The following is a 56,281-nucleotide window of genomic DNA, read 5'->3' as shown; positions in this document are numbered from 1 at the left end:
GAACCCGGCCTCGCGCCGGGTTTTTTGTTTGGGCTTCATGCATGTCTCCGGAAAGTGGGCCCGGTTTCGGGACAAAGACATGCTTAAAATCAAAACTTAAAGCAGGTCGCGTGAATCCGTTTTCACGCGACCTGGCTTTAATGCATGTCGCGCAAAAGTGTGCCAGCGGTTTTGCGATAACGACATGCATGAAAACAAAGCCTTGAAGAAGCGGCAGCCCCGCTCGTTACCCGGACCTTCGATCCGCCCCCAACAAAGGGCGTGATGCTCAGCCGCCAGGCTCCTTCTGCGCTTCTTCCTGCCGCAGCGAGGCGATGAAGCGCTTGGTCCGCTCGCGCTCCGGATTGTCGAACACGACCGAGGCCGGGCCTTTCTCGACGATCGAGCCGGCATCGAGAAAGACGACCTCCTGCGCGATCTTGGAGGCGAGCCTCAGATCGTGCGTCGCCATCACCATGGTCGTGCCTTCGCGGGCAAGCTGCCCAAGCACGTCGACCACTTCCTGCGCCAGTTCCGGATCGAGCGCCGAGGTCGGCTCGTCGCAAAGCAGCACCCGCGGCGACGGCGCCAGCGCCCGGGCGATCGCCACGCGCTGCTGCTGGCCGCCCGACAGCGTCGCCGGCCAGGCATCGGCCTTGTGCGCCATGCCGACCTTTTCGAGCAGGGCCATGGCCCGCTCGCGCGCCCTTGGCTCCGGCCATTTCAGCACCGTCACCAGCCCTTCCATGACATTCTCGATTGCGGTGCGATGCGGGAAGAGCTGGAAATTCTGGAACACCATGCCGGTCTGCAGGCGAATGCGCTGGATGTCCTTGGCCGGCACCTTGATGCCCGGACGGAATTCCAGCCTCTCCTCGCCGATGCGCAAAGCGCCGGACGTCGGGATCTCCAACAGGTTGATGCAGCGTAAGAGCGTGCTTTTGCCGCCGCCCGAAGGGCCTACCAGCGCCGTCACGCTGCCCTCGTCCAGGCTGACGGTGACGCCTTTCAGCACCAGATTGTCGCCGAAGCGCTTTTCGATGTTGGTGAGGCCGATCATGCGTTGGCCTCCAGGAACCCGCCATAGCGGTTGAGCCGCACCTCCAGCCGCGCCTGCAGCGCCGACAGCACCGAGCTCAATGCGAGATAGAGCGCCGCCGCCTCGACATAGAGGATCAGCGGCTCGTAGGTGGTGGCGACGATTCGCTGCGCCGCCTGGAACATCTCGGGCACCGTGATCGCCGCCGCCAGCGAGGTATCCTTGACCAGCGAGATGAAGGTGTTGGAAAGCGGCGGCACCGCGACGCGGCCGGCCTGCGGCAGGATGGTGCGCCGCATCGCCTGGCTCCAGGTCATGCCGATCGAGTAGGATGCCTCCCATTGGCCTTTCGGCACCGAGCCGATGACGGCGCGGATGATCTCCGACGTATAGGCGCCGATGTTCAGCGTGAAGCCGATAAGCGCGGCGGGAAAGGCATCGAGCAGGATGCCGACCGACGGCAGGCCGTAGAAGATCAGGAACAACTGAACGAGCAGCGGCGTGCCACGAAAGATCCAGACATAGAAGCGAACCAGCACAACCAGCGGCTTTGGACCGAACAGCCGGATCAGCGCGGTCGCCAGTCCGGCGATGAGCCCGAGCGCGAAGGACAGGAGCGTCAGCGGCACGGTGAAGATCAGCGCCGCCCACAACAGCGTCGGCAACGATTCCAGCATCAATTGCAGCCAGTGCGGCACGGAGCGCTTCTCCCTTCCAGATACGGCGGCGCGTTCCCCCGTATGGACTGACTATCATGCAAAAACCGGCGGGCCGTCAAAGACGGCGGCGCATGAATATCGTGCAAAAAATAACGGGCCGTCTTTGACGGCCCGCCGGTTTCCGAACAAGAGGACGATTGCCTTACTTCGAAACGTCCTGGCCGAAATATTTGTCGGCGATCTTCTGGTAGGTGCCGTCGGCCTTGATGTCGGCCAGCGCCTTGTTGATGGCCGCGACCAGCTCCGGATCGCCCTTGCGCACGATGACGCCGGAATAGTCGGCATTCTCTTCCTGCGCGGCGATCTTCACATTCGCGTCCGGCTTGTGCTTCTTGAAATCGAGGAAGGACAGGCTGTCGTTGATGGTGGCGTCGGCGCGGCCGGTGAGCAGAAGCTGGATCGACTGGTCGAAGCCGTCGGTGCCGACGAGCTCGGCGCCGTTGGACTCGGCGAGCTTGCCGAAGTTGGAGGTCAGCGACTGCGCCGACTTCTTGCCCTTGAGGTCGGCGAAGGTCTTGATGTCGGTGTTGTCGCCGCGCACGATCAGCACCGCCTTCGAGGCGATGTAGGGATCGGAGAAGTCGTACTTGGCCTTGCGCGCATCGGTGATGCCGACCTCGTTGATGACGGCGTCGTAGCGGTTGGCGTCGAGGCCGGCGATCAGCCCGTCCCACTTGCCTTCGAGGAACTCGACCTTGACGCCGAGCTTGTCGGCGATGGCCCTGGCGATCTCGACATCGAAGCCGACCAAGGCGTTGGATTCGTCATGATAGGTGAAGGGCGCGTAGGTGCCTTCGGTGCCGACCTTGATGACGCCCGCCTGCTTGATCTGGTCGAGATTGGCGCCGGCATGCCCGGCCGTGACCGCCAGAACCTGCAACGTTCCGGCGACAAGGAGCGATTTGAGCCATTTCATTTTTCTGTGATCCCGTTTTGACCGGTGTCCCGGCGCGATTGTGAGAGCCGGAAACTGACAGATAGAAGGCTGGGAAATAAGGAACCAGATTTCAAAAATCAGCTCTGCCAGAAATCTGATTCTCAAAATTGCCTGACAACCCGCCAAGCGACTCTTTCGGGCCGATGACAAAATGTTCCCGCTGGCAATATTTGCCCGCTCGGACGGCGGAACCATCGATGCGCCTGATACGTTGCATCGCTGTTGTAGGGCGCGGCGGCGTCTTTTCAACCGCTGTAAGCTCACTCACCGCCAAAAGGAGCCGGCATGATCGAGGACACAGCAGGACGGACGCTGGTCCGGGCGGCAATGAAGGCTCCTTATCTCGAGCGCGACGAGGAGCATGTTCTCGCCTTGCGCTGGAAGGAAGAGAACGACCAGCACGCGTTGCACAGGATCACCGTCGCCCACATGCGCCTGGTCATCTCGATGGCCTCGAAGTTCCGCCACTACGGCCTGCCGCTCGGCGACCTTATCCAGGAGGGCCATGTCGGCCTGCTCGAGGCTGCCGCCCGTTTCGAGCCCGCGCGCGAAGTGCGCTTCTCGACCTATGCCACCTGGTGGATTCGCGCCTCCATGCAGGATTACATCCTGCGCAATTGGTCGATCGTGCGCGGCGGCACCAGTTCGGCGCAGAAGGCGCTGTTCTTCAACCTGCGGCGTCTGCGCGCCCGCCTCGCCAACGGCGCCGAGCCGCTCTCCAATGCCTCGCTCTACCGCGAGGTTTCGGCCGCGCTTGGCGTTCCGGAAGCCGACGTGGCGATGATGGATTCACGCCTGTCCTCGCCCGACAGCTCGCTCAATGCGCCTCTGGCCGACGAGAACGGCGCCGCCGAGCGGATGGATTTCCTGGTCTCCGAAGACCCGCTCCCCGACGAGATCGTCGGCGACCGGATCGATGTCCAGCGCCGGGCTGTCTGGCTGAAGAGCGCACTTGGCGCGCTCAACGCCCGCGAGCTTCGCATCATCGAGGAGCGCAGGCTGAGCGACGACGGCGCCACGCTGGAAGCGCTCGGCGAACAGCTGGGCATCTCCAAGGAGCGCGTCCGCCAGATCGAGGCCCGCGCCATGGAGAAGCTGAAGCTGGCCCTTGTGAAGCAGAATCCGGAATTTTTGGCGGAAGCCGCCTGAAGCTAATGTAATCGAAAATCAAAGATAGGAAATTTATTAAATAAGAATACATCGTCGTCGAGGCAATTTTTCCTCGATGATGCATATTGATTGTGAACTCTTTAACAGACTGTAGCGCCGCAATCGGGCTTTTTGACGCCTCCAGACCATGACATATGGGGGATCTGCCATGCTGCGATGCTGCGTGCACCTTGCAATCCTGTTCCTTATTGGCCTCACGACATTCGAAGCGCACGCCGATCGAAGGGTTGCCCTCGTCATTGGCAATTCCGAATATCGCGAGATCCCGGCGCTCAAGAATCCCGACAAGGACGCGGACGACGTGTCGGACACGTTCCGGCTGGCCGGCTTCGAGGTGTTCGCCGCCAAGGATCTGACCAGGCTTCAGTTCGAAGAGCGGTTCCGCCACTATCTGGCGGCGGCCGACGGCGCCGATCTCGCGGTCGTCTACTATTCGGGACACGGCTTTCAGATCGGCGGGGAGAATTTCCTAATTCCGGTGGATGCGTCGCTGAAAGATGCGGCCGACATGGAGGTCCAGGCCATCAAGGTCGACGACATATTGCGGCAACTGCGCTCGAGATCGAAGATCCAGATGATCATCCTCGACGCCTGTCGCAACAATCCCTTCCCGCGCAAGGACTATTGGCTGCGCGACCAGTTGATCGTCGCCGGCGGCAGCGGACTTGCGCAGGTAACAGGTTCGCAGAATACGCTGATTGCCTTTGCCACCGAGCCGGGGGCGGTCGCCTATGACGGGTCCGGCGATCTCAGCCCGTTCTCGTCGTCCTTCTCCCGCCGCGCGCTGGCGCCGGACCAGGAGATACGCTCGGTCATGGCGGCCGTGCGCCGCGACGTGGTCAAGGCCACCAACGGCAAGCAGGTTCCGTGGGAGAACTCCTCGCTGCTCGACGATGTCGTGCTGATGCGCGGGGCGGAGCAACCAGCGCCGCCGCCTCTCGACGCGCAGCAGAACGAGCAGGTGGCGGAGCGCGGAATCCAGGTCGCCGATGCCGCCGAGGCGATTGGAAGTCGCGATATCCGCGTCCCGGTCGGCGTCGGCCCGGTTCCGCTGAAACTGGATCTTCCGGCCAAGGATGCCTCGATCAGCCTCAAGCTTGCGAGCTACCCGGCGACCGGAACGCTGTCGTTGCCCGATCGCGTCCTGTCGCCGCAATCGAGCCTGATGGCCGCCGAGGTCGACAATCTGCGCTACGAGCCGCAGATCGGCTCGGCCGCTCCCGTCGAAGTCGGCTTCGAGATCCGCCTGGGCAACGCCGCGAAGCGGGCGACGATAAAACTGTCGCCGGGCGTCGACCCTTGCGACCAGGCCGCTGGCGAGCCGCTCGACCTGCAGGGCATTGTCCCGGGACGGTTGCCGAATGAGATCGGCGGCGGGGCTCTCGAGACCTGCGAGGCGGCGGTGAAGTCCTACCCCGACATTGCGCGCTTCCGTTACGAACTGGGGCGAGCGCTGCTGGCGGCGGGCAGGATCGACGAGGCCAGGCAAGCGATCCAGGAAGCCGCGGACAAGGGACATATCCGCGCCCTATTCGCGCTCGGCACCATCGCCTCATCCGGAACAGGGACGGCTGTCGATACATCGAAGGCGAACGACCTCTATTCGAAGGCGTCGGACAAGGGAGACCCCTACGCCTTGGCCGCCTGGGGACGCGCTTTGTTCAATGGCCTCGGCGTTGAGCGCGACACCGGCAAAGGCCTCGACCTGCTGCTCCAGGCAGCGGCGATGGGGCATGTCGACGCCATGAAGGAGCTCGCCGTGATCTTCGAGGAAGGCCGCAACGGCCTGCCCGCCGACCCGGCCCGCGCCTTGGCTTTCCTCCAAGCCGGCATGGAGCGGCAAGACGTCTATTCGATGGGCATTCTCGGTCTTTCCGCGCACCCCGCGCGCACCACCCCCGTGGTCATGGCGTGCAAGGCCCCGAAGGTTATCACGAAGATAAAAGTGGTCCGCGTGCCCGTGTCAAAACCGAAGACCGTCACACCGCCAAAGGTCAAGCCGACCCCAACGGAAACCGGGAGGACATTCTGGACTGGTGGCAGTAGCCACGCTGCCCCCACCGGCGGTGGCAATACCGGCGACGGCGAAGGTGACGGCGGCAACACCGGTAGTGACGGCTTGTGAAGGACAACATCTCCCAGCCCGGGCGATTGTAAAAATAGCCGGGCGGCGCCTGGTTGGTCCGAATCCGCGAGTCCCTCTACCTGTCGGTGACGATCTTGACCTTGTCGCCCGACGACACTGTCGCGCCCGGCGACATGGCGTTGAGCACGCGGAACAGGTCGAGCTTGCGGTCGACGCCGACCATCTGCGCGGCGAGCGAGCCCATGGTCTGGCCGGCCTGGACGGTGACGACCCTGATATGCAGCGGCTTAAGCGCCGCCTTCTCGGCAGGGCTCAGCACGCGGAAGGACCCGCTGACCGAGCGCGCCACCGGGTCCAGCGCGGCGCTGGCCGAGGGCGCGGCCGTCAGCAGCCTGTAGACTTGGCCGCCGGCGCGGATCACCGCGATGTCGAACTGCCAGCCTTGCGCGCTGGCATGCGCCGTCGCCGCATCGTTGCCGTTGATCGTCTCCTGGCGCACGCTGGCGTCTTCCAGCCCCGCCACCCAGCCGCTGCGGATGTAATCGGGGAGCGATACCGACTTGTCGATCGCCACGCCGTCGAAACGGATGGCGATGTCGCCCGGCCCGGTCGCGGTGACGGCGGCCGCCGAATTGTCGATGACGAAACCGTCCGGCACGGTGAAGGACACCCCGAGTTTGGGATGCATGAAGGTCAGGCCGCGCACATAGCCTTCTTCCGGCGTGTCGCCGTAAAGCAGGCCGTCGATGCCGGCCAGAAATGCGTCGCGGTCGCGCGTGCCGACGCCGGGCGGGCCGAAATTGCGCGCAAGGCGCTGCGCCAGCTCGATGCGCTGCGGCGTGTTGGGGTGCGTCGCCAGGAAGTCGAGGCTGGCGTCGGTGGCGCCGCTGACCGAGCGGAAATCCGTATAGGCCGACATCGACTGGAGGAAGCGACCCGCCGCATAGGGATCGTAGCCCGCCTCGCCGATCGACTTGATGCCGATGGCGTCGGCCTGCAGTTCCTGGTTGCGCGAGAATTGCGCAAGCCTGAGCTTGCCGCGGATGAGCGCCGCCTTGGCCGTCGGGCTGTCGCCGAGCACATCGGAGACCACCTTGGTCGCCAAGCCTTCCTCGGCTTCGAGCTGCTGCCTCTGCAGGCCGTGATTCGCGGTGACGTGGCCCATCTCATGCGCGATGACGGCGGCAAGCTCGGACGAATCGTTGGCCAGCGCCAGCAAGCCGCGCGTCACATAGAGATAGCCGCCCGGCAGCGCGAAGGCGTTGACGTTGGGCGAGTTGAGGATGGTGATGCGATAGGTCTGGGTAGGGTTCGCCGACACCACCGTCAGATTGCCGACGACCTTGGCCACCATGCGTTCGAGCCTGGGGTCGGAATATTCACCGCCATAGGTGGCGAGAATCCGCGGATGCTGCGCCTTCGCCATTTCGGCGAGCTTGGCATTGGCGACCACGTTGTCGACGGTGATCGGCTTGTCGGAAGGCTGGAAGCCGCTTTCCTGCACGTCCGGCGGCGTGAACATCTGGCAGCTGGCCAGCACGGCAACGCTCGCCAGCGCAAGAAATCGTGCCAGCGGCCTCATCCAAACCTTCTCAGCGCCGGTCGACAGATCGGCTTCCTTTCGAACTCTTTCGGCAAATCGCGGCCCAGCCGGACCAGCATGGCCGGACCTAGCCACACTCCCCCGGACAAGGCAAGCAAACGCCGGATCGCCCATTGCCGGTTTGGCCATAAATTATGTCCGCTTCCGGGCAATATGTTGTGATCCGGCAACGGTGCCGCCTCGATCGCCGATATAGCGCCGGAAGGCGTCCGGTCCAGACCGATCGAAGAAATCATCCGCCGGCCCGGTCGCCGCGATCGTACCTTCATCGAGAAAAGCCACGTCCTGGCCGATGCGGCGCGCATCTTCCGGCTGATGTGTGACGAACAGCACCGTCATTTCGCGCTCGGCATGGATGCCGGCCATAAGGTCGAGCATGTCGTCGCGCAGCGCCGGGCCGAGCGACGCGAAAGGTTCGTCGAGCAGCAAGACGGGCCGATCGCGCAGCAGCACCCGCGCCAGCGCCACGCGTTGCCGCTCGCCGCCGGAAAGCTCGCGCGGCAGCCGTCTTTCCTTGCCCGCAAGACCGACCCGCGCCAGCGCCTCGGCGACGTCGGCGCGATCGGCATCGTCGAGTTTGAGCGACGGCGAGCGGCCAAGCCCGACATTGGCTTCGACCGAAAGATGCGCGAACAAATTGTTTTCCTGGAACACCATCGACACCGGCCGCGCCGAAGGCGGCGTGTTGCCGAGATCGGCGCCGCCGATCAGCACCTTGCCCGCATCGGGCGTTTCGAAGCCGGCTATCAGATTGAGCAGCGTCGACTTGCCGGAGCCGCTCGGCCCCATGATGGCGGTGATCCTGCCGGCCGCGAATTCGGCGTCGAAACTGAAGGAGGATGCGCCATAGCTGAACGAAAGGCCATCCAGCGCGACGGTGAGGCCCTTTTGCACGGCGGCGCCGTCGATTGTCGTCGTCATGACTTTCCTTCCCGCCCCAGCCAGTCGGCGGCGACCACCAGCATCAGGCAGACGAGGCCGAGCAGCAAGGCAAGTCCCGCTGCGTCGGCTGTCCGGTAGCTGCCCATGCGCGCCAAAAGCAGATAGGGCAAGGTCTGCACGGAATCGCTGCCGAACAGCGCGATCACGCCGAGATCGCCGAGCGACAGCGCCATGGCGAAGGCGAAGCCGGTGGCCAGGGGCCGCCTGAGCGACGGCCAGTCGATCAGGCTGAGGCGGGCCCAGCCGGATATGCCGAGCGCCAGGCAAAGCCGCTCGTGGCGCTCGCTCGCCGCGTCATAGGCCGGGCGAATGGCGCGAATGGCGAAGGGCATCGCCATCACCGCGTTGACGGCGACGACCATGGCCGGCGCGACGGCGAAGACATCGGTGACGTGGCGCAGCGCCAGGAACCAGCCGGCGCCAAGCACGATCGGCGGCACGACCAGCACGAAGCCGGCTCCGGTATCGGCGGCATGTTCGAGCAGGCCCATGGCGCCGCCTGCCCGGCGCCGCAGGGCCAGCGCGCGCCGAGCCCCGATCAGCGCCAGCGACAACGTCACGCTGAGCAGCGCCGCAAGCAGGGCGAGGCCCGCGCTGGTGAGCGTCGCGCGGCGCACCGCCTCCTCGCCCGCCAACCGGCCGAGATCGGCCTGAAGGCCTGAAAGCACGGTCGCCAGCATCGGCCCGGCGACGAACAGCAGGGCAAGCGCGATGAGGCCGGCGTTCAGCACGCTTTCGGTCCGTCCCGCCGAAAGGTAGCGGCGTGGCGCCACCGGCAGATTGGCATCGCCGACCGTGTTGGCGCCGAGCCGCGTGAGCGCGACGACCACGACGAAGGTGAGCGCGATCTGCAGCAGCGTCAGCACCACGGCGCGCGCGGGATCGAAATCGAAGCGCAGCGCTTGGTAGATGGCGACCTCCAGCGTCGTCGCGGCCGGACCGCCGCCCAGCGTCAGCACGATGGTGAAGGAGGTTATGCAGAGCATGAAGACCAGCCCGGCGATCCCCGGCAGGGCCGCGCGCAGCACCGGCCATTCGATCAGCCGGAAAGCCGGCCGCGCGCCCATGCCGAGCTGACTCGCCAGCCGCCACTGGTCGGCGGGAACCGTGCCCAGCGCCTCAAGGAAGAGGCGCGTGGCCAGGGGCAAGTTGAAGAACACATGCGCGACAAGGATGCCGGAGAGGCCGTAGATCCCCGGCCAATCCCCGCCGCCAAGCCTGGCGAAAGCGCCGGCAAAGTACCCGGCGCGACCATAGAGCGCCAATATGCCGAGCGCGGCGACGATCGCCGGCAAGGCCAGCGGCACGGTGAACAATTGCAGGATCAAGCGACGCCCGGGAAAGGTCGGATGTCTCGACAAAGCGCGCGCGACCAGCAGCGCCGGCGCGACCGACAGCAGCGTCGACAGCAGCGCCTGCCACAGCGTGAAGCGGGCGACGCGCGAGAGATAACTGTCGAAGGCGGCGGCAGCGCCGGAGAGATCCTGCGCGCCCTCGAGGACGAGGCCGGCGAAGGCGCCGCCAATGAGCACGGCGATCGCCGCCAGCGCGACGACGCCGGCGGTGATGCGGGAGTCACGCGCCGAGTGCACGCTGCGCCATTTGAGTTCGAGCTAACGAGCGCCGGGTCGCTTCGCGCCCCGCTCTGGCCTGCCGGCCATCTCCCCCTCTAGGGGGGAGATTAGCAGCTTCGACGCCCCGCTTAGTCCTGCAGCGTTGGAGATTGGCGAAAGTTGGCGTGACAGCCAATCTCCCCCCTTGAGGGGGAGATGTCGGGCAAGACAGAGAGGAGGGCCTTGGCGCAAGCATCGCAGCCCTACTTGCTCATCACCGCCAGCCACTCATCCACCCACGCCTTGCGGTTGGCAGCCACTTCCTGCGGGCTGAACAGCAAGGTCTTGGTCGGCTTGACCAGCTTGTCGAAGGCCGGGTTGAGCGGCTTGTCGGTCTTGCCGGCGGGGAACATCCAGTTGGTCTCCGGAATGACGTCCTGGAATTTCGGTCCGGTCATGAAGGCGATGAACTTCTGCGCCAGCGGGTTCTTCGCGCCGGTGGTGGTGATGCCGGCAACCTCGATCTGCAGGTACTCGCCCTCTTCGAAGGAGGCTGCCTGGTAGCGCTCGGTGTTCTCGGCCACCATGTGATAGGCCGGCGAGGTGGTGTAGGAGAGCACCATCGGCGCCTCGCCCTTGGTGAACAGGCCATAGGCCTCGCTCCAGCCCGGCGTCACCGTCAGCACCTTCGGCTTGAGCTTGGCCCAGGCCTCCGGCGCCTTGTCGCCATACACGGACTTCACCCACAAAAGCAGGCCGAGGCCGGGCGTCGAGGTGCGCGGATCCTGGATGACGATCTTGTCCGTGCCGGCGCCCTCGACCAGGTCCTTGAGGCTTTTCGGCGGTGTCTTCAGCTTTTCGGTATCGTAGACGACAGCGAAATAGCCGTAATCGAACGGCACGAACGTGTCGTCCTTCCAGCCGCCAGGCACATTGATGCCGGCGACTTCCCCATGCGGCGCAAACAGGCCGCTCGCCTTGGCATCCGCCGTCAGGTTGGTGTCGAGGCCGAGCACGATATCGGCCTTGATGCCGGCGCCTTCGAGCTTGACGCGGTTGAGCAGGGCGACGCCGTCCGCAACCGAGACGAATTCGAGATCGCAGCCGCATTCGGCCTCGAACTCCTTCTTGACGGCCGGGCCGGGACCCCAGTCGGCGGTGAAGCTCTCATAGGTATAGACGGTGAGCTTGTCCTTTGCCTCTGCAGGCGCGACGCCCGCCAGAAGCGAGACAAGACCGGTTGCGAGAATGAGATTGGACAGCATTGCGCGCATCGGCGCCTCCTTCGTTCGCGTTAAAGGAATTGAGGCGTCGGATCGTCCGAAACGTCTAATCCCTCCGCCGGTACAAACCGGATCAGGTTCAGCGGGTTGGCTTGATCGCCTCTCAGCCGGATCACGTCCGGCACCCCGTTAGAGCGTTTCGACAGATAGGCCCCGCCGAAGCGGCGCGCAAGCGGAAGTTTGCCGGGCAGCTAATGTTCGCGGCAACAGGCGCGCAAGCGAAGCGCGGGCCGTCCGGCTTCCGTTTCGCTTGGAGGGCTGGTAAGGGCCACGGCCATGGGCACATTCACCATCCTGCTTGGCGGCGAGCTTGTCCGCACACCTCGGCTCGAACGCCAGATCGAAGGTTCGCGCGTCATCGCCGCCGATGCCGGCATCGGCCATGCCCGCATGCTTGGACTGGTGCCGGAGCTGTGGGTCGGCGATTTCGACTCGGTGCCTGCCAATCTGTCGGATGATCTCGCCACCGTTCCGCGAAAAATCTTCCCGGCCGAGAAGGACATGACCGATGGCGAACTCGCCATAGCGGAAGCGCTCCAGCGCGGCGCCACCAGCCTGGTGCTGGCCGGCGCCTTCGGCGGCAAGCGCGCCGATCATGCCTTCCTGCATCTGGCGCTGGCCGTGCGGCTGGCCGAGGCTGGCACCACCGTGCTGCTGACCAGCGGCGCGCAGGAAGGCGTTCCCATCCTGCCTGGCAAGGCCAGCTTCGACTATGACGACGGCACCTTGTTTTCGGTGCTCGGCTTCTCCGAGCTCGCCGGCCTGACGGTGACCGGCGCGAAATGGCCGCTCGACCGCGTCGAGGTGGCGTTCGGCTCCTCGCTCACTATATCAAACGAGGTCAAAGGGCAGTTCGGCATCGCGCTGGAGCGCGGCCGGGCGCTGCTTCTGGCCCACCCCTATCCTCTTCCAGAAAGCTGACATTCCAGACATGGCGCCGCCACTCCTCAATCTCGACGGCATTAAACTGACCTTCGGCGGCACCCCGCTGCTCGACGGCGCGGCGCTCAGCGCATCCGCAGGCGAGAAGATCGCGCTGGTCGGCCGCAACGGCTCCGGCAAGTCGACGCTGCTCAAGATCGCCGCCGGCATGATCGAGCCGCAGGACGGCGAGGTGTTTCGCCAGCCTTCGGCGACCGTCCGCTATCTGCCGCAGATGCCTGACATGGACGGCTTCGCCGACGTGCGCGCCTATGTCGAGGCCGGCCTCGGCCCGGCCGACGATCCGCATCGCGCCACCTATCTGATGGAGCATCTCGGCCTGACCGGCGAGGAGCGTCCGAACGATCTTTCCGGTGGCGAGGCGCGCCGCGCCGCGCTTGCCCGCGTCATGGCGCCGGAGCCCGATATCCTCCTGCTCGACGAGCCGACCAACCATCTCGACCTGTCGGTCATCGAATGGCTGGAAGAGGAACTCGCCCGCACCTCGTCGGCGGTGATCCTGATCTCGCACGACCGCCGCTTTCTCGAGCGCGTCACGCGCGCCACCGTCTGGCTCGACCGCGGCCAGACGCGACGACTGGACAAGGGCTTTGCCCATTTCGAGGAATGGCGCGACCAGGTGCTGGAAGAGGAAGAGCGCGAGCAGCACAAGCTCGGCCGCCAGATCGTGCGCGAGGAGCACTGGCTGCGCTATGGCGTGACCGCCCGGCGAAAGCGCAACATGCGCCGCCTCGGCGAGTTGCAGGCCATGCGCCAGCGCCACCGCGGCCATCGAGGCGCCGAGGGCATTGCCACCATGGTGGCCAGCGACGCCGCCGAATCCGGCAAGCTGGTGATCGAGGCCAAGGGCATCGACAAGAGCTTCGGCGAGCTCACCGTGGTCAAGGGTTTCTCGACCCGCATCCAGCGTGGCGACCGCGTCGGCCTGGTTGGCCCGAACGGCGCCGGCAAGACGACATTGTTGAAGATGCTGACCGGCGAGCTGGCGCCGGATGCCGGCACCGTGCGGCTCGGCGTCAATCTGGAGATCGCGACGCTCGACCAAAAGCGCGAGGCCGTCGACCCGCAGGAGACGCTGGCGCATTACCTCACCGACGGGCGCGGTGAGAACCTTGTTGTCAATGGCGAGCAGCGCCATGTCGTCTCCTACATGAAGGATTTCCTGTTCAAGCCGGAGCAGGCGCGCACGCCGGTGCGCGAGCTTTCCGGCGGCGAGCGCGCGCGCCTGCTTCTGGCCCGCGTGCTGGCGCGGCCGGCGAACCTCCTGGTGCTCGATGAGCCGACCAACGATCTCGACATGGAGACGCTCGAACTGCTGCAGGAACTGGTCGCCGGTTTTGCCGGAACCGTGATCCTGGTCAGCCACGACCGCGACTTCCTCGACCGCACCGTCACCAGCGTGATCGCGCCGGAGGGCAACGGCCGCTGGATCGAATATGCCGGCGGCTATTCCGACATGCTGGCGCAGCGCGGCGGCTCGAAGCTGGAAGACCGCAAGGCGAGGCCGAAGGCCGAGGCGAGCGAGCCTGGATCGAAGGCCGAACAGGCAGCATCCAAAGGCCCCGCCAAAAAGCTCTCGTTCAAGCAGAAATTCGCGCTGGACTCGCTGCCCAAGAAGATCGAGGCGGTGACGGCCTCAATCTCGCGGCTGGAGAACAACATCGCCGACCCGTCCTTCTACGAGCGCGACCCGGCCTCGTTCCAGAAGACCATTGCCGCGTTGGACAAGGAGCGCACGACGTTGGCGGCACTCGAGGAAGAGTGGCTGGAACTGGAGATGCTGCGCGAAGAGATGGAGGGGTAGGCTTGCCCGCACCTTTCTATGCGCTTATCTTATGCGCATAGAACAGGGAGGCTGCCGTGCTCCAATCAACTGCGAAACCGCAGCGCAAATCGGTAAACACCTCGATCGATTCGAGATTGATCGACGAGGCCAAGGCATTGGGTATCAATATGTCCCGCGCTGCCGAGCAAGGAATCGCCAAGGCAATTTCTGCCGAGAAGACCCGTCGCTGGCAGGAGGAGAACAAGGAAGCGCTCGAAAGCTCTAACGAATACGTCAAGCGTAACGGTCTGCCTTTAGCCAAGTACCGGCTGTTTTGATGGCCCGCTACGATTTCTACCGGAGCACGGGAAGCGACGGTTATCTCCTCGACGTTCAGTCCGACATACTGGAACACCTCGATACTAATGTCGTCGTTCCCCTTCTGCCCCCCAACATCGCACCGCTGCCGGCACGCAGGCTGAACCCGATCTTCAGGATCGACGGCAACGAACACGTTATGGTCACTCAGTTCATTTCGGCTGTGACCGCTTCCGAATTGCGGGCGGCAGAAGGAAACCTTGCCAGGCATCGTGACGAGATCGTCGCCGCTCTCGACATGCTTTTTCAGGGATTTTGAGCAGCGACGCCATTGCGTCGCCGCCACCGCTCACCCCGACGTCTTCGCCGCCCAGGCCTTCAGCGCCTCGTCGAACACTTTCTCGCCCGGAATGCCCTTTTCCATGGTGAGCAGCGCGCGGCGTCCGGTCTTGTAGACCACCGGCACGTCGATCCAGTCCTGGCCCCGAAGCAGCGTCAGGTTGGCGTCCTCGTCCGCCTTGGTGTCGTTGAGCGCGACGAGGAAGAAACCGTCGGCGATCTTGGCCGGAATGCCGATCAGCGGGCTGCCGGCGTCCTGTTCGGAGCTCTTCATGGCGATGCGCAGGATGTTGTCGACCCCGCCGCCGTCAAATCCTTCCGGCGTCAGGAAGATCATCTCGACGATGTGGCTGGCCGGCAGCGTCTGGTCGGTATTGCGCCGGATCGTCATGCGCAACTGGATATTCTTGCCGGGGATCGTCGCCTCGGCGCGGATCGCCGGTTCGGGCGGCAGATCGCCGCCGGGCGATTCCTGCACCAGCGACCAGACGATGCTGCCGGGCTCGGCCGTGCCCTGCTGCGTGCTGGTGCGCTCCTCATAGAAGATCGCCTTCTGTCCTACCGGCACGGTCGCCTCGGCGGTCGTCGGCGCTGGCGCGGGTGGCGCCGTGCCTGCGGCCGGCGGCGTTGCTCCAGCCGCCGGTGGCGTGGTGCCAGCCGCGGGCTGCGTTGCCGCATCAGCCGCGGGCGGTGTTGTTCCGGCCGCTGGCGGTGTCGGATTGGCGGCGTCGGTCGGAGCCGGCGTCGCGGCAGGCGCCTCGGGCGTTTGCGTGGCCGGAACAGGCGGTGTCGTCACCGGCGCAGCCGGCGGCCGCGAGGTCAGCGCCGCGACGGATTCGCCTTCGCCGATCGTGGCCTGTCCGCCGGCCGGACCGGGATCGGTCTCCTTGCCCTCGGGCGTCAGGCGTTGCGTGAACTTGGCGGTGTCCGCCGGCTCGCTGGCGCTGGGCGCAGCCGGCGCGGCCGCCGTCTCCGTCGCCGGCTTGGCCGGAGCCGGCTTGACCAGCGGCTCGGTCGAAACCGTCTTGCTGCCGCCGCCAAGGCCGAAGAGCGAGCCGAATGCATTCTTGTTCAGCCATATGCCGTAGCCGCCGCCGGCGAGCACCAACAGCGCGATGAGAGCGGCGATCAAGCCGCCATAGCTGCGCTTGCGTTCCTGCCGCTGTGGCCGCAGGCGCTGGAAGGTATCGGCCGCCGGCTGCTCGTCATTGGCAAAGACGTCGCCGCCGTCATCGGCACCGTCCATGCCCGCCGGGCCTACATCGTCCTCGCGCGGCGACGGCATCGGCGGCGGCGCCTTCTGCCAGGCTGGTTCGGCCTTTGGCGCGGTCTGCCAGTTCGGCTCCGTCCTCGCCGTGTTCTGCCACGCCGGCTCGGCTTTTACGGGGTTTTGCCGCGCGGGCTCCGCCTTCGGCGCGCTTTGCCAGCTTGGTTCCGTCCTGGCGGGCGCGGGCGCCGGCCTGAACGGTTCGGATTTGAACGGATCCGGCTTGGCAGGCTCAGGCGCCGCCGGCTGGCGGGAATGGCTCGGCTGGTTCTTGTTGCGGTCGATGGAGGAGAAAATATGCTCCAGCTCCGCCAGCGGATCCTCGGCCGGAACGGGTTTGGCATATTCGCGCTCAACGCTGGAGATGGCATCTTCCAGCGAGCGCTTCTGCTTGCTGACGACATCGGGCGCAAGCGGCGGGGAATACTCCGCGAGCTTCTTCGCCAGCACCGCGCGGGCACCGTCGTATATCTGTTTGCGCACCTCGAACGAAGGATCGACCTTCTTCTCGATCTGCTTTTTCAGAACACTAACGAAATCTGCCATGCGTCAGGTGACCTGCATTCTTTTCCCGCCGGCCGCAAATCAGCCGTAGCGCCGGGAAGGGCTGTGAAACTAGTCTTGAAACGGATCGGTCACAAGTATTGTGTCGTCCCGCTCGGGGCTGGTGGAGAGCAGCGCCACCGGGGCGCCGATCAGCTCCTCGATATAGCGGACATATTTGACGGCTTGCGCCGGCAAATCGTTCCAGCTTCTGGCGCCGGCGGTGGTTCCCTTCCAGCCTTCGAGTGTCTCGTAGATGGGCTCGACCCGCGCTTGCGCGCCCTGGCTGGCCGGCAGGTAATCGATCGTCTCGCCATCGAGCCTGTAGCCCGTGCAGACCTTGATCTCGTCCAGCCCGTCGAGCACGTCGAGCTTGGTGAGAGCGATACCCTTGATGCCGTTGACTGCGACGGCCTGGCGCACCAGCACGGCGTCGAACCAGCCGCAGCGGCGCTTGCGGCCGGTGACCACGCCGAACTCATGGCCGCGCGTGCCGAGGAACTCGCCGATCTCGTTCTTCTGCTCCGTCGGGAACGGTCCCTCGCCGACGCGCGTCGTGTAGGCCTTGGTGATGCCGAGCACATAGCCGATGACGCCGGGGCCCACGCCCGAGCCGGCGGCGGCCTGCCCGGCCACGGTGTTGGACGAGGTGACGAAGGGATAGGTGCCGTGGTCGATGTCGAGCAGCGTGCCCTGCGCGCCCTCGAACAGGATGCGCTCGCCGGCGCGACGCTTGTCGTCGAGCACCTTCCAGACGCGATCCATGTAGGGCAGGATCTCGGCGGCCACCGAGGTCAGCTCCTGCATGATCGCCTCATGCGTTGCTTCCGCATGGCCGAGCCCGCGGCGCAGCGCGTTGTGGTGCGTCAGCAGCCTGTCGACCTTCAAGGGGAGCGTTTCCAAATCCGCCAAATCCATCACCCGCACCGCGCGCCGTCCCACCTTGTCCTCATAGGCGGGGCCGATGCCGCGGCGGGTCGTGCCTATCTTGGTTCCGGAATTTGAGGCGGCGTCTTCGCGGAATCCGTCCAGTTCCCGGTGCAGCGACAGGATAAGCGCGGTGTTTTCGGCTATTTTCAGGCGCTCCGGCGTGACCTCCACGCCCTGCTCCTTGAGCTTTTTGGCTTCGGCGACGAAGGCATGCGGATCGAACACCACGCCATTGCCGATGATCGAAAGCTTGCCTTCCCGCACCACGCCCGAGGGCAGCAGCGACAGCTTGTAGACCTTGCCGTCGACGACCAGCGTATGGCCGGCATTGTGGCCGCCCTGGAAGCGCACGACCACATCGGCCCGTTCCGACAGCCAGTCGACGATCTTGCCCTTGCCTTCGTCGCCCCATTGCGAGCCGACGACCACCACATTGGCCATGTTCTTTTCCCTTGAAATGCCGCGCGGGCAGCCTGAAACGACAGGCCTCTATAGCGTCTAGCGCAGGCGGGCGCGACCCTTTCTTTGCCGCCGAAACCATCCTTGGCGCACGACCCCGAACCGAAGGTCAGCGGACCCAAAAAGCGGGAACCGGCTTTCGCAAGTGACCATGCCTCATACAGGAATTGGATCAAGATGACGCCGCCGGCGAGACGTCAACCTGATCCAGGCACAACAAATTCCGGCTTTCGCATCATTTACTTGCTGCCGCCTCCACTCTAGGCCGGGCTGAACCCCTCGAACACCGAGGCCGGAACCTCCATGCACCGAGCCGCCTATCTGTTCCTTCTGTCGACCATGCTCCTGTGGGGCGGCAATTCGGTGGCGGGCAAGCTTGCCGTCGGCCATGTCTCGCCGATGACGCTGGTGTTCCTGCGCTGGGTGATGGCGGTGCTGATCCTGCTGCCCATCGGCTGGCGGACGCTGCGTGAGGATTGGCCTGAAGTGCGCAGGCACTGGAAGTTGCTTGCCGGCCTCGGCGCCTGCGGCTTCACCATCTTCAACGTCATCTTCTACACGGCCCTCAACTACACGACCGCCATCAACGTCTCGATCGAGCAGGCCGCCATTCCGATCGTCATCATCCTTGCCAATTTCGTGCTGTTCAGGCTGCGCGTGCAGCCTCTGCAGGTCGTCGGCGTCGTCCTCACCATCGTCGGCGTCGCGCTGACCGCCAGCCATGGCGACCTCGGCCAGCTCTTGAAGCTCGATCTCAACTTCGGCGACGCCATCATGCTTGTCGCGGTGCTTTGCTACAGCCTCTATTCGGTGGGGCTGCGCCTCAAGCCGGCAATCCGCTGGCAGAGTTTCATGCTGGCGCTGTCGATCGCCGCGCTGCTGATCTCCCTGCCCTTCTTCGTCTGGGAGGTCGCATCTGGCCGCGTCATCGTGCCGGATGCGCGTGGATGGGCACTCACGCTCTACACGGCGCTTGGCGCTTCGGTCGTCTCGCAGGTCCTCTACATCAAGGGCAACGAATTGATCGGCGCCAACCGCGCCGGCCTGTTCATCAACCTGGTGCCGATCTTCGGCACGCTGCTTTCGGTGCTGATCGTCGGCGAGCAGTTTCAGGCCTATCAGGCTTTCGCGCTGGCGCTTGTCCTGGGCGGCATTGGGCTTGCCGAATACAGCGGCAGCCGAGCAGCGCTGCAGACGGGATGATGTCTCAAATCATGCGCCAAGCAGCCGTCGGGTGACGGCCATGTCATTGATGCCCCGCCTGCTGCAGGCGAGGCATTTCATGTCGGACGATGGATGATCGGCTACTCGCCGCCGACATCGAAGCGAAGCCGCTTCGCCGAATCGATCGACTTGTGCGCGCGCACCTGCTCCAGCACTTTTTCCGGGAAGGGCGCGTCGAGATAAAGCAGCGCGATCGCATCGCCGCCCGGCCGGTTGCGGCCGAGCTGGAAGTTGGCGATGTTGACGCCGTTCTCGCCGCACACCGTGCCGAGCAGGCCGATGATGCCGGGCGCGTCGGCATTGGTGGTGTAGAGCATGTGCTGGCCGACCTCGGCGTCGAGATTGATGCCCTTGATCTGGATGAAGCGCGGCTTGCCGTCGGAAAAGCAGGTGCCGGCGATCGAGCGCGTCATATGCTCGGTCTTGACGGTGAGCTTGATATAGCCGTCGAACACGCCCGACTTGTCGCGCTTGACCTCGGCAACGATGATGCCGCGCTCCTTCACCATGATCGGCGCCGACACCATGTTGACGTCGGAGACCTGCGGCCGGATGAGGCCGGCAAGGGCGGCGCTCACCAGCGCGCGCGTGTTCATCGTCGCGGTCGAGCCGTCGAACAGGATCTCGACCTCCTTGATCGGATCCTCGGTGACCTGGCCGACAAAGGCGCCGAGCACTTCGGCGAGCTTGACGAAAGGCTTCAGCCGTGGCGCTTCCTCGGCGCTGATCGAAGGCATGTTGATGGCGTTGGAGACCGCGCCCTTGATCAGATAGTCGCTCATCTGCTCGGCGACCTGCAGCGCGACATTTTCCTGCGCCTCGGTGGTCGAGGCGCCGAGATGCGGGGTCGCCACGACATTATCCATGCCGAACAGCGCGTTCTGCTCGGCCGGCTCGACCTCGAACACGTCGATGCCGGCGCCCGCCACCTTGCCGCTCTTCAGCGCCGCGACCAGGTCCGCCTCGACGACCAGCCCGCCGCGGGCGCAATTGATGATGCGCACGCCGTCTCTCATCTTGGCGATCGCAGCCGCATCGATGATGTTGCGCGTCTTGTCGGTCAGCGGCGTGTGCAAGGTGATGAAGTCGGCGCGGGCGAAGAGCTCGTCGAGCTCGACCTTCTGGACGCCGAGCTCCTCGGCGCGGCTGTCCGACAGGAACGGGTCGAAGGCGATCACATGCATCTTCAGGCCGACGCCGCGCGTGGCGACGATCGAGCCGATATTGCCGCAGCCGATCACGCCCAGCGTCTTGCTGGTGATCTCGACACCCATGAAGCGGTTCTTTTCCCACTTGCCGGAATGGGTCGAGGCATTGGCTTCTGGTATCTGTCGCGCCAGCGCGAAGATCATCGCCACTGCATGCTCGGCCGTGGTGATCGAATTGCCGAAGGGCGTGTTCATCACGATGATGCCCTTGCGGCTGGCGGCCGGGATGTCGACATTGTCGACGCCGATGCCGGCGCGTCCGACGACCTTGAGCCTGCCGGCGGCATTGATCAGTTTTTCGGTGACCTTGGTCGCCGAGCGGATGGCGAGGCCGTCATACTGGCCAATCACCTCGATCAGCTTTTCCTTGTCCTTGCCGAGGTCGGGCAGGTAGTCGACGTCGATGCCGCGATCCTTGAAGATCTGCACGGCGGTGGTGGAAAGTTTATCCGAAACGAGAACGCGGGGCGCCATCACGGCCTCCTTGAAGGGGATTGGATGTGTCGGAAAATGGTGGCGGCCACAGGCCGCCACGGATTTCAGGCCGCTGCCTTGAGCGACGCCTTCTGCGTGGCGAAGGCCCAGTCGAGCCAGGGCAGCAACGCTTCGAGATCGGCGGTCTCGACAGTGGCGCCGCACCAGATGCGCAAACCGGGCGGCGCGTCGCGGTAGGAGCCGATGTCGTAGGCGACACCCTCCTTGTCGAGCGAAGACACGATGCCCTTGGCGAAGGCCGCCTGCCCGTCCGCACCGAGCGCCGCCACTTGCGCGTCGGTGAACGAAAGGCACACGGACGTGTTCGAGCGCGTCGCCGGATCGACGGCGAGGTGGCCGAGCCACGCCGACTTGTCGGCGAACCGGTCGAGCACCGCGGCATTGGCGTCCGCGCGGGCGATCAGCGCCTCGAGCCCGCCGATCGACTTCGCCCAGTGGAGCGCGTCGAGATAATCCTCGACGCACAGCATCGACGGCGTGTTGATGGTCTCGCCCTTGAAGATGCCTTCGATCAGCTTGCCGCCCGAGGTCAGGCGGAAGATCTTCGGCAGCGGCCAGGCCGGCTTGTAGGTCTCCAGCCGGGCGACGGCGCGCGGGCTGAGGATCAGCATGCCATGCGCGCCCTCGCCGCCCAGCACCTTCTGCCAGGAAAAGGTGACCACATCGAGCTTTTCGAAATCGAGCCGCTGCGCGAAGGCGGCCGACGTCGCGTCGCAAATGGTCAGGCCCTTGCGGTTCGTAGGAATGAAATCGCCATTCGGCACGCGCACGCCCGAGGTGGTGCCGTTCCAGGTGAAGACGACGTCGCGGTCGAAGTCGACCTGGGTCAGGTCGGGCAGTTGGCCGTAGCCGGCCTCGAACTTGCGCATGTCGGCGAGCTTCAGCTGCTTGACGACATCGGTCACCCAGCCGGAGCCGAAACTTTCCCAGGCGACCATGTCGACGCCGCGCTCGCCGAGCAGCGACCACAGCGCCATCTCGACCGCGCCGGTATCCGACGCCGGCACGATGCCGATGCGGTAGTCCGCGGGAACCTTGAGGATTTCGCGCGTCAGCTCGATTGCCTGCTCGAGCTTGCTTTTGCCGATCTTGGCGCGGTGAGAGCGCCCGAGCGCGGCAGCTTTGAGCGCCTCGACCGACCAGCCGGGGCGTTTTGCACAAGGACCTGAAGAGAAATTGGGGTTTGCCGGACGGAGTCCGGGCTTGGTAAGCGTCGTCATCGTGGTCTATCCTTCCAGATAGTGGCCCCTCGTTGGGGAGGGGTGGCCCACGGACGGCGATATGCGCTCAGAGCTTCGGCGTCAAGAGCAAAGTTTTTGTCGCTGACGGGATATTCGCTCCAACCTCTGCGCGCACCGAAATGAAACCGGCGAGCCGTTGGAACCCACCGTGGTATTTCGTAACCCACTTCGCCTACCAGAGGTCGTAGCGCAAGCCGAGCTTGACCTGGTGATTGCTGATCCCCTTGCGGACCGGATAGGAGGTCAGGCTCTCGGCGGTCACGTATTCGGCGTCGGGTGCGGAGAAATACTGGTATCCGAGATCGACCAGGAGGTTCTTGCTCACCTGGTATGCAAGACCGGCATTCAGCGTATAGGCGAAGGCATATTGGGTTCTGTTGTTCTTCAGGACGAAATCGTCCGTGTCGTCACCGTTCTCAGTAGTGTAGGAAGCCGACAGTTTGCTTTTGGACCGGATGAAACCGACGCCGGCGCCGACATAAGGCGTGACCCCGACATAGGTGCCCAAATCGACATAGCCGTTGAGCAGCCCCGTGAAGGCGTAGTTCTTGAGGTGTGCGGAAGCGATGGTGGGTTCCGCCGCCGTCGCTGAATCATCATAGCCGACGCTCACCTTGTTACCCGGCAGGTAGCCCAGATTGAGATCGGCGCGCAGATAGTCGTTGAAGTGATAGCCGAAGCCGACGCTGGCGAAGACCGGCGTCTCGTCGTTACTGAAGCTCGCCGGTGTGAAGGCGAAATCCTGTTTCTCGAAGCTTTTGTTCGCCAGATAGGAGACATCGCCGCGCAGATACCAGCCCGAGCCGACCTCGACCGGCTGGTAGTCCGGCGCCTGGTCGGCATAGACCGGCGGATCGTAGTCCGCCGCCAGCGCCGGCGTCATCGGCAACAGGATGGTTGCGGCAAGCGCTGACGCGATACGCGATCTGGATATCATGGTCCCCGGCTCCCGAAATTGGCGCCAGCCGCGAACGCAGGCGCCGTTTCAAGGAGCCATTGTTAACCATAGTGGTTAAGTGCGGGTTAAGGATAACAGCCGGTTACCGAATTGATTTCGATCGGATTTTAGCGGTCGTAGGAAAGCGAAAGCCGCCCGGCTGGCGCCGGGCGGCTGACGAATTTCGGGATAATGAAGACGATTACTTGGTGTAGATCGGTTCCGGCTGGTAGGGCTCTGGCGGCGGAGCGCAGTCGGACTGGCCGAACTGGTAGCGGAGGCCACCGCGAACTTCATGCACGTTGATGCCACGGTCGAAACCTGGACCGGCACCGGTGGTTCCGCCGGCACCCGCCGCATATTCGAACATCCGGCCGCCATTGATATGGCTGTAGCGATAGCCGACATCCAGCTTCACGTGGTCCGTCAGGCAGTACGAAGCGCCGGCCATGAGGGCGTAGGCAAAGCGCCAGCCCTTGCCGCCACGATGGAAGAAGTCACCATCGTCATCGCTGTTGTGCAGCGTGTCCCATTTCATCCAGGCACCGCCGATACCAGCGCCGACATAAGGAGTGACACCGTGCCATGTGCCGATATCGACATAGGCGTTGGCCAGCAGCAGGAGCGCCGAATAAGCCGAAGTGTCGGTCGAGATACAGGCAACGCCACCGCCGCAGGTTCCGATCGTCGATCCATTGAAATTGGATTTGCTCAGCCAGTCGGCGGTCAGATCCGTGCGGAAGTACTGGTTGACCTGATAACCGACACCAGCGCCGGCAGAGAAGGCGCCCTTCAGCTTGCCACTGTCAAAGCTGTTCGAGCCGGGCGGCGGACCGTAGGTGATGTAGTCGGCGCCACCGAAGCGCGACCAGTGGTAGTCGAGGTCGCCGCGGATGTACCAGCCGCCGACATCGACGGGCTGGGCTTCCACGACCGGCGGCGGCGCCTCTTCGATTTGCGGTTCGGGGAGGTCGGCCGCGAAGAGCGGTCCGGCTATCCCCGCGAACAGCGCGGCAAGCAATGCCATTCTTGCTGTCTTGAACATTCTGTCACCCCTGAGAAGCCTCGGGACGACATCGCCCGAAGATGATTGACCTCGGGTATGGATAATGAATTGGAAAGGTTAAAAGCCGTTTAACCGTACCGATTAACCACGAATCTATACAATTTTAGGGGGAACGCCGTTGTCCGGATGGCTCCACCCGGCGACGAAAAAGCCCGCCTGGCGGCGGGCTTGAAGACCATGTGAGACCCCGGCGGCCGGCTTCAGGCGGCGCTGCGGGTTTCCTGCAGGATGCCGACAATGTCGTTGACGACCGCTTCGACCAGCTGCGGATCGTCGCCCTCGGCCATGACGCGGATGAGCGGCTCGGTGCCCGAGGGCCGGATGACGAGGCGGCCGGACGTGCCGAGCCGGTTGCGCCCTTCCTCGATCGCCGCCTTGACCGGCGCTTCCTCCAGCGGCTTGCCGCCCGAGATGCGGACATTCTTCAGGAGCTGCGGCACCGGCTCGAACTTCTTCGACAGTTCGCTGACCGGGCGGTTCTGCCGCTTGATGCAGGCCAGCACCTGCAGCGCCGAGACGAGGCCGTCGCCGGTGGTCGAGAAATCGGAAAGCACGATGTGGCCGGACTGCTCGCCGCCGACATTCAAGCCGTGCGCGCGCATATGCTCGACCACGTAGCGGTCGCCGACCTTGGTCCGGTGCAGCTGCAGCTTCATGTCGCCGAGGAAGCGCTCCAGGCCGAGATTGGACATCACGGTGGAGACGACGCCGCCGCCGGCCAGCCTTCCGCTCTGGTGCCAGGATTCGGCGATCAGCGCCATGATCTGGTCGCCGTCGACGATCGCGCCGTTCTCGTCGACGATGACGACGCGGTCGGCGTCGCCGTCGAGCGCGATGCCGATGTCGGCGCGCACCTCGTGCACCTTCTTCTGCAGGCCGGCCGGATGGGTCGAGCCGCATTCCTTGTTGATGTTGAAGCCGTTCGGCTCGACATTGATCGCCACCACCTCGGCGCCGAGTTCCCACAGCGCCTCGGGCGCCACCTTGTAGGCTGCGCCGTTCGCGCAGTCGACGACGATCCTCAGGCCCGAAAGCGACATCGAGCGCGGCAGCGTGCGCTTGGCGAATTCGATATAGCGGTCATGCACGCCGTCGACGCGCTTGGCGCGGCCGAGCCCGTCGGAATCGGCGAGCGCCAGCTCGATGTCCTTGTCGAGCATGCCTTCGATGCGCTCCTCGATCTCGTCGGAGAGCTTGTACCCGTCGGGACCGAAGAGCTTGATGCCGTTGTCGAAATAGGGGTTGTGCGAGGCTGAGATCATCACCCCGATGTCGGCGCGCAGCGAGCGCACCAGCATCGCGACCGCGGGCGTCGGTATGGGACCGAGCAGGAAGACGTCCATGCCGGCGGCGCACAGGCCCGCCACCATCGCGTTCTCGATCATGTAGCCGGAAAGCCGCGTGTCCTTGCCGAGCACGACGCGGTGACGATGATTGCCGCGCTGGAAGGAGAGCCCGGCGGCCATGCCGACGCGCATGGCGACCTCGGCCGTCATCGGAAATTTGTTGGCGCGTCCGCGGATACCGTCGGTGCCGAAATACTGACCTGCCATGTGCCTTACAGTCCCCGTCGGTTTTTCAGCCGCCCGTATTGCCACAATTGGGCCGCATCCGATCATCAAATTTCGTGATTATATATTACCAATCCTTAGAAAAACATTGTCGCGGGCGGCGCAAGTGATTCGGCAGCCTATCACCACCTTTGACTTGGCGGCGCTACACCTGCCCGTGCGAGGCTCTTCGGCGCCCCATCCACCGGCAAAGCTTGTCTGGCGGCGGACCGGCAAGCAATTCATCACCTTATCGGGAGCAACACACTTTGTGACGGCGCCCATGCCGGAAGCATCTGGCGCAACCGGACATTGAGCGTTATTGATTTGGCATAGGGACACTTATTGGCGGCAGCAAGGGAGAAAACGCCATGCTTATTCATAGACTTGCAGCTTTGACGGGTATCGCCGTCGCAACCTTGTTCCTGGCGGCGCCGGCCAACGCGCTGACCATGGCCGAGTGCAGCACCAAGTATAACGCGGCCAAGGATGCGGGAACGCTCGCTGGCCAGACCTGGAACCAGTACCGCAAGGCGCAGTGCGGCAGCGACGCTTCCGCCGCCACCGACACCAAGGCGGCGACAGGCGCCAAGGCGGCGACCGATACGAAGGCCGCCGACACCAAGCCCGCCAAGACGACGAAGGCGGCCGCCGCCGCTACCGACGACGCCGCCAAGGGCCTGAGCTCCAAGGAATGCAGCGCCAAATACCAGGCTGCGAAATCCGCCGGCACGCTGAACGGCATGAAATGGAACGACTTCCGCAAGGCCGAGTGCGGCCCGGGCGCATCCGCGGCGGCGGCAACCGCGCCCGCCAAGACCTCGACCGCGGCTGCCGACGGCGGCAAGGGCCTGAGCATGGCCGAATGCAGCACCAAGTACCAGGCTGCGAAAACGGCGAATACGCTCAAGGGCATGAAGTGGAACGACTTCCGCAAGGCCGAGTGCGGCGCCGGCGCCGACGATGACGACACCGTGCCGGCTCCGACGGAAGCCACCTACACCAACGAGCCGGCGAAGCCGTCCGTCGCTGCGCCGAAGGGCGTCAGCTTCCCGAAGGCGATTTCGCCGAAATTCGCCACCGAGACCCCGGCCAAGGGCCGCATGCACACCTGCCTCGAGCAGTACTACGCCAACAAGGATGCCAACACGCTGAACGGCCTGAAGTGGATCCAGAAGGGCGGCGGCTTCTACAGCCTGTGCAATGCCAAGCTGAAGAGCTGATCGCTTAGTCTCTTCCAGAGAAAGGCCCGCGCATCGCAAGATGCGCGGGCTTTTTTGTTGGGTGGCTCACAAAGGTCATACCCACGTTACAAGGAGGCTCGCCGTCGGCTACGCTTCCAATCTCCCCCTTTGTGGGGGAGATGTCCGGCAGAGGGGCGAAGGATCGCTACTTGGCGGGTCGTCATTCCAGGGTGGAGCAAGAGCGGAGCGAAGCGCGCAGACCCTGGAATCCATGCCGTGACGCTAATGCGTGTCGCGCAAAAGTGTGCAGCAGTGTGACGCGCTTTAAGGCGTTGCAGCGGCTGAGAATTTTGCTTCGATGCGGTCGGACCCGAGGATGACGAAGAGAGGCCAGCGGGACAGCGCCCCTCTCTGCCCTGCCGGGCATCTCCCCCACAAGGAATGGAGATTGGCTGTCGCGCCGGATTTCGCCAATCACCAGCGCGCCGGCTAAACCTTTGGCGCTCCCAAAACGAAAACGCCGCGGTTTGATCCGCGGCGTTTGTCTGTATCGTCTACCGAACCTCAGCCCTGCGGCTGCGGTTCCATGCCGCCTTCAGGCTCGGGGCCCTTCTTGCGGCGGCCGCCGGTGCCGGCCTTCGGCACGGCCGAGCCGCGGCTGGGCGGGGTGTCGTCGCCGAGGTCGCGGGCGGGCTTGTTGCCGGCGATCAGCTGCTTGATCTCGTCGCCCGACAGCGTCTCGTATTCGAGCAGCCCTTCGGCGAGCGCGATCCATTCCTTCTTCTTCTTGGTCAGGATGGTCTTCGCGGTCGAGTAGGCGTCGTCGATCAGCCGGCGCACCTCGGCGTCGATGATCTGGGCGGTCTCTTCCGAGATGTTCTGCGTGCGCGCCACCGAGTGGCCGAGGAAGACCTCTTCCTGGTTGTCGCCATAGGCGACGTGGCCGAGCTTGTCGGAGAAGCCCCAGCGCGTGACCATGGCGCGTGCCAGCTTGGTCGCCTGCTCGATGTCGGAGGAGGCGCCGGAGGTGATGTTCTCCTTGCCGAACTTGAACTCCTCGGCGACGCGGCCGCCCATCATGATGGCGAGCCGCGAGACCATGTATTTGTAGCTCATCGAATAGCGGTCGCCTTCCGGCAACTGCATGACCATGCCGAGCGCGCGGCCGCGCGGGATGATCGTCGCCTTGTGCAGCGGATCGGCGGACGGCACGTTGAGCGCCAGGATCGCGTGGCCGGCCTCGTGATAGGCGGTGAGCTCCTTCTCGGCCTGCGTCATGGCCGACGAGCGGCGCTCGGCGCCCATCATGATCTTGTCCTTGGCGTCCTCGAACTCGGCCATGGTGACGAGCCGCTTGTTGCGGCGCGCCGCCATCAGCGCGGATTCGTTGACGAGGTTCATCAGATCGGCGCCGGAAAAGCCCGGCGTGCCGCGCGCAACCACCTTGAGGTCGACATTGGGCGCCAGCGGCACGTTGCGGACATGCACCTTGAGGATCTTCTCGCGTCCGACGATGTCGGGGTTCGGCACCACGACCTGGCGGTCGAAACGGCCGGGCCTCAGCAGCGCCGGGTCGAGCACGTCGGGCCGGTTGGTGGCGGCGATAAGGATGATGCTTTCGTTGGATTCGAAACCGTCCATCTCGACCAGCAGCTGATTCAGCGTCTGCTCGCGCTCGTCATTGCCGCCGCCGAGGCCGGCGCCGCGATGGCGGCCAACGGCATCGATTTCGTCGATGAAGATGATGCAGGGCGCGTTCTTCTTGGCCTGGTCGAACATGTCGCGCACACGGGATGCGCCGACGCCGACGAACATCTCGACGAAGTCCGAGCCGGAAATGGTGAAGAACGGCACGTTGGCTTCGCCGGCGACGGAGCGGGCGAGCAGCGTCTTGCCGGTGCCGGGCGGGCCGACCAGGAGCACGCCGCGCGGGATCTTGCCGCCGAGGCGCTGGAATTTCTGCGGATCGCGCAGGAATTCGACGATCTCTTCGAGATCCTCCTTGGCCTCGTCGACGCCGGCGACGTCCTGGAAGGTGACGCGGCCATGCGCCTCGGTCAAAAGCTTGGCCTTCGACTTGCCGAAGCCCATGGCGCGGCCGGAGCCTGATTGCATCTGGCGCATGAAGAATATCCATACGCCGAGGATCAGGATCATCGGCAGCCACGAGATCAGATAGCCGAACAGCGAATTGGACCCGTCGGTTTCGGGCTTGGCGGTGATGGTGACGTTCTTGTCCTGCAGCCTGGAGACCAGCGACGGGTCGCCGGGCGAGTAGGTCTGGAAGCCATTGGCGTTGTCCGTGTAGTTGCCGAGGATGCGGGCGCCGGCGATGGTCACGCTCTTGACCCGGCCGGACGCGACATCCTGCAGGAACTGCGAATAGGCGATATCCGTCGTGGCACCGCGCGTCTGGGGCGTCTGGAAAAGATTGAACAGGGCGATGAGCAGGACCGCTATGATCGCCCAGAGCGCGAGGTTGCGATAGTTCGGATTCATCTATTGTCCCGTTGGGGTCCCGCGTACGGACCCGCGATGATGGAGAAGCTTGGGCCTAACATAGGGAGAGCGCCTCCCCTTGCCAAGCAGAACAGCACGTATCGGTTAAGCTTTCGCCCACCCTCGGCCGCCATCATGGCCGTGCAATGGCGGCGCCGGCGGCGGCAGCGCGCCGACAAGGGCGGCGGCGGCGGCGGCGGGCGCGAGATCGAAGGATGGCAGGAAGCGCGCGAAAGGGGCTACCACTGGGACCATCGAGATCGCCCGCGGGCCGGCATCGCCGCCAATGAAATCAAGGCGTTCGTCGCCGGACCACAGCGCGGGCTCCGCGGCAAGCGCGGCGCGCGAAAGGCTTGGTGGGATATCCTCGCTCAAAGGCGCTTTCCTGGCAGCGGCGGAACCCAGCGGCGCGATCACCAAGCCGCCCGGCCCGTCTTTCAAAGTGATGCGTCGCCGGTTGTCCCAAAGCTGGTTATCCGACGGCGGCAGGACAGCGGGCAGGTTGCGGTTCTCGCGGCGCAGGAAAATGCCGACTCGGCGCGCGTCGACCATCGTCCGCGACAATGTGGCGCAAAGCGGAGCCGACCGCAGGCGGGAAAGCAGCGCAGCGCAGCGCGCCTCGTCGGCGAGGAACGCCATGCCGCCGACAGCGGCCAAAAGGATGCGCAGCGCATAGATGGCGGCTTGGCCATCCTCATGCTCGGTAAACTCGCGGTCGAGGCGGATGAGACCCGGAACCGGCCTGTCGGCAAACGCGTCGATGAGCACGGCGGCGCGGCGGCCGATGTCGTGGCGCTCGAGCGACGCCTGCTGCGACCGTGCCAACGCTTCCGCGATCCGCCGTTCGCCATCATCCTGCCCGAGCTTTGCCCGCACGCGCGGCCGCTCGAACCGGATATCGACATTGGTAGGGTCCTCGATCCAGCCGATGTCGCGAGCCCGCAGCATGGCGCGCAACACCGCGCGCCTAGTGCCTAGCAGCGGCCGGACGATCCATGTCCGCCAGTCGTGCAGCGTGGCGGGCGCCATGCCGGCGAGGCCCCGGCCTTCGTCGTCGCGCGCCTGCCGCATCAGCACCGTCTCGGCCTGGTCGTCGGCGGTATGGCCGGTCAGGATCAGCTTGATGCCTTCGGCGCCGGCCGCTTCGGCAAGCAGCCTGTAGCGCGCCTCGCGCGCGGCGGCCGGCAGACCGGTCACGGGCTTGTCGCCGCGCCAGGGAAGAATGCGATGGGCGATGCCGCGCTCGGCGCAGAAACGGGCAACCTGCCGCGCCTCGACGGCCGAGCCTGGCCTTAGGCCATGATCGACGGTCACCGCGAGCAGCCTGGCGCCCGATGCGGTCCGATCGAAGTAATCCTTGAGGAGAATAAGCAGGGCGGTCGAGTCGCTGCCGCCGGACACGGCTGCAACGGCGCCGGTCGAAAAGTCTAGGTCGGAGAAAAGGTGGTCTGAAAGGTGAGTTTTGGTATCGGGCGTCAGCACGCCGCCAGCGCCTTTTCCTGCTTGATGCGTTCCTTGAGCGCGCCGGAAACGTCGGGGTAGCGCTTGCCGATCTCGCTGAAGGTGGCGCAGGCCACGTCGTTCTGCTTCAGGCCGACCAGCGAAACGCCGAGCTTGAGCAGCATGTCGGGCGCCTTCTTGGCCTTCGGGTATTCCTTGCTGGCGGCGAGGAATATCTCGGCCGCGTCACGGTATTTCTGCTGGCCGAGCAGCGACTCGCCCAGCCAGTAATGCGCATCCGCCGCCTTGGCGTCCTTGGGGAAGCGCGAAATATGATCGCGAAAACCCTGCTCGGCGGTCGGGTAATCGCCCGACAGGATGAACTGGTAGGAGTTGCGGTAGAGCTCGTCGGGATCGTTGGTCGACGGCAGGGCGGCAACTTGCGTGTCGCCGGCCTTGTTCTTCTTGGCCGGCGTCTCGGCGGAGGGAGCGCTTGCGGTGGCCGCCGGGGCTTCCGCCGGCGCGCCGGCCTGCGAACCGGTCTCGGCATTGACGACATTGCCGTTCTTGTCGACGGTGATGGTGCCGAAATTCTTCGGCGGCGCGCCGGTGATCAGCTTGCCGGGATCGCCGGTCTGCGATTCCACGATGACGTCGCCAACGCTTTTGCCGCCGTTTTGCGCGCCGGTGTCGGCCGGCGCCCGCGTCGCCGGAGCCTGGGCGACGCTGTTGTCGGTTCCGGCGTCGCCGGTGCCGGATTGACCGGTGCCGGCATCGCCGAGATTAGTGTTGCTGTCCCCGTCCTGGGGCGTGGCTTCCGATTTCTTCTGCCCGGCCGGCTTGGCGCCTCCTTGCGAACCGCCTTCGAGCTGCTGGAAACGGAACTCATTGTCTTCCTGCTGCTTGCGCATCTGTTCCTGCATCTGCAGGATCTGGAAATTGAGCTCCTCGATCTTGCCGTTCATCTGGCGAAGCTGGTCCTCCAGACCAGTCATGCCAGCGCCGCCATCCTGCTGCGCGACCTGCGCCTGTTCCGGCTTCTTCTTGTCGCCGAAGATGCCGAGCGTCGGCAGACGGAAGGTGAACCCGCTGTCAGAGGCCCGCCCGGCACTGTCGGCCGAGGCGGCAAGGCTTGGGAGGCTTGATACGAGCAGCAGCGCAAGCGTGCCGCTCAGGACCGTTCTGAAATGCATTCTGTCTCTCGCGGTGGGTGTTGGCCTGATGCGCCTTTCCAAATCAAACAGTGGGAGAAAGCGCCCTCGCGCTCATAGCAGGACGCGAGACTTCGGCCAAATTTTGTTTCAATCCGTTGCAAATGAAAAAGGCGGCCCTGAGGCCGCCTTTCATTTTGGGATGTTGTATTTTTGTCGCCTGGGACGCCTGGCGCCCTTGGCGAAAATCGATCAGGAGCCGGCGCCGGAAAGCGTGGTGACGGCGCGGCGGTTCTGCGACCAGCAGGAGATGTCGTCGCAGACCGCGACCGGACGCTCCTTGCCGTAGGAGATCGTCTTCAAGCGGCCGGCGGAGACGCCCTTGGAGACGAGGAAGTCGCGCGTGGCGGCGGCGCGGCGGGCGCCCAGCGCCAGATTGTACTCACGCGTGCCGCGCTCGTCGGCATGGCCTTCGATGACGATCGCGTACTGGCGGTACTGGTTGAGCCACTGCGCCTGGCGGGCCAGCGTGGTCTGCGCATCGGCGCGGATCGACGAGGAATCGGTATCGAAGAAGATGCGGTCGCCGATGTTGACGGTGAAGTCCTGCGCCGAACCCGGCGTAGCGGCGCCGGCACCGTTGAGGCCGAGATCGGCTGCGCTGTTCGGGGTCTTCTTCGAGGCGCAACCGGTAATGGCGAGAGCCGCCACCAGCGCGATCATGGCCGGGTTTCGGGTAAGTGCTGCGATACGGCCCATGCCGCCTCTCCTTCGCATTCGAGTGATTTCGTTGATCACCCAGTAACCACGTTTGGGTTAACCGGCATTCAAGAAACACGGTTAATGTTTGGTTTCGAGCCGCCGTCCGCGACTGCTTGGCCCCACGCTTTCCAAGGGGCGACATTGCGCGCGGACCCTAGGCGGAAATGCGGCCAAAACATGAAAAAAGAGGGAATTGGGAAACTGGAGAATTGAAGAACTGGAGAAACAGGTCACTTCAGCGACCCTCTGAGATTCACCAGCATTCCGTAGATCTGGTTGTAGGATCGCAGCCACTCGTCAAACTGGGCCTTCGAAATGTGCCCGAGGTCGAAGGCGTAGGAGATCCATGTCTCGACTTCGCTGGCGCGTCCAACGTAGCGTTCCTGCTTCTTCAGTTCTCCAGTTCCCCGCCCCTCACTCCAGCAACGGTGACCACGCCGGGTCCGAAGCATAGTTCGCTGTCGGAATCTGCTGTTCGTTGCGGCCGGTGAGATCGACCGAGACCAGCTTGGGACCGCCGGCGGTGTCGCGGAAGAACATCAGCACGCGACCATTCGGCGCCCAGGTCGGACCCTCCTGCTGGAAGCCGGAGGACAGGATGCGCTCGCCCGAGCCGTCGGTCTTCATGACGCCGATCTGGAATTCGCCGCCGCTCTGCTTGGTGAAGGCGATGAGGTCGCCGCGCGGCGACCAGACGGGCGTCGAATAGACGCCGTCGCCGAAGGAGATGCGGTGCGGATTGGAGCCGTCCGCGCCCATGACGTAAATCTGCGAACGGCCGCTGCCGCCGCCGCGGTCGGAGGTGAAGACGATCTGCGAGCCGTCCGGCGAATAGGAAGGAGAAGTGTCGATCGCGGTCGAATCGGTGAGCCGCGTCGTCGAACGGCTCCTCAGATCCATGGCGAAGATGTTGGAATTGCCGTCATCGCGCAGCAGGCTCATGATCACCTTCTGGCCGTCAGGCGAAAAGCGCGGCGCGAACGTCATGCCGGGGAAGTTGCCCACCAGCTCGCGCTGTCCGGTTTCGATCTGCAGCAGATAGACCTTCGGCTGCCCGCTTTCATAGGACATGTAGGTGATTTCCTGCCGGTTCGGCGAGAAGCGCGGCGTCAGAACGATCGCGCGGCCGTCCGACAGGTACCGCACATTGGCGCCGTCCTGGTCCATGATGGCAAGCCGCTTCTTGCGGGCGTTCTTGGCGCCGGATTCATCGACGAAGACGACGCGGGTATCGAAATACCCTTTTTCGCCGGTGATCTTCTCATAGATCGCATCGGCGATGATGTGCGCGACACGGCGTTGGTTGGCGTCGTTGGCGAAAAACTGCTCGCCGGCCAACTGCTGGTTGCCGAAAATATCCCACAGCCGGTACTGGGCGCGAATGCGGCCATCCGCCTCCTTGCTCACGCTGCCAGTCACCAGCGCCTGCGCATTGATGACCTTCCAGTCCTCGAAACGGGGCTGGGCATCCGGATTCGTGATCTTTTCGACAAAGGCGGCCTTGTCGATCGGCGCGAACAGTCCTGACCGCTTCAGGTCGGCTGCGACGATCTCCGATATCTGCGGTCCAAGCCCTCCCTGAAAGTCAGGGATGGCGATCGGCATCGGCTCGACATTGCCTTTGTTGACGTTGAGCTCGAGGGTTGCTCGGGCAGGCAAGGTGACGGCAGCATTTATGCCCATCGCCATCGCGGCGACCATCAGGAGCGACTTGAGGATGGATTGCATGTCTTCTCGCTTCTCTTGCTGATTTCTCGGACGCTCAGGCTAAAGACCGAGCATCGCTCTCGGGTCGAAGTTGACGCGAACGTCGGACCATATGTCTTGCTTCCCGGCGGGAACCTGCAGTCCGGCGACATCGCATTTCTGCACGGCGCGAACCGCGCTGGCGTCGAACTGAGGGTTGCCGCTGGATTTCTCAACGGTCGGGCGGCCCTCCAGCTTGCCGGAGGCATTCAGGCTGAAACGGATCACCACGGTGAAGTTCTCGGAACCTTCGAGGCCCACCGGAAGGGTCCAGCAACCACCGAGTTGATCCTCCAATGCCCCCTGCTCCGACTTGGAGAGCTTCTGGCCCTGGTCCTTTTCGCCGCCGAGCGAGGCCTGCTGGGTCGAGCGCTTGGCGCCGCCGCCGGACGGCTTCTGCTTATCGAGCAGGGCCGTAATCTCGTCGGCGTTGAACTGCTTCTCGTCTGATTTCTTCCTGGAAGACGCTTCCTTGACCGGCTTTTCCGCATCCTTGCGATCCGGCGCCTTGGCGCTCTCGGCCTGGGCCGGCTGCGGCTTCGGCCGCGCTTCCGGCGCCGGCGCCGAATCCGGAAGCTTTGCCTCTTCCGTCGGCTGATCCTGCGAGATCGCCTCTGCGACGGCGTCGGGCTTGACCTCTTCCTTTTGGATGGCCGCGGTCTTGTCCGGCTGCGGCGCGGGCGTCGGTTCCTTGGCCGGCGTCGGCTTCGGCTCCGTCTGCTTGACCGGCTCGGGCTTGACTTCTTCCTTCGGCGCCGGCGTCGGGGCTACCTCGGTCGCCGGGGTCGGCTTCGGCTTCTCCTGCGGCTTCGGCACGTCCTCGACCGCGGGCTTCTCGGTCGGCGTCGGCGCGGGCGGCGGCGCCGCTGTCTTCTCGACCGGCTTGGGCTTGGCTTGGTCCGTCACCGGCTTGTCGGTATCGACGGTGTTCTCGCCGACCTTCTGGGCGTCGGGCACGACATCGGGACGCTTGGTCGGCAGCGGCGCCGGCTTGTCATGCATGACCGCCTTCTTGTCGCCCTGCAGCGTCTGTGCCACGGCTTCCATCGGCACGATGTCGACCGCCACCGACTCCACGTCGCTGGCAGGCATGGCCGGCGGCGACGACAGCGTGAACAGCCCGAAGGCCAGCGCCACCGCATGCAATATCACCGAAGAGGTGAGGCCGGTCCGCATTTGGCGTCTACTGATCCTGTTCCTGCAGCGAGACCAGGCCGATATTCTTGTAGCCGGCCGCCGAAATGCGGGCCATGACCTTCATCGCCGTGCCATAGTCGGTCGACTTGTCGCCGCGGATGAAGATGCGCTCGTCATAGCCGGTCTTGGAAATCGCCTGCAGCTTGGCTACCAGTTCCTCGATCGGAATCTCGGTCTCCTGCAGGAAAATCTTGCCCGCGGCGTCGATCGAAACGGTGATCGGCTGCGTGTCGACATTCATCGCCTTGGCCTGCGTGTCCGGCAGGTCGATCGGAACCCCGACGGTGAGCAGCGGCGCCGCGACCATGAAGATGATCAACAGCACCAGCATCACGTCGACCATCGGCGTGACGTTGATTTCGGATATCAGGGCATGGTGACGGCCACGCCGCCTATGGCCGCGTCCGCCTCGCCCCATGCCACCTGCGCCTGCAGACATCCCCATGATCGTTCCTCAGGTCTTCTGCGCTACTTTTTCATCGATTTGGCGCGAGAGTATGGCGGAGAACTCGTCCGCGAACCCTTCCATGCGCACGCCGAGTTTGTTCGCGTCCGATGACAGCTTGTTGTAGGCGATGACCGCGGGAATGGCCGCGAGCAGGCCGATCGCGGTCGCCAGCAGAGCCTCGGCGATACCCGGCGCCACCACCGAGAGGCTGGTGTTCTTCGAGGCGGCGATCGCCTGGAACGACGTCATGATGCCGATGACGGTGCCGAACAGCCCGATGAAGGGTGCGGCCGAGCCGGTGGTGGCGAGGAAGCCGAGGCGGCCCTCCAGCTTCTCCATTTCGCGCGTCAGCGCCAGGTCCATCGCCTTGTCGATGCGGGTCTGCAGCGCCAGCGCCGATTTCGCGCCCTTTTCGAAACTCTTCTTCCATTCGCGCATGGCGGCGACGAAGATCGCGCCCATGCCGGTGGTCTTGCGGTCGGCCAGCGTCCGATAGAGTTCTTCAAGCGATTGCCCGGACCAGAAGATCTGCTCGAAGCGGTTCAGTGCCAACTTCATCCGGCTATAGGCGACGAGCTTGTCGATGATGATGGCCCAGGTCCAGATCGAGGCGCAGAGCAGGCCGATCATGACCAGCTTGACCACCCAGCCGGCCTGCATGAACAGCGCCCAGATCGATAGATGCGCTGCCGGATCGGCGAGTGCGATGTTTTCCATGACTTAAGTCCTTAAGATTATCCGGGCATCGCTGGCGGCTGGCCCATGGCATCCCTTTGGTCCGATCGCGCGAAGCGTGAAGCTTGCGGGATAAGCCCCGAGTGCACCGTTTCGCGGCCTTTTCGAGGCAAATATTGGTGAAAGGAAGGCGCACGGATTGCGCCAATCTTCGCCAATTCCTTCATGAACCGTTATGGTTAAGGATGGGTTAGGACGTAAGCCGCGGCGCATTGCCGCGCGTGGCTGGTCCGGCCGGAGACCGGGGTCGTCTGGTCAAGGCCTTCCGGATGGGACCATGTGTGGAAGCTTCAGGCTTTTGCCTTCGGCATGAAAGCCGCGATCCATTCCTTCGGGAAACGCTTTGGCCGGCCGCTTTCGCCGACGATCGCCGCTTCGACCTTGGCCTCGACCAGCACATCGCCGCCGCGCTTCAATTGCTGGCCCATGAAGATGCGGGCGCCGGAAATGTCGTCGGTGCGTGTGTCGATGGTCAGGATATCGTCCATGCGCGCCGGCGAGCGGAAGTCGATCTCCATGCGCCGCACCACCCAGGCGATCCGCTCGCCATGCTTGCCGTCCAGGAGTTCGGTGTGATGGACGCCGGTCAGCCGCAGATAGTCGGAGCGGCCGCGTTCGAGGAATTCGAGATAGCGCGCATGATAGACGACGCCGGAGAAATCGGTGTCGGCATAGTAGACCCGGGCCATCAGCCGATGGCCGAATTCGGTCAGCGCGCCGGAAAGCCCGGCGCTCAGCGCCGCCGATTCACCATGATCGTCCATCGCGCTTTCCTTTTCAGGCCCGAACAGGCACCTAAAGCCCTCGGGCTTTAGGTATTTTTTCCGTGCGTGCCGTTCTCCCAAAAACCGCTGCACATTTTTGGGCGACACGTACTGTTTTCGCGCGGGAACGGGATGGCATTGTTGGGCACGATGATCAAGACCTTGATGGTGGCGCTGCTTGCGTTTGCCGCTTTGGCGTTGCCCGCCGGAGCGGCGACGTTCTCGATGAAACGCGGCCTCAATCTCGACCAGTGGGTGACCTGGCCGGCCGAGGACAAATGGGGCGACCGCCAGGCCATCCTGCCCTATCCGGAGTGGCGCAAATTCCTCAACGAGGACGACCTCAAGGCACTCAAGGATGCAGGCTTCGACTTCCTGCGCATGCCGGTCGATCCCGCGCCCTTTCTCTCGGACCAGACCGCGGCCCTTCGCGACGACCTCTATGGCAGCGTGCTGGACTCGGCGCGCATGGTCAACCGCGCCGGGCTCAAGGTGATCGTCGACCTGCATCTGATCCCCGCCGGCGGCAATCGCAAGATCGGCATGAGCGAGGTGATGCACGATCCGGCCGTCTTCGATGCCTATACCGAGCTGGTGCGCAAGATGGCGCGGACGCTCTCCAAGGAGGATCCGAAGCTTGTCGCGCTGGAGTTGATGAACGAGCCGCTGGTCGATTGCGACGCGAGCGGCACCAATCCTTGGCCCGACCTGCAGAAGCGCTTGTTCGCCGCCGCGCGCGCCTCCGCCACCAGGCTCACGCTGGTGCTGAGCGGCGGCTGCTATTCGAACGCGGAGTCGCTGGCCAAAATCGATCCCGGGACGATCGCCGATGACAACGTCATCTGGACCTTCCACTCCTACGATCCGTTTCTTCTGACGCATCAGGGCGCAAGCTGGGCCGGCGACTTCATCCCCTATGTCACCGGCCTGCCCTACCCGCTGACAGCCGTTCCGAAGGCGCAGTTGGACATGACGCTGGACACGATCCGCGACCGGATCAAGGCCGAGGCGCCCTGGCCGCGACGGAACGGCCTGCTCGCCTATCTCGACGAACAGGCGGCGACGATGGACAGTCCTGAAAAGCTGCTTGGCCTGATGGATGCGCCGTTCGCGACGGTCGACGCCTGGGCGAAGGCAAACGGCGTCAAGCCGCAGGATATCACGCTCGGCGAATTCGGCATGATCCGCCAGGAATACGGTAACGGCTTCGTCATGCCGGCCGCCTACCGCGCGGCCTATGTGCGCGACATGATCGCCCGCGCCGAGGCGCATGGCTTTTCATGGTCGGTGTGGAGCTATGGCGGCGCCTTCGGCATCGTCGATGCCTTCGACGGCGAAAAGGCGGAACCCGACGTGATGGACGTGATCAGGTCGCTTCGGTAAAACGCGCGGAAAGCGGACTATCCCAGATCGATCTGCAGAATCTCCGGCCGCACCCCGAAACGTATCGGCGCGATGCTGAAGCCCAGTCCACCGGAGACAATCAGGTTGCGGTCGTTCTCGACCACGTGGCCATAAGCGTAGCGGTTGCCATAGGCGGAAGGCACCACCGGCGAATAGCCGAACAGCCGCACCTGTCCGCCATGCGTGTGACCGGACAAGGTGAGCGAAACCCGCCAGGGCACTTTCGGAAAAATATCCGGCTCATGCGCGAGCAGGATGACCGGAGCAGCGTCGCCAACCTTGGCCAGCGTGCCGGGAAGGTCGTCGAGACCGGTGAGCCCGCTGCGGCCCCTGGCCTTGTCCGGCAACAGGGCGATCTGGTCGGCCAGGCCGGCTATCCAGAAGCCCTGTCCGTCCTTTTCCAGGCGTACGACGTCGTTCTCCAACACCGGAATGCCGACGGCCTCCAGCGCCTTGCGGGAAATGGTCGGCCCCGCCCCGGCCGCTTGCGCCGAGCGATCCTCCCACCAGTCGTGATTGCCGAGGATAGACCACACGCCGAGCGGCGCCTTGAGCCCTGCCAGCGCGGGCGCCCATTCCGACGCGTTTACCCAGCCGGTCACCAGCCGGGTCCCGGCGGGATAGTCGCCAAGCATGACGATGACGTCCGGCTGCAGCGCATTGGCTTCCTCGGCAAGTGCTGCGATCCGTTCCGGCGTCATCCAGGGCCGGCAGGCGTGGATGTCGGCCAGCGCCACGACACGCAACTTGAGTCCGGCCGGCCAGTGCGGCGGCGTCAGCGCGTAGCGCTTCACATGGGTGAGCAGCATCGGCTCGATACCGACGGCATAAGCGCCAAGCGACACCAGGCTGAAGGCCGAGCCGCCGACAAGGCGCAGGAAACCACGTCTGGTGATCATGGATCGGCCCAAGCCCCTTGGGATTCTATCGGGAAGCTGCCTTAAAGGCGGCAATTGCGCCCTCAGCTAGGCGGAGGCGAGCAGATTCTGCACAGACGGGCCGTTACGCGGCCAAACGGCGAACAAATATGCGTTACTCTTCCTGGAACAGGCTGATCTGCTGCTGGGCGATATCCTTCGGCGGGTCGAGCCCGAGATGGCGCCAGGCGTTGGCGGTCAGAACGCGGCCGCGCGGCGTGCGCTGGATGAAGCCCTGCTGGATCAGATAGGGCTCGATGATGTCCTCGATGGCGTCTCGCGGCTCGGAGAGCCCGGCGGCGATCGTCTCGATACCGACCGGTCCGCCGCCGAAATTGCGCGCGATCATCGACAGATAGCGGCGGTCGAGCGCGTCGAGGCCGAGCGCGTCGACCTCCAGCCTTGTCAGCGCCTCGTCGGCGATCTTCCTGTCGACATGGCCGTCCCCGGCGACGCTGGCGAAATCGCGCACCCGGCGCAGCAGCCGGCCGGCGATGCGCGGCGTGCCGCGCGCGCGACGCGCGATCTCCAGCGCGCCATCGTCGCCAAGCGGCATCGACAGGATGCGGGCGCCGCGCCGCACGATCTGCTCCAGCTCCTCGACCGTATAGAAATTGAGCCGGACGGGAATGCCGAAACGATCGCGCAGCGGATTGGTCAGGAGCCCAAGCCGGGTCGTCGCCGCGACCAGCGTGAAACGGGCAAGGTCGATCTTGACCGAGCGCGCCGCCGGCCCCTCGCCGATGATCAGGTCGAGCTGGAAATCCTCCATGGCCGGATAGAGGATTTCCTCGACCGCCGGATTGAGCCGGTGGATCTCGTCGATGAAGAGCACGTCGCGCTCCTCGAGATTGGTGAGCAGCGCCGCCAGATCGCCGGCCTTGGCGATGACCGGGCCGGAGGTCGAGCGGAAATTGACGCCGAGCTCGCGCGCCATGATCTGCGCCAGGGTCGTCTTGCCGAGCCCCGGCGGACCGACGAACAGCACATGGTCGAGCGCCTCGCCGCGGCCCTTGGCGGCATCGATGAAGACCTTGAGATTGGCGCGCACCGCCGCCTGGCCGACGAACTCTTCGAGCGACTGCGGCCGCAAGGTCTGGTCGGCATCCTCACCGCGCTTGTCGGGGGCAATGAGGCGGGGCGAAAGGCTCATGCCGCCTTCCTTGCATAGGACCGACAATGGAACAAGCGCCGCCTCACCGCGCCAGTTCCTTAAGGCCGAAGCGGATCAGCTTGGACGCATCCGCGCCCTCGCCGGCCGATTTCAGCGCTGCCGCGACCGCGTTCGCAGCGATATCGCGCGAATAGCCGAGATTGACCAGCGCCGAGACAGCGTCGGTGATCGGTGCCGCCGCGACACCTTCGCCGAGTTCCTGCTTGAGGCCGATCGTGCCGCTAGCCGCGCCCGCATAGGCCGGCGCCTTGGTGCGCAATTCGGTGACGATGCGTTCCGCCACTTTCTTGCCGACGCCGGGGGCGCGGGAAACCATGGCGATGTCGCGCAGCGCGATCGCATTGGCGAGTTCGGCCGGCGCCAGCGTCGACAGCACCGCCAGCGCCACCTTGGCGCCGACGCCCTGCACATTGTTCATCAAAAGCCGGAACCACTCGCGCTCCAGCGCCGACTGGAAGCCGTAGAGCCGGATCATGTCCTCGCGCACATAGGTCTCGATGAACAGCACCACCGCCTCGCCGGGCGATGGCAGCGACGCCAGCGTGCGCGCCGAGCAATGCGCGACATAGCCTACGCCGTGCACGTCGACCAGGCAGGAGTCCTCGTCGATCTCGTCCAGCGTGCCTTTCAGCTTGCCGATCATGATTGTCCCCTCACGCCAGCGCTGCCATCCGGTAGGCGACGCTTTGGCGGTGATGCGCATGGCAGATGGCGATGGCCAAAGCGTCGGCAGCATCGTCGGTATCGAAGATCGCCTTCGGCATCAGCACCTTGACCATCATATGGATTTGCTTCTTCTCGCCGTGGCCGACGCCGATAACCGCCTTCTTGACGGCATTGGGGGCATATTCGGCGACCACCAGCCCGGCACGCGCCGGCACCAGCATGGCAATACCGCGCGCCTGGCCGAGCTTCAGCGTCGCCGTGGCATCCTTGTTGACGAAAGTCTGCTCGACCGCTGCCTCATGCGGCATGGCTTGGTGCAGGACCTCGGCCAAACCGTCATGCAGCTGGCAGAGCCTTGTCGCCAACGACTCCTTTTCGTCGGACCTCACCGTGCCGGACGCGACGAAGCGCAGCGAATTGCCCACGCTGTCGATAATACCCCAACCGGTGCGCCTCAGCCCCGGATCGATGCCGATGATGCGAATCGCTTCCCCCATGCGCTAAGTCTAGCCGTGGCGGCAAGCGATGCCAGCAAAATGTGAACAAACCAGAAACAATCGCGATCCTAAGAACGCATTCGAAATCCCATCAAGCTGCCGTTCACGGGCTGGCAGGCCCGAAATGCCGGACCTAATGCGTGTCGCGCAAAGTGCGCAGTGGTTTTGCGATAGCGACATGCATGAAAACAAAGCCTTTAGTTCGTCACGCGACGGATGGTTTTCGACAGCCGCGTGAGAAATGCCGGCCTCGACGACGCGACCAGCTTCCATGCCAGGACTGCATTTCCCATGCGCCGCGGCAGGAGCCCGATGCAGAGGAACCAGGCTGCCAGCGCGGCCCGCCGCCGCCAGGATGCGTCCATTTCCAGACTGGCGGCGGCGCCCGCTTTTGCCAGCCCCAGCCGGGAGTCGGTCGTGACCGGATGCCGGGGCTCGTCGACGCAAAGCGAGGCCAGTCGCTCTTCCAGATGAACCGGATCGCGAAGGCCGGCATCCGGCGGTACGGTCAGACCGATCTCGGCCGCTCGGTCGGACAAGGCTTCAAGGCGCCGGAAGTCATGCGCCACGCGCCAGCGCGCCCGCTCGGCAAGCTTTTCGGCAAAGACCGAATGGTTGGAACCGTGGATGCGGTAGGCGCCAAGGCAGGTGTCGATGGATTTCACGTCCCCGTGCAGTGGCGCGAGCGTTGCGAGATAGCCATCGGCGCCTTGCCGGAAATCGCTTTCGGGCATGGGCATTATCGGGTCCAGCGCCTCACGGTCGAACGCCAGCCCGCTCGTCACCGTCGTACGGTAGCGCCCCTTGCGCAACAATTCCGGGACGACGTCGCCCGAGTCGAACGGCTGTTCCGGGGGCGGAAAGACATCCTTGATATGTTGGTCCTCATCGACGAGATGCAATCTGAATTGCGCCTGGGCGACATCCGCGTCCCACTCGTCCAGGACCTCGGAGACGGCGTTCGGATAGAGATAATCGTCGGCGTCGAGGAAAAGAACGATCTCCCCGGTGCTCGCCTCGAACCCCGTATTGAACGCAGCGGCATGTCCGCCATTCCTGCGCCTGAGGCACGAGCGGATCTTGTCGCCGTAGGATTCGATGACGGCCACCGACGCGTCCGTCGAGGCGTCGTCGACGACCACGACCTCGACATTTTGGTGGTCCTGCTCCAACGCGCTGTCGATGGCGCGTCCAAGAAACTGTCCGTAGTTGTAATTGGGGATGATGATCGATACCGGGATGCGGTCCAATGGCGAATGCACGGATCAAGCCTCGCAATCTGCTTTGGTCACAGTGACGGTGATTTTCTTGCAAAACCGGCTCGGGTCGACCCGGCTGCGGCGAACGGCTCCAACTAGGGGCCCATCGCTTCAAGACAAGGGCAATATTTCTCGCGAAGGCCGGCATGGCCTTCGATGCAACGACGGTTGCCGCAGTATCGAAGAGCAGTCGGGGTCGCAGGCGCTCGACTTGCGGCCACGATCGCGGCTCGCCAGATCGCGCCTCGATTGAACGACGTGGTTCCCGCTTCCCGCGGGCCGCTGTCGCGGCGTTTGTTGCAAACGCGGTTTCAGCCGCGCGCGAAAGCCGTATTCAAGAGACTGATCTGGTCGGAAACCGGGTTGGCCCGCCGGCTGGGGACATGCGTGTCGTTGATGACGCCGCCATAGATTTCCTCGTCCATGCGCCGCACCAGCGCCTGCAGGCGCAACGAGCGCGTCACGAGGTCCAGAAAATCCTTGGGCAGTTCGTTCCAGCCAAGCGCCTCGTCATGCGCGGAGGCGGTGTCGAGCCGCACCTTGGATTTCTCCGAGGCCACCTGGTCGCGCGTCATCTCGCCGGAATTCGCCGCCCGCTGCAAAAGCAACCAGGAGGCGACCTGCATGAGCCTTGTGGTCAGCCGCATCGACTCGGCCGCATAGAGCGTCGCCGCCGTGCGCGACAATTTCTTGGCTTCGAGCCTGCCCTTGCCATCGAGATATTCGGCGGCCTGCTCGACCAGCCCCATGCCTTCCTGGTAGAGCGGCTTGAAGGATTGGGAGAAAACCCGGCGCTCCGCCAATTTGATGGTTTTCGCGCTGCCCTTCGAAGGCTCGTTCATCGATACGCCCCTGCACTGCCGTCGGCCGATTCGGCAATCCTTGCCGACGTGGCCCACACCCTAAATGACTGAGGCTTGAAAATGCGCTTCGATGCCCATGAAGGCAAGCGCATGTTTAACAAACGGTTAACGCCGGCCTCGTTCCAGCCATCCGCAAGCGGATGGCACCGGCTTGCCGCCCGCGGACAAAAAAAGAGCCGCGGATAAGGCGGCTCTCAGGAGTTTAACAGGGAGGCGTCAAACAAAGTGGCTCCAACCACTCGGTAAGAATCCAGCAAAACTGGATGCGCATAGTAAACGCCCGTAAAGCTTAATGAACCCTTAACGCGGCGACGATTTTTTAAGCGAACGCGCTTTCCCGTGCCGGAACAGGACAGCCGGCCTCGCCGCCCGGGATCGCCCGGAAACCGGATTTCGGATGCAGTCATCGCGGCCTTCGAAACATGTAGGCTGCCGCCGCGGCATCGTTCCGAAACACGCGCCACGCAAAAGCCCGCTCCTCTGAAGCGGCGCACAAATCCGCGCCGCTCAAAATCATGCGGGATATCCGGGAGCAGATCATGGATTGGTATTCGATCGTCAAATTCCTTCACATCGTTTCGGCCGTTTTGTGGGTCGGCGGCGGCTTCGTGCTGTTCCTGCTCGGCGTGCTGGCCGAGCGTGCCGGCAACATCGAGGACAAGCTGCAGGCTATGCGCGCCAGCGGACAGCTCGGCGGCAGGTTCTTCGCGCCGATGTCGATGCTGACGCTGGTCTTCGGCCTCATCATGTGCGGCTTCTGGGTCGGCTTTGCCGACCTGTGGATCGTCATCGGCCTCGTCGGCTATGCCACGACCTTCTCGATCGGCATGCTCGTCTTCAAGCCGACCGGCGAGCGCATGGGCGCCATGATCGCCGAACAGGGCGTGACGCCGGCCGTTCTTGCCATCGGCCAGCGCATGATGAACTGGGCGCGCCTCGATTATGCGGTGATGCTGGTGATCATCGCCGACATGGTGCTGAAGCCCACCCTGCACGACATCGGCATTCTTGCCGGCATGGTCATGGTGGTTGCGCTGGGCGCCGCGCTCGCCTTCGGCGGTAGCCGCCAGATGGTGCCGAGCGCCGCCTGAATGCTTGTGGTGAGGTGGCCTGATAGCCACCTCACCACAAGCCGGCGATACCATCCCACAGCAACTTGACGGCGACCACCGCGACGGTCGCGTAGGTGAACGGGTAGAAGATCTCCGCCCGCATGCGGCGCACCAGCCATGCCCCGGCGATGGTGGAAAGCGGCGCCAGGGGCATCAGCACCGCCGACGCTGTAAGGTTGGTGGTGTCGAACTGGCCGAGCGCGAAATAGGGGATGAGCTTCAGCGCGTTGGTGGCGGCAAAAAAGATCGCCGCCGTGCCCGACAGCACTTTCGGATCGAGCCGGATCGGCAGCGCATAGACCTGGAAGGGCGGGCCGCCGACATGGGCGACGAAGCTGGTGAAGCCGGCGACCGTGCCCCAGAAGGCGGCGGCAATGCGGTTCGGTTCCGCCGCATGGTCGGCGCCATGGCGGAACTGCAGGTAGATCCAGCGCAGCACGAACACCAGCGCGACCGCGCCGACGATCAGCCGCACCATCTCCTCGGTGACCAAAGCCGCTGTCAGCCAGCCGAGCCCGATGCCGATGACGGCGCCAGGCATCATGTCGACCAGCATCTTGCGGTCGTAGACGCCCCACCAGGTCCACACGGAAACGACATCCATCAAGCACAGGATCGGCAGCAGGATGGCGGCCGCCTGGACCGGCGGGATGGTCAGCGCCATCAGCGGCACGCCGACGAAACCAACGGCGCCGCCGAAGCCGCCTTTCGACAGGCCGACAAGGATCACCGCCGGAATGGCGGCGGCATAGAACCACGGGTCGCTGAGCAGGCCTGACATCGGCAAGGGAAGGTTGGAGAAGGCGGGAGTTCAGCCATAGCGCAGAACAGCGCGGCCCGGATAGTCATTATTGCCTGCATCCGCTATTGCCGGCCCGATATCGACGACCTGCCGCACGGCCAAGGTTCGTCATTCGGCCGGCTCGCTGTCTCGAGGTATGGAAATGAACGCCATCAGCATTCGCAAGGCACGCGAAGCGGACATTGCTGCGATCGTCGCGATGCTTGCCGACGACGCGCTCGGCCAGGCCCGCGAAGACGCCGGCCTGCCGCTGTCGCGGGCCTACCTGGACGCCTTCGCCGCGATAGACGGCGATCCGAACCAGTTCCTCGCGGTGATGACCGACGGCGACGACGTGATCGGCACGCTGCAGATCACCTTTATCGCCGGGCTGTCGCTGCGCGGTTCCCGGCGCGGCCTGATCGAGGCGGTGCGCATCGCGGCGGAGCGGCGCGGCGAGGGCTTGGGACAGCGCCTCTTCGAATGGGCGATCGACAAATGCCGCGAGCGCGGCTGCCGCGTCGTCCAGCTGACGACCAACAAGAGCCGGCTCGACGCGCATCGCTTCTATGAGCGCCTTGGCTTCAAGGCCAGCCATATCGGCTACAAGCTGGAGCTGTAGAGCGGCTCAGCGTTTCACGGAAGCGCCTGCCCCTCTAGCCTTTCGTATAGTCAGGCCCAAAACGCGACGGCAGGCCGTCGGCGAGTTTCAACCAGGGGAGCTTTTCCTCGAAAGCGACATGTAGCGTAGGCACAAATTTTTCCGGCTCCGCCATCGCAGCCGCAAAAAAATGCATGACACCAGACATGTTCTTTGAGCGGAAGGAAAGCGGCGAGCCACAGTGATCGCAAAATGTTCTTTCCACGCCGGGAGAAGAGTTGAATACCTTCGGTGGCTTGCCCAGCCATCGCCATTGGCCGTCCAGGACGCCAATATAGGCGGTCATCGGCGCAGAACATTGCCGCCGACAACTTTCACAATGACAAACCACGCAGGCCTGTGCCGACCCATCGACTTCAAAGGCAACAGCGCCACATAAGCAATGGCCGCGCATGCGAAACCTCCTTGAGGCAGCAAGGACAGCTTAGTGCCGGGGGCGTGCGGGAGTCGCCAAGGAATGCGCCGAACTTGCGCCTGATCCCGACATTCGGCGCTGGCGAACGTGGCCGCGTGCGCGAGGCGTTAGCTTCAGGCTGAGTTCATCACCGCCGTGCCTGGACCAGCAGGAACATCGGCCGCTCGAGTTCCTCGGCCAGTTCCGGCCGGGCGGCGATCTGCTCCTCCGACGGGCAAAATTCCTCGACATGCCCGATGCTGAATCCGGCCTGGATCAGCAAATTGAGCGTGGTGCCGATGGTGCGGTGGTGCTTGACCACGCCCTTGGTGAACCAGTCTGTGGTGCGCGGTCCCTCGACCAGATACCGGTCGATCGGCCATGTCTTCCTGCCCGCGGCATCGACGGACCAGCCCGGGTTGGTCGGCGCCATGTAAATCGGATGTTCCGTCGAGAAGACGAAGGTTCCGCCGGGAACCAGGGCCTGGTGGACGGTCGCGAACAAGCCCGCGGCATCGCCGACATAATGCAAGGCAAGCGAGCTGTAGGCGAGGTCGAAACGGGCTTTTGGCAGACTGAGCTCGTCGAGGTCGGCGCGCCGATAGGTGACGGCATCGTCGGAGCCGGCGGCGCGTGCCCGTGCAAGCATCTTTTCCGACAGGTCGAGGCCGAGGACTTCGCTCGCGCCATGCGAGCGCGCCCAGCGGCAGAACCAGCCGAACCCGCAACCGAGATCGACGATGCTCAAGCCGTGGACGTCGGGCAACATGGCGCGCAGCGCCGGCCATTCGGGCGCGCCGTCCAGGCCCTCGACCGAGCGGCCAAGACGACTATAGCCGTCGAAGAAATCCGGACGGTCGTAGATGTTTTGCGCCATGTGCCTGTCCTGCTTTTTGCCTGCATATCTAGCGGACCTCCCCGCGGCTTCCAACGCCATCCTCGGAACCCGAATGGGCGACGCAAGCCACAGCGGTGGTTAAGCATTTTGGCCCTGGCGCCGCACGGCTGCTGTTCAAGCCGCCCCCTTTGCTCTATGCCGCAATGCAACCATCTTCGCCCGGCATAGGCGAAACCGGGATCGAAGGCCAATGAACGATTTAACTCCGCCCAACCGCTGCCGCATCGTGCTGATCGCGCCGCCGCTCGTGCCGGCGGAGCAGATCTGGGCGGCGTTCGAGGGCGGCGACGTCGCCTCGCTGATCCTGCCCGACAACGGCATGGACGATGCCTCCTTCCAGGCCTTTGCCGAAAGGATCGTGCCGATCGCTCAAAGTGCCGGCGTCGCTGTCATCATCGCCGGCGACAGCCGCATCGCCGGGCGCGTCCAGGCCGACGGCATCCATGTCGAAGTGAAGTCGGGGGAACTCGCCGAGACGATCGAGCGTCTGGCCGGCAAGATGATGGTCGGCGTCGGTGGCGCCAAGACGCGCGACGAGGCGCTGGAGCTCGGCGAGGAGCGGCCCGACTATATGTTCTTCGGCCGTTTCGGCTATGACAACAAGCCGGAGCCGCACCACCGCAACCTCACCCTCGGCAAATGGTGGGCGGAGATGATTTCGATCCCCTGCATCGTCATGGCCGGCTCCGAGCTTGCTTCCGTCGAGACGGTGGCCGCGACTGGCGCGGAATTTGTGGCGCTGTCCAGCGCCGTCTTTGCCGACGGGCGCGACCCGCGGGCGGCGATTGCCGCCGCCAACGCGCTGCTCGATGAAACCGCGCCGCGTTTCGAGGACTGACATGCGCCTGCGTGTCCTTTCTCTGGTTGTCCTGGCCGGCTTGTTGGCGCAGGCCGCGATGGCGGCTGAGACCATCCCGCTGCCACAGCAGCGGCCGGATGCCGGCACTCCGGACTCCGGCACACCGAATACGGCCACACCGAACGCGGCAACGCCGGATGCCGGCGAGCCGGATGCGAGCAGGTTCGGCACCGTCACGCACATCGACAAGCCGATCCAAAACACCTTGCCGCAACCGGCCACCATGACGCCGCCATCGGCCGACGCCGTCAATCCCGACCGCTTCGGCGCCAAGCAGCCGGACGCCGCCTACGGCGCCTTCCAGCGCGGGCTTTACAAGACCGCCTACAACCTCGCCATGGACCGCGCCAAGAACGGCGATCCGGCGGCCGAGACGCTGGTGGCCGAAATCCTGTCGCGCGGACTGGGCGTGCCGCTCAATCCGGCCGAGGCCGGCAAATGGTATGCGCTGGCCGCCGAACAGGGCGTGCCGGAGGCACAGTTCCAATATGCGCTGATGCTGCTCGACGGCCGTTATGTGAAGAAGGACGAAAAGGGCGCCTTCGCGCTGATGCAGGCCTCGGCCGAGGCCGGCAACCGGCTTGCGCAGTTCAATTTCGCCCAGTTGCTCGTCCAGCAGGATCCCGGCGATGCCGGCCTGGTGAAGGCCGCCGTCTACTACGAGCGTGCCGCCGCCACCGGCCTTGCCGATGCGCAATATGCAATGGCGCAGCTCTACGCCAACGGCGTCGGCGGCAAGCCGCACGACGACACCCAGGCGCGTCTTCTGCTGACGCAAGCCGCGAGGCAGAACTACGACACCGCGCAGATCGACCTCGCCGCCTGGATGATCGAGGGCCGCGGCGGCGGGCGCGACCTGAAATCGGGCTTTGCCTGGATGAAGCGGGCGGCGGAGGGCGGCAACGTCGCCGCCCAGAACCGCCTCGCCAAGCTCTATATGGGCGGCATCGGCACCGACCCGGACCTGATCCTTGCCGGCGCCTGGTACATCGTCGCCCGCCGCGCCGGCCTGATCGACCCGCGGATGGACGATTTCCTGCAGGGCCTCGACGACGACCAGACCAAGCAGGCGCTGCAGAAGGCAAATCGCCTGCGTTGACGCATGGCGCTACGGACGCCATTTCCTGGCTCGCTTGGGTCCCCTCCCTTGCCTCCCTCCCTTGCTACTGCGTGCAATTTGTGGTCTTGGAGGCGCCAAAGCGCGACCCGCGCCAGAAAAATCTCATTCCGGATCAGTTCATCATGGCCAAGATCAGTGGCAACGAAATCCGTCCCGGCTACGTCATCGAGCACGATGGCGGGCTGTGGGTGGCGGTCAAGACCAACACCGTCAAGCCCGGCAAGGGCGGTGCCTACAATCAGGTCGAGCTGAAGAACCTGATCAACGGCACCAAGCTCAACGAGCGCTTCCGCTCGGCCGAGACCGTCGAGCAGATCCGGCTCGACCTGAAGGATTTTTCGTTCCTCTACGAGCAGGGCGACGCCCTGGTATTCATGGATACCGAAAGCTACGAGCAGCTCGAGCTGGCCAAGGACTTCGTTGGCGAGCGCGCCGCCTTCCTGCAGGACGGCATGATGGTGACGGTGCAGCTTTACGAGGAGCGGCCGATCGGCATTTCGCTGCCCGACCAGGTAACGCTGACCATCACCGAGGCCGACCCGGTGGTTAGGGGCCAGACGGCCGCCTCCTCCTACAAGCCGGCGGTGCTGGAGAATGGCATCCGCGTGCTGGTGCCGCCCTTCATCTCGGCCGGCGAGCGCATCATCGTCGACACCAACGAAATCACCTACATGCGCCGCGCGGATTAACGGCAAAAAAGCAGGAAGAAAAAATGGCGCGTTCCGCTCTCCTCAACGTCATGGTCCAGGCCGCGATGAAAGCCGGCCGCTCGCTGTCGCGCGACTTCGGCGAGGTGCAGAACCTGCAGGTCTCGATGAAAGGCCCGGGCGACTATGTCAGCCAGGCCGACCGCAAGGCCGAAGAGATCGTCTTCGCCGAGCTTTCCAAGGCGCGGCCGGGTTACGCCTTCCTGATGGAGGAGCGCGGCGCCGTCGAAGGCGAGGACGCCCAGCATCGCTGGATCGTCGACCCGCTCGACGGCACCACCAACTTCCTGCACGGCATTCCGGTCTTCTCGGTGTCGATCGCGCTCGAGCGCCAGGGCCAGATCGTCGCCGGCGTTGTCTACAATCCGGCGATGGACGAACTCTACACGGCCGAGCGCGGCGGCGGCGCCTTCATGAACGACCGTCGGCTGCGCGTTGCCGGACGCTCCAAGCTGACCGACGCGGTAATCGGCTGCGGCGTGCCGCATCTCGGCCGCGGCCAGCACGGCAATTTCCTGATCGAGTTGCGCAACGTCATGGCCGAAGTCTCCGGCGTGCGCCGCCTTGGCTCCGCCGCGCTCGATCTCGCCTATGTCGCGGCCGGCCGCATGGACGGCTTCTGGGAAACCGGCCTGTCGTCCTGGGACATCGCCGCGGGCATCCTTCTGGTGCGTGAAGCCGGCGGCTTCGTCTCCGATATGGATGGCGGACAGGACATGCTGGACAGCGGCGAGGTCGTCGCCGGCAATGAGGTCATCCAGCGCGCGCTTCTCAAGACCGTGAAGAAGCCGCTGTCGTCGCGCTGAGAGGCGGCGCGCGAAGCGCCCTTACTGCGAAAGTCGGAATCGATTTTCGGGAAGGATCGTGTGCAAATCAAAGTGCTGCAGTGTCCTTTGCGCGTCGAAAGGACGCGCCGCTCCGCAGTCGCAAAACCGCAACTGAAGCTTGAAATACTGGTCCGAGACTGCCCAGATCAAGGGATAGCAGGACCATTTTATGAACGATGTGCGGCCAGATACCCAGCTTGACATCCCCTTTGTGGGGCGCTGGCATTATTCGCGCGCCGAGATAATCGCCGACGGCATCGTGCATGCGGTGGGCATCGTGCTGGCGATCGCGGCCGGCTCGACTTTCCTGGCGCTTGCCGCTTTTCATTCCGGTCCAGGCGAATATACCGCAGCCGTCTTCTACGTAGTGTCGCTGCTCACCGTGCTGTCCGTATCGCTGACTTACAATCTGTGGCCGGTCTCGTGGCCGGCGAAATGGATCCTGCGCCGCTTCGATCACGCAGCGATCTATCTCCTGATCGCGGCCACCTACACGCCCTTCCTCGCCCAGCTCCACAACACGCCGCTGGCGCTACCCATGATCGTCGTCGTGTGGAGCGCAGCAGCGGCCGGCATCGCCATCAAGATGTTCCTGCCCGGGCGCTACGACCGGCTGGCCATCGTCTTCTATCTCGCCATCGGCTGGAGCGGCGTGGTGCTCGCCGGACCGCTGGTCGAGACACTGCCGACGACCTCGGTCGCGCTGCTCGTCGCCGGCGGCATCGTCTATTCCTGCGGCGTCGTCTTCTTCGCCTGGAAAGGCCTGCGCTTCCACAATGCCGTCTGGCACGGCTTCGTCGTCACCGGCGCCGGCCTGCATCTGGCCGCCATGGTCGACTGCCTGGTGGTCAACCGGTTCTAGGCCTGTGGCGCCGGCCTATCGGGCCATATTGCCAAGCGCCATTCAATTTGGTCACAATTCCGTTTAGAGTCGCGGCAATTCTGCGGCGGTGGCATCGGAAACGGGGCACGGATGGCTTTTCTCAGATCCTTCGGCAGGCGATCGGACGTCCTGGTCTATGATCCGCACAAGCTGTCGAGTCCGCAGGTCTTCCTGCTCACCATGGTGATCTTCCTGATCATCGTCGCTTTCATCGCCGCCATCCTCACCCGCCAGATCTCGACCGCCTTCTCCAGCAATCCGGGCCTCAACGGACTGATCGTCGGCGTGCTGGCGGTCGGTATCCTGCTTGCGTTCGTGCAGGTCGGGCGGCTGTTCCGCGAGGTGCGCTGGGTCAATTCCTTCCGCGCCGGCTCCGAGACCACCGAGCCGGTTCTTTTGGCGCCGATGAAGGCGATGATCGGCCGTTCGTCCTCGGTGGCCTTCTCGACCTCATCGATGCGCACGATGCTGGATTCCATCGCCACCCGCCTCGACGAAAGCCGAGACACCTCGCGCTACCTGGTCGGCCTGCTGGTGTTCCTAGGCCTGCTCGGCACCTTCTGGGGCCTGCTCAACACCATCGCCTCGATCCGCGAGACGATCGAGGCGCTGGACCCGGGCACCGGCGATGCCGCCGCCGTGCTCGACGCGCTGAAGCAGGGCCTGTCGGCGCCGCTTGCCGGCATGGGCACCGCGTTTTCGTCCTCGCTGTTCGGCCTTTCCGGCTCGCTTGTGCTCGGCTTTCTCGACCTGCAGGCCGGCCGCGCCCAGACCCGCTTCTACACCGAACTCGAGAACTGGCTCTCCTCGGTCACTGATCTGTCGTCGGACATCGTCGTGTCCGACACGTCAAAGGCCGCCGAATCCTCCGAGGATATCCGGCTGCTGTCGGAACGGCTGCGCAGCCTGCAGGAGAATGGCGGAGGCTCCAATCCACGCGTCGCCACCGCCATGGCCAATCTTGCCGACGGTATCTCGGGGTTGGTGAAGAACATGCGCTCCGAGCAGCAGATCATGCGCGACTGGGTCGAGGCACAGTCCGATGAGCAGAAGGCCATGCGCAACACACTGGAAAAGATCGCCGACGCGCTGAAGAAGCAAGGGGTCCACTGACGTGGCGCTGGCAAGACGGCGCGCCGACCGCCGCATCGACTACTGGCCGGGCTTCGTCGACGCCTTGTCGACGCTGCTGCTGGCGATCATGTTCCTGCTCACTGTCTTCGTGCTGGCGCAATTCCTGCTCAGCCGGGAGATCTCCGGCAAGGACGCGGTACTGAACCGCCTCAACTCGCAGATCAACGAGCTGACCCAGTTGCTCGCGCTGGAACGCACGAACAGCCAGGACAAGGAGGATTCGCTCGCCAACCTGCAGGCGTCGCTGTCGGCGGCGCAGGCCGAAAAGAGCCGCCTCGAACAGTTGCTGGCGCAGGGCGCCGGCGCCGGCGACGCGGCCAGCAGGCGCGCCGACCAGCTATCCGGCGAACTCGGCAACCAGCGCCAGATAAGCCAGCAGGCGCTGAGCCAGGTCGAGATCCTCAACCAGCAGATTGCGGCCCTGCGCAAGCAGATCGGCGCGCTCGAAGACGCGCTCAACGTCTCCGAGCAGCGCGACCGCGATTCCAACACCAAGATCGCCGATCTCGGCCGCCGCCTGAATGTCGCGCTGGCGCAGCGCGTCCAGGAGCTCAACCGTTACCGTTCCGACTTCTTCGGTCGGCTGCGCGAGATCCTCGCCGACCGCGAGAACATCCGTATCGTCGGCGACCGCTTCGTCTTCCAGTCGGAGGTGCTGTTTCCGACCGGCTCCGACGTGATCAACGACGCCGGCAAGGTCGAGATGAAGAAGCTCGCCGACGCCATCATCGAATTGCAGAAGGAAATCCCGCTCGAGATCAGCTGGGTGCTGCGCGTCGACGGCCACACCGACAACAAGCCGCTGTCCGGCACCGGCCGCTATCGCGACAACTGGGAATTGTCGACCGCGCGCGCGACGTCCGTCGTGAAGTTCCTGATCGAGAACGGCGTGCCGGCCAACCGGCTGGTGGCCGCCGGCTTCGGCGAATTCCAGCCGCTCGATCCAGCCGACACCGATGACGCGCGCAGCAAGAACCGTCGTATTGAGCTGAAGCTCACCGAACGGTGATTTGAAGCATGTCTCTCGAAAGTGGGAACCGGTTTCGGGACAAGGACATGCGTAGGATCAAAGCCCTAAAGCGCACGGAGCGTATCTGAAGATCGCGACGCGCTTTAGGATCACGCAAAGTCACGGGAAGTTGTTTGTCGGCTGAATACTTAGAACGCCAAGTTCCGGCGGCAAGGCCTGAAAACATTATCTTTTTTTAATTACACATCGCGAATCGACGCATCTAACTTGCCGCGCAGGGCCGGGGTCCCGCCGGCGATGGCTCCCATCGCGACGCGACGGAACCGGACGGCCCGGAAGGTCGGAAGGCGACGCGGCGCGGCCGCTCCCTTCCTGGTAGAAGGATGCGCCGCCATGCGCGCTTCAACATCTCTCAAGACTGCAACCCTCGCTGCGGTTCTGATCGCGGCCCCGCTCGCCGGCGCCTATGCGGCCGGGCACCACAAGGGGCTTCTCGACGCGACCCCTCCAGCCGATTTCATCGGCCCGCGTGTGACCAGCCTGATCGATCAGGTCCAGGGCGTGGATCAGGGCATCACCGATGCCCGGCAGGCAAACAACATTTCGGCTTCGGAGGCGCACCGACTGCACATGCGCGCCGCACATATCGGCCAGGCCGCGGAGCATGTCGCGGCCTCGGATCACGGCAGGATACCGTCCGCGCAATATCATGAGATGCTGCGCCGCCTCGACAATGTCGACCAGAGACTGATGAACGACACCGGCAGCGGCTTCATGGTGGGCGACGGCTCCGACGACGGCAATTACCCGAACGGCTGAAGCGGTTCGCCATTTCAGGGCGACGGACGGCACACGGAAAGGGACCAACTGGCGCCCGCGGAACCTGGCCCCGAGGGCGTCCTTTTTGGATCGCGTCCTGCTTCGATCAGAGCAATCCCAGGAAAAGTGCGAAGCGTTTAGGCTCGGCAACTTCGCCGTACCCTTCCGCCCGGAATTGCGTGAAAACAAAGAGATAGGGCGGTTCGGCGTCTCCGTGAAACGGTGAAACGCTCTAAAGGCCGAGCCAAAGCGCGACGCTGGCGAGCACCGCCGGCACCGTCTGAATGAAGAGTATCTTGCGGCCGACGGTCGCCGCGCCGTAGAGGCCGGCAATAGCGACGCAAAGCAGGAAGAACATCTTGATCTGGAATCCGCCGGCGCCGAGATAGAGCCCCCAGATCAGGCCCGCGGCGAGAAAGCCGTTATAGAGCCCCTGATTGGCGGCAAGCACCTTCGAGGCGCTGGCGAATTCCGGCGTCAGCCTGAACGCCTTGTGGCCGCGCGGCGTGTCCCACAACACCATCTCAAGGTAGACGATATAGCAGTGCATCAGCGCCACCAGCCCGACGAGGATATTGCCGATCATTGTCCCCTCCAGCAGTTTGTTTCCGGCATTGATCACGCAGTCGCCTTACAAGGCAAGACGGCCGATTCCATCCCGGCCGATCAGGGTTGCCAAGCTCGACGCCTTGGTATCTTTTCGCGCCAGCCAAATTGAATCTGGGTATCCATCATGTCCTTCCAGAAACTCGACCAACTCGGCCACAAGCTCGAAGCGCTGGAGCATGCTTTAGCCATTCTCGGCGCCGACGAGG

54 protein-coding genes and 1 riboswitch (1 of these 55 running past the window's edge) are annotated in these 56,281 nt (G+C 64.4%); of the genes, 20 read left to right on the top strand and 34 right to left on the bottom strand.

Annotated features, from left to right (window positions below; translation table 11 throughout):
• Positions 1-268 precede the first annotated feature (268 nt).
• The 3 genes from FJW10_RS22405 to FJW10_RS22395 form a co-directional block, all read right to left on the bottom strand.
• Positions 269-1,039, bottom strand: a complete 771-nt coding sequence (locus FJW10_RS22405) for an amino acid ABC transporter ATP-binding protein (RefSeq protein ID WP_140832997.1) — start codon at positions 1,037-1,039, stop codon at positions 269-271.
• Positions 1,036-1,716, bottom strand: coding sequence for an ABC transporter permease subunit (locus FJW10_RS22400; RefSeq protein WP_140832995.1), 681 nt, complete (start codon positions 1,714-1,716; stop codon positions 1,036-1,038). The genes FJW10_RS22405 and FJW10_RS22400 overlap by 4 nt, the downstream gene beginning before the upstream one ends.
• Before the next feature lie 163 nt (positions 1,717-1,879).
• Entirely contained in the window at positions 1,880-2,653 is a 774-nt protein-coding gene (locus tag FJW10_RS22395; RefSeq protein ID WP_140901659.1) for an amino acid ABC transporter substrate-binding protein, read from the bottom strand.
• 306 nt (positions 2,654-2,959) lie between these two features.
• Between FJW10_RS22395 and FJW10_RS22390 the strand changes: the two genes are divergently transcribed.
• Positions 2,960-3,823, top strand: a complete 864-nt coding sequence (locus tag FJW10_RS22390; protein ID WP_140832991.1) for an RNA polymerase factor sigma-32 — start codon at positions 2,960-2,962, stop codon at positions 3,821-3,823.
• Positions 3,824-3,992: 169 nt separating this feature from the next.
• Positions 3,993-5,969, top strand: coding sequence for a caspase family protein (locus FJW10_RS22385; protein ID WP_140901658.1), 1,977 nt, complete (start codon positions 3,993-3,995; stop codon positions 5,967-5,969).
• A 76-nt stretch (positions 5,970-6,045) separates the two neighbouring features.
• Here FJW10_RS22385 and FJW10_RS22380 read toward each other — a convergent pair whose 3' ends face one another.
• The 4 genes from FJW10_RS22380 to thiB form a co-directional block, all read right to left on the bottom strand.
• Entirely contained in the window at positions 6,046-7,512 is a 1,467-nt protein-coding gene (locus FJW10_RS22380) for a M48 family metalloprotease (RefSeq protein ID WP_140832988.1), read from the bottom strand.
• Positions 7,513-7,665: 153 nt separating this feature from the next.
• Positions 7,666-8,454: a thiamine ABC transporter ATP-binding protein gene (gene thiQ / locus FJW10_RS22375; protein ID WP_140901657.1), complete on the bottom strand. Its 789-nt coding sequence runs from the start codon at positions 8,452-8,454 to the stop codon at positions 7,666-7,668.
• Positions 8,451-10,067, bottom strand: coding sequence for a thiamine/thiamine pyrophosphate ABC transporter permease (gene thiP / locus FJW10_RS22370; RefSeq protein WP_140901656.1), 1,617 nt, complete (start codon positions 10,065-10,067; stop codon positions 8,451-8,453). Before thiP ends, thiQ begins: the two co-directional genes overlap by 4 nt.
• A 224-nt stretch (positions 10,068-10,291) precedes the next feature.
• Positions 10,292-11,302, bottom strand: a complete 1,011-nt coding sequence (gene thiB, locus FJW10_RS22360; RefSeq protein WP_140901655.1) for a thiamine ABC transporter substrate binding subunit — start codon at positions 11,300-11,302, stop codon at positions 10,292-10,294.
• A 42-nt stretch (positions 11,303-11,344) separates the two neighbouring features.
• Positions 11,345-11,450: riboswitch (TPP riboswitch) on the bottom strand.
• 137 nt (positions 11,451-11,587) lie between these two features.
• Here thiB and FJW10_RS22355 point away from each other — a divergent pair.
• From FJW10_RS22355 to FJW10_RS22340, 4 genes are read left to right on the top strand one after another with little or no spacing between them, the layout of a single operon-like run.
• Positions 11,588-12,232, top strand: coding sequence for a thiamine diphosphokinase (locus tag FJW10_RS22355; protein WP_140901654.1), 645 nt, complete (start codon positions 11,588-11,590; stop codon positions 12,230-12,232).
• Positions 12,233-12,242: 10 nt separating this feature from the next.
• Positions 12,243-14,057 (top strand): ABC-F family ATP-binding cassette domain-containing protein, encoded by a 1,815-nt coding sequence (locus tag FJW10_RS22350; protein ID WP_140901653.1) that lies wholly within the window; start codon positions 12,243-12,245, stop codon positions 14,055-14,057.
• Between the two features lie 56 nt (positions 14,058-14,113).
• Positions 14,114-14,356 carry a type II toxin-antitoxin system CcdA family antitoxin gene (locus FJW10_RS22345; protein WP_140832976.1) on the top strand — a complete coding sequence of 81 codons (243 nt, stop codon included), beginning with the start codon at positions 14,114-14,116 and terminating at the stop codon, positions 14,354-14,356.
• On the top strand, positions 14,356-14,655 hold the full coding sequence (locus FJW10_RS22340; RefSeq protein WP_140832974.1) for a CcdB family protein: 300 nt from the start codon (positions 14,356-14,358) through the stop codon (positions 14,653-14,655). The genes FJW10_RS22345 and FJW10_RS22340 overlap by 1 nt, the downstream gene beginning before the upstream one ends.
• Before the next feature lie 30 nt (positions 14,656-14,685).
• Here FJW10_RS22340 and FJW10_RS22335 read toward each other — a convergent pair whose 3' ends face one another.
• Both FJW10_RS22335 and FJW10_RS22330 read right to left on the bottom strand, forming a co-directional pair.
• Positions 14,686-16,488, bottom strand: coding sequence for a hypothetical protein (locus FJW10_RS22335; RefSeq protein ID WP_140901652.1), 1,803 nt, complete (start codon positions 16,486-16,488; stop codon positions 14,686-14,688).
• 69 nt (positions 16,489-16,557) lie between these two features.
• Positions 16,558-17,856: an adenylosuccinate synthase gene (locus FJW10_RS22330; RefSeq protein ID WP_140832970.1), complete on the bottom strand. Its 1,299-nt coding sequence runs from the start codon at positions 17,854-17,856 to the stop codon at positions 16,558-16,560.
• A gap of 321 nt (positions 17,857-18,177) precedes the next feature.
• Here FJW10_RS22330 and FJW10_RS22325 point away from each other — a divergent pair, with 321 nt between their 5' ends.
• Positions 18,178-19,077, top strand: a complete 900-nt coding sequence (locus tag FJW10_RS22325; protein ID WP_140832968.1) for a DMT family transporter — start codon at positions 18,178-18,180, stop codon at positions 19,075-19,077.
• A gap of 101 nt (positions 19,078-19,178) precedes the next feature.
• Here the strand turns inward: FJW10_RS22325 and serA are convergent, their stop codons facing one another.
• The 5 genes from serA to glmM all read right to left on the bottom strand — a co-directional run bounded on the left by serA (position 19,179) and on the right by glmM (position 25,598).
• Entirely contained in the window at positions 19,179-20,780 is a 1,602-nt protein-coding gene (gene serA / locus FJW10_RS22320; protein WP_140901651.1) for a phosphoglycerate dehydrogenase, read from the bottom strand.
• Positions 20,781-20,845: 65 nt separating this feature from the next.
• Entirely contained in the window at positions 20,846-22,021 is a 1,176-nt protein-coding gene (locus FJW10_RS22315; protein WP_140901650.1) for a phosphoserine transaminase, read from the bottom strand.
• Positions 22,022-22,214: 193 nt separating this feature from the next.
• On the bottom strand, positions 22,215-22,979 hold the full coding sequence (locus FJW10_RS22310; RefSeq protein ID WP_140832962.1) for an outer membrane protein: 765 nt from the start codon (positions 22,977-22,979) through the stop codon (positions 22,215-22,217).
• 202 nt (positions 22,980-23,181) lie between these two features.
• On the bottom strand, positions 23,182-24,024 hold the full coding sequence (locus tag FJW10_RS22305; protein ID WP_140901649.1) for an outer membrane protein: 843 nt from the start codon (positions 24,022-24,024) through the stop codon (positions 23,182-23,184).
• 221 nt (positions 24,025-24,245) lie between these two features.
• Positions 24,246-25,598, bottom strand: a complete 1,353-nt coding sequence (glmM, locus tag FJW10_RS22300) for a phosphoglucosamine mutase (RefSeq protein WP_140832958.1) — start codon at positions 25,596-25,598, stop codon at positions 24,246-24,248.
• 368 nt (positions 25,599-25,966) lie between these two features.
• Here glmM and FJW10_RS22295 point away from each other — a divergent pair, with 368 nt between their 5' ends.
• On the top strand, positions 25,967-26,818 hold the full coding sequence (locus FJW10_RS22295; protein ID WP_140901648.1) for a hypothetical protein: 852 nt from the start codon (positions 25,967-25,969) through the stop codon (positions 26,816-26,818).
• A gap of 525 nt (positions 26,819-27,343) precedes the next feature.
• On the opposite strand, the gene ftsH is transcribed toward FJW10_RS22295, so the two are convergent.
• The 10 genes from ftsH to ybgC all read right to left on the bottom strand — a co-directional run bounded on the left by ftsH (position 27,344) and on the right by ybgC (position 37,521).
• Complete coding sequence (gene ftsH / locus FJW10_RS22290) at positions 27,344-29,278, bottom strand: ATP-dependent zinc metalloprotease FtsH (protein WP_140678899.1); 1,935 nt, start codon at positions 29,276-29,278, stop codon at positions 27,344-27,346.
• Positions 29,279-29,383: 105 nt separating this feature from the next.
• Positions 29,384-30,757, bottom strand: coding sequence for a tRNA lysidine(34) synthetase TilS (tilS, locus tag FJW10_RS22285; RefSeq protein ID WP_140901698.1), 1,374 nt, complete (start codon positions 30,755-30,757; stop codon positions 29,384-29,386).
• On the bottom strand, positions 30,754-31,911 hold the full coding sequence (gene ybgF, locus FJW10_RS22280) for a tol-pal system protein YbgF (RefSeq protein WP_140901647.1): 1,158 nt from the start codon (positions 31,909-31,911) through the stop codon (positions 30,754-30,756). Before ybgF ends, tilS begins: the two co-directional genes overlap by 4 nt.
• A gap of 210 nt (positions 31,912-32,121) precedes the next feature.
• Positions 32,122-32,628 (bottom strand): peptidoglycan-associated lipoprotein Pal, encoded by a 507-nt coding sequence (gene pal / locus FJW10_RS22275; RefSeq protein ID WP_126080754.1) that lies wholly within the window; start codon positions 32,626-32,628, stop codon positions 32,122-32,124.
• Positions 32,629-32,861: 233 nt separating this feature from the next.
• Entirely contained in the window at positions 32,862-33,083 is a 222-nt protein-coding gene (locus FJW10_RS22270; protein WP_140901646.1) for a four helix bundle protein, read from the bottom strand.
• Positions 33,046-34,332: a Tol-Pal system beta propeller repeat protein TolB gene (tolB, locus tag FJW10_RS22265; RefSeq protein ID WP_246674347.1), complete on the bottom strand. Its 1,287-nt coding sequence runs from the start codon at positions 34,330-34,332 to the stop codon at positions 33,046-33,048. Before tolB ends, FJW10_RS22270 begins: the two co-directional genes overlap by 38 nt.
• A 66-nt stretch (positions 34,333-34,398) precedes the next feature.
• Entirely contained in the window at positions 34,399-35,553 is a 1,155-nt protein-coding gene (locus FJW10_RS22260; RefSeq protein ID WP_140901644.1) for a TonB family protein, read from the bottom strand.
• Between the two features lie 7 nt (positions 35,554-35,560).
• Positions 35,561-36,019, bottom strand: coding sequence for a protein TolR (tolR, locus tag FJW10_RS22255; RefSeq protein WP_140645854.1), 459 nt, complete (start codon positions 36,017-36,019; stop codon positions 35,561-35,563).
• 9 nt (positions 36,020-36,028) lie between these two features.
• On the bottom strand, positions 36,029-36,739 hold the full coding sequence (gene tolQ / locus FJW10_RS22250) for a protein TolQ (protein ID WP_140678888.1): 711 nt from the start codon (positions 36,737-36,739) through the stop codon (positions 36,029-36,031).
• Between the two features lie 308 nt (positions 36,740-37,047).
• Positions 37,048-37,521, bottom strand: a complete 474-nt coding sequence (ybgC, locus tag FJW10_RS22245) for a tol-pal system-associated acyl-CoA thioesterase (protein WP_140901643.1) — start codon at positions 37,519-37,521, stop codon at positions 37,048-37,050.
• 132 nt (positions 37,522-37,653) lie between these two features.
• Between ybgC and FJW10_RS22240 the strand changes: the two genes are divergently transcribed.
• Positions 37,654-38,904 carry a cellulase family glycosylhydrolase gene (locus FJW10_RS22240; protein ID WP_140901642.1) on the top strand — a complete coding sequence of 417 codons (1,251 nt, stop codon included), beginning with the start codon at positions 37,654-37,656 and terminating at the stop codon, positions 38,902-38,904.
• A gap of 17 nt (positions 38,905-38,921) precedes the next feature.
• Here the strand turns inward: FJW10_RS22240 and FJW10_RS22235 are convergent, their stop codons facing one another.
• The 6 genes from FJW10_RS22235 to FJW10_RS22210 form a co-directional block, all read right to left on the bottom strand.
• On the bottom strand, positions 38,922-39,824 hold the full coding sequence (locus FJW10_RS22235) for a metallophosphoesterase (protein WP_140901641.1): 903 nt from the start codon (positions 39,822-39,824) through the stop codon (positions 38,922-38,924).
• Between the two features lie 133 nt (positions 39,825-39,957).
• Complete coding sequence (ruvB, locus tag FJW10_RS22230; protein WP_140901640.1) at positions 39,958-40,995, bottom strand: Holliday junction branch migration DNA helicase RuvB; 1,038 nt, start codon at positions 40,993-40,995, stop codon at positions 39,958-39,960.
• Between the two features lie 43 nt (positions 40,996-41,038).
• Positions 41,039-41,659: a Holliday junction branch migration protein RuvA gene (gene ruvA / locus FJW10_RS22225; RefSeq protein WP_140654908.1), complete on the bottom strand. Its 621-nt coding sequence runs from the start codon at positions 41,657-41,659 to the stop codon at positions 41,039-41,041.
• 10 nt (positions 41,660-41,669) lie between these two features.
• Positions 41,670-42,179, bottom strand: coding sequence for a crossover junction endodeoxyribonuclease RuvC (ruvC, locus tag FJW10_RS22220; protein ID WP_140704551.1), 510 nt, complete (start codon positions 42,177-42,179; stop codon positions 41,670-41,672).
• Positions 42,180-42,376: 197 nt separating this feature from the next.
• The gene (locus FJW10_RS22215) at positions 42,377-43,441 is read right to left on the bottom strand and encodes a glycosyltransferase family 2 protein (RefSeq protein ID WP_140901639.1); all 1,065 of its coding nucleotides are present in this window, start codon (positions 43,439-43,441) and stop codon (positions 42,377-42,379) included.
• 308 nt (positions 43,442-43,749) lie between these two features.
• On the bottom strand, positions 43,750-44,280 hold the full coding sequence (locus FJW10_RS22210) for a DUF1465 family protein (RefSeq protein ID WP_140832936.1): 531 nt from the start codon (positions 44,278-44,280) through the stop codon (positions 43,750-43,752).
• Between the two features lie 560 nt (positions 44,281-44,840).
• On the opposite strand from FJW10_RS22210, the gene FJW10_RS22205 reads away from it, so the two are divergent.
• Entirely contained in the window at positions 44,841-45,392 is a 552-nt protein-coding gene (locus FJW10_RS22205) for a DUF2269 family protein (RefSeq protein ID WP_140901638.1), read from the top strand.
• Between the two features lie 31 nt (positions 45,393-45,423).
• On the opposite strand, the gene FJW10_RS22200 is transcribed toward FJW10_RS22205, so the two are convergent.
• Entirely contained in the window at positions 45,424-46,194 is a 771-nt protein-coding gene (locus tag FJW10_RS22200; RefSeq protein ID WP_140901697.1) for a sulfite exporter TauE/SafE family protein, read from the bottom strand.
• A gap of 157 nt (positions 46,195-46,351) precedes the next feature.
• Here FJW10_RS22200 and FJW10_RS22195 point away from each other — a divergent pair, with 157 nt between their 5' ends.
• Complete coding sequence (locus FJW10_RS22195; RefSeq protein WP_181175320.1) at positions 46,352-46,816, top strand: GNAT family N-acetyltransferase; 465 nt, start codon at positions 46,352-46,354, stop codon at positions 46,814-46,816.
• 34 nt (positions 46,817-46,850) lie between these two features.
• On the opposite strand, the gene FJW10_RS22190 is transcribed toward FJW10_RS22195, so the two are convergent.
• Both FJW10_RS22190 and FJW10_RS22185 read right to left on the bottom strand, forming a co-directional pair.
• The gene (locus FJW10_RS22190; RefSeq protein ID WP_140704541.1) at positions 46,851-47,249 is read right to left on the bottom strand and encodes a GFA family protein; all 399 of its coding nucleotides are present in this window, start codon (positions 47,247-47,249) and stop codon (positions 46,851-46,853) included.
• Positions 47,250-47,397: 148 nt separating this feature from the next.
• The gene (locus FJW10_RS22185; protein WP_140901637.1) at positions 47,398-48,126 is read right to left on the bottom strand and encodes a class I SAM-dependent methyltransferase; all 729 of its coding nucleotides are present in this window, start codon (positions 48,124-48,126) and stop codon (positions 47,398-47,400) included.
• 211 nt (positions 48,127-48,337) lie between these two features.
• Here FJW10_RS22185 and FJW10_RS22180 point away from each other — a divergent pair, with 211 nt between their 5' ends.
• From FJW10_RS22180 to FJW10_RS22145, 8 genes are all read left to right on the top strand, one after another.
• A complete protein-coding gene (locus FJW10_RS22180; protein WP_140901636.1) occupies positions 48,338-48,985 on the top strand; it encodes a thiamine phosphate synthase in 648 nt (215 codons plus the stop codon).
• Between the two features lies 1 nt (position 48,986).
• On the top strand, positions 48,987-50,105 hold the full coding sequence (locus FJW10_RS22175; protein WP_246674345.1) for a tetratricopeptide repeat protein: 1,119 nt from the start codon (positions 48,987-48,989) through the stop codon (positions 50,103-50,105).
• A 143-nt stretch (positions 50,106-50,248) separates the two neighbouring features.
• Positions 50,249-50,815 carry an elongation factor P gene (efp, locus tag FJW10_RS22170; protein ID WP_140645868.1) on the top strand — a complete coding sequence of 189 codons (567 nt, stop codon included), beginning with the start codon at positions 50,249-50,251 and terminating at the stop codon, positions 50,813-50,815.
• A 23-nt stretch (positions 50,816-50,838) separates the two neighbouring features.
• Positions 50,839-51,639, top strand: a complete 801-nt coding sequence (locus tag FJW10_RS22165) for an inositol monophosphatase family protein (RefSeq protein WP_140645869.1) — start codon at positions 50,839-50,841, stop codon at positions 51,637-51,639.
• 190 nt (positions 51,640-51,829) lie between these two features.
• Positions 51,830-52,522, top strand: a complete 693-nt coding sequence (locus tag FJW10_RS22160) for a hemolysin III family protein (RefSeq protein ID WP_140782974.1) — start codon at positions 51,830-51,832, stop codon at positions 52,520-52,522.
• A 111-nt stretch (positions 52,523-52,633) separates the two neighbouring features.
• Complete coding sequence (locus FJW10_RS22155; protein ID WP_140901635.1) at positions 52,634-53,656, top strand: MotA/TolQ/ExbB proton channel family protein; 1,023 nt, start codon at positions 52,634-52,636, stop codon at positions 53,654-53,656.
• A 1-nt stretch (position 53,657) separates the two neighbouring features.
• Complete coding sequence (locus tag FJW10_RS22150) at positions 53,658-54,686, top strand: peptidoglycan -binding protein (protein WP_140901634.1); 1,029 nt, start codon at positions 53,658-53,660, stop codon at positions 54,684-54,686.
• Between the two features lie 354 nt (positions 54,687-55,040).
• Complete coding sequence (locus FJW10_RS22145) at positions 55,041-55,466, top strand: hypothetical protein (RefSeq protein ID WP_140901633.1); 426 nt, start codon at positions 55,041-55,043, stop codon at positions 55,464-55,466.
• Between the two features lie 232 nt (positions 55,467-55,698).
• Here FJW10_RS22145 and FJW10_RS22140 read toward each other — a convergent pair whose 3' ends face one another.
• On the bottom strand, positions 55,699-56,052 hold the full coding sequence (locus FJW10_RS22140) for a DUF1304 domain-containing protein (protein WP_140901632.1): 354 nt from the start codon (positions 56,050-56,052) through the stop codon (positions 55,699-55,701).
• A 147-nt stretch (positions 56,053-56,199) separates the two neighbouring features.
• Between FJW10_RS22140 and FJW10_RS22135 the strand changes: the two genes are divergently transcribed.
• Positions 56,200-56,281, top strand: the 5' portion of a protein-coding gene (locus FJW10_RS22135) for a carboxypeptidase M32 (protein WP_140901631.1). The gene runs 1,406 nt beyond the window's last position; only the first 82 of its 1,488 coding nucleotides appear in the window; its start codon is at positions 56,200-56,202; its stop codon lies off the right edge, out of view.

Source organism: Mesorhizobium sp. B4-1-1 (assembly GCF_006439375.1).
In the GTDB taxonomy this organism is placed as follows: Bacteria; Pseudomonadota; Alphaproteobacteria; order Rhizobiales; family Rhizobiaceae; genus Mesorhizobium.
The sequence above is the reverse complement of the archived record's forward strand: the minus strand, read 5'-3'. Positions and strand labels throughout refer to the sequence as shown.

Bases quoted from the DNA above. Each gene is read 5' to 3' on its own strand.
- tolQ (WP_140678888.1), bottom strand. From the start codon at position 36,739: ATGGAAAACATCGCACTCGCCGATCCGGCAGCGCATCTATCGATCTGG.
- FJW10_RS22405 (WP_140832997.1), bottom strand. From the start codon at position 1,039: ATGATCGGCCTCACCAACATCGAAAAGCGCTTCGGCGACAATCTGGTG.
- FJW10_RS22305 (WP_140901649.1), bottom strand. From the start codon at position 24,024: ATGTTCAAGACAGCAAGAATGGCATTGCTTGCCGCGCTGTTCGCGGGG.
- FJW10_RS22165 (WP_140645869.1), top strand. From the start codon at position 50,839: ATGGCGCGTTCCGCTCTCCTCAACGTCATGGTCCAGGCCGCGATGAAA.
- FJW10_RS22355 (WP_140901654.1), top strand. From the start codon at position 11,588: ATGGGCACATTCACCATCCTGCTTGGCGGCGAGCTTGTCCGCACACCT.
- FJW10_RS22295 (WP_140901648.1), top strand. From the start codon at position 25,967: ATGCTTATTCATAGACTTGCAGCTTTGACGGGTATCGCCGTCGCAACC.
- FJW10_RS22385 (WP_140901658.1), top strand. From the start codon at position 3,993: ATGCTGCGATGCTGCGTGCACCTTGCAATCCTGTTCCTTATTGGCCTC.
- tolR (WP_140645854.1), bottom strand. From the start codon at position 36,019: ATGGGGATGTCTGCAGGCGCAGGTGGCATGGGGCGAGGCGGACGCGGC.
- FJW10_RS22145 (WP_140901633.1), top strand. From the start codon at position 55,041: ATGCGCGCTTCAACATCTCTCAAGACTGCAACCCTCGCTGCGGTTCTG.
- FJW10_RS22175 (WP_246674345.1), top strand. From the start codon at position 48,987: ATGCGCCTGCGTGTCCTTTCTCTGGTTGTCCTGGCCGGCTTGTTGGCG.
- ruvB (WP_140901640.1), bottom strand. From the start codon at position 40,995: ATGAGCCTTTCGCCCCGCCTCATTGCCCCCGACAAGCGCGGTGAGGAT.
- FJW10_RS22185 (WP_140901637.1), bottom strand. From the start codon at position 48,126: ATGGCGCAAAACATCTACGACCGTCCGGATTTCTTCGACGGCTATAGT.
- FJW10_RS22315 (WP_140901650.1), bottom strand. From the start codon at position 22,021: ATGACGACGCTTACCAAGCCCGGACTCCGTCCGGCAAACCCCAATTTC.
- FJW10_RS22210 (WP_140832936.1), bottom strand. From the start codon at position 44,280: ATGAACGAGCCTTCGAAGGGCAGCGCGAAAACCATCAAATTGGCGGAG.
- ruvC (WP_140704551.1), bottom strand. From the start codon at position 42,179: ATGGGGGAAGCGATTCGCATCATCGGCATCGATCCGGGGCTGAGGCGC.
- ybgC (WP_140901643.1), bottom strand. From the start codon at position 37,521: ATGGACGATCATGGTGAATCGGCGGCGCTGAGCGCCGGGCTTTCCGGC.
- FJW10_RS22350 (WP_140901653.1), top strand. From the start codon at position 12,243: ATGGCGCCGCCACTCCTCAATCTCGACGGCATTAAACTGACCTTCGGC.
- ybgF (WP_140901647.1), bottom strand. From the start codon at position 31,911: ATGCATTTCAGAACGGTCCTGAGCGGCACGCTTGCGCTGCTGCTCGTA.
- FJW10_RS22190 (WP_140704541.1), bottom strand. From the start codon at position 47,249: ATGCGCGGCCATTGCTTATGTGGCGCTGTTGCCTTTGAAGTCGATGGG.
- FJW10_RS22235 (WP_140901641.1), bottom strand. From the start codon at position 39,824: ATGATCACCAGACGTGGTTTCCTGCGCCTTGTCGGCGGCTCGGCCTTC.
- FJW10_RS22380 (WP_140832988.1), bottom strand. From the start codon at position 7,512: ATGAGGCCGCTGGCACGATTTCTTGCGCTGGCGAGCGTTGCCGTGCTG.
- FJW10_RS22205 (WP_140901638.1), top strand. From the start codon at position 44,841: ATGGATTGGTATTCGATCGTCAAATTCCTTCACATCGTTTCGGCCGTT.
- FJW10_RS22195 (WP_181175320.1), top strand. From the start codon at position 46,352: ATGGAAATGAACGCCATCAGCATTCGCAAGGCACGCGAAGCGGACATT.
- FJW10_RS22160 (WP_140782974.1), top strand. From the start codon at position 51,830: ATGAACGATGTGCGGCCAGATACCCAGCTTGACATCCCCTTTGTGGGG.
- ruvA (WP_140654908.1), bottom strand. From the start codon at position 41,659: ATGATCGGCAAGCTGAAAGGCACGCTGGACGAGATCGACGAGGACTCC.
- FJW10_RS22240 (WP_140901642.1), top strand. From the start codon at position 37,654: ATGGCATTGTTGGGCACGATGATCAAGACCTTGATGGTGGCGCTGCTT.
- FJW10_RS22200 (WP_140901697.1), bottom strand. From the start codon at position 46,194: ATGTCAGGCCTGCTCAGCGACCCGTGGTTCTATGCCGCCGCCATTCCG.
- FJW10_RS22155 (WP_140901635.1), top strand. From the start codon at position 52,634: ATGGCTTTTCTCAGATCCTTCGGCAGGCGATCGGACGTCCTGGTCTAT.
- FJW10_RS22340 (WP_140832974.1), top strand. From the start codon at position 14,356: ATGGCCCGCTACGATTTCTACCGGAGCACGGGAAGCGACGGTTATCTC.
- efp (WP_140645868.1), top strand. From the start codon at position 50,249: ATGGCCAAGATCAGTGGCAACGAAATCCGTCCCGGCTACGTCATCGAG.
- serA (WP_140901651.1), bottom strand. From the start codon at position 20,780: ATGGCGCCCCGCGTTCTCGTTTCGGATAAACTTTCCACCACCGCCGTG.
- pal (WP_126080754.1), bottom strand. From the start codon at position 32,628: ATGGGCCGTATCGCAGCACTTACCCGAAACCCGGCCATGATCGCGCTG.
- FJW10_RS22310 (WP_140832962.1), bottom strand. From the start codon at position 22,979: ATGATATCCAGATCGCGTATCGCGTCAGCGCTTGCCGCAACCATCCTG.
- FJW10_RS22325 (WP_140832968.1), top strand. From the start codon at position 18,178: ATGCACCGAGCCGCCTATCTGTTCCTTCTGTCGACCATGCTCCTGTGG.
- FJW10_RS22260 (WP_140901644.1), bottom strand. From the start codon at position 35,553: ATGCGGACCGGCCTCACCTCTTCGGTGATATTGCATGCGGTGGCGCTG.
- FJW10_RS22180 (WP_140901636.1), top strand. From the start codon at position 48,338: ATGAACGATTTAACTCCGCCCAACCGCTGCCGCATCGTGCTGATCGCG.
- FJW10_RS22335 (WP_140901652.1), bottom strand. From the start codon at position 16,488: ATGGCAGATTTCGTTAGTGTTCTGAAAAAGCAGATCGAGAAGAAGGTC.
- tolB (WP_246674347.1), bottom strand. From the start codon at position 34,332: ATGGTCGCCGCGATGGCGATGGGCATAAATGCTGCCGTCACCTTGCCT.
- thiQ (WP_140901657.1), bottom strand. From the start codon at position 8,454: ATGACGACGACAATCGACGGCGCCGCCGTGCAAAAGGGCCTCACCGTC.
- FJW10_RS22395 (WP_140901659.1), bottom strand. From the start codon at position 2,653: ATGAAATGGCTCAAATCGCTCCTTGTCGCCGGAACGTTGCAGGTTCTG.
- glmM (WP_140832958.1), bottom strand. From the start codon at position 25,598: ATGGCAGGTCAGTATTTCGGCACCGACGGTATCCGCGGACGCGCCAAC.
- thiB (WP_140901655.1), bottom strand. From the start codon at position 11,302: ATGCGCGCAATGCTGTCCAATCTCATTCTCGCAACCGGTCTTGTCTCG.
- ftsH (WP_140678899.1), bottom strand. From the start codon at position 29,278: ATGAATCCGAACTATCGCAACCTCGCGCTCTGGGCGATCATAGCGGTC.
- FJW10_RS22270 (WP_140901646.1), bottom strand. From the start codon at position 33,083: ATGCTTCGGACCCGGCGTGGTCACCGTTGCTGGAGTGAGGGGCGGGGA.
- FJW10_RS22330 (WP_140832970.1), bottom strand. From the start codon at position 17,856: ATGGCCAATGTGGTGGTCGTCGGCTCGCAATGGGGCGACGAAGGCAAG.
- FJW10_RS22390 (WP_140832991.1), top strand. From the start codon at position 2,960: ATGATCGAGGACACAGCAGGACGGACGCTGGTCCGGGCGGCAATGAAG.
- FJW10_RS22140 (WP_140901632.1), bottom strand. From the start codon at position 56,052: ATGATCGGCAATATCCTCGTCGGGCTGGTGGCGCTGATGCACTGCTAT.